Raw genomic sequence first — 57,671 nt, 5'->3', positions numbered from 1 at the left:
GCAATGCCCTGAATAGCACTCGCTGTGCTGTCCAGGGCTTTTTCGTAATCCGGGTATTCTCCGGTATCGGTCTGTACATATTCATCATGCTGCGAAGCCCGTTGATCAAAGTCCCAGTGATCCTGCCAGTTCTGGCGCATCTCCCGCAGAGTCCGCGAATGTTCGGCCAGCTGATAGATTTCCCCAATCGGCAGCTCCTGTCGATGGCGCAGCAGTTCGATCATCTGGGCGGTAGTCTCGGTCATTCGCTTCATCTCCAGCCATTGGGTCGTCAGGATGGAATGCTGCAGTTCCAGATAATAACGCAGTCGTTCATTGTCCGGCAGACCGGTCGGTTCCAGTACATGACGTATATCCTTGAGCGGCATACCGGCTTCACGCAGAGCAATAATCGTCTGCAGCCGCCAGATATCCTCTTCCACAAATACCCGATACTGATTATCCTGCTGCCGGGCAGGCTCCAATAATCCATTTTGTTCATAGAAGCGAATAGCACGCGTGGAGATGCCCAGCTTGCTCGCCAGTTCGTTGATTTTCATCAGATCCCTTACCACCTTAATAAATTGCTGTATTGTACCGTTATAGTCTATAGGTACTCTGTAATACTTAAGCCTGATTATAACCAAAAGGGGATAGATATATGAAGAAATTTACGACCGTACTGCTTACCTGTCTGCTCGTTACGAGTATGGCAGCAGGTACCGTTATGGCCAAGTCGGATCAAAGCGGCAAATCATCCAAATCCAGCTCTTCCAGTTCCAAATCGGAAGACAAGTCCAAAGATCGTCCAAAACAGGAGGATACTAGCACCAGTACTGTAACCTCCGCTCCCATAGAGAGCAGTCAGCCTGTACCGGAATCGGCAGCACCTGTAGCAGAACCGCCAGTAGAGCCTGTTGTGACAGAGCCGGTACCGACTGTACAACCGCAGCCGCCAGCAGAAGATACCCAAGCGGATACGGAGAAGGAAAAAGAGAAAGAGAAGAAGGAAAAACAAAATAACGGAAATGGTAACGGTAAAGCGAACAGCCATTCCAAAGATAAAGCAGAAGATAGTACGGACAGCGTCACCGAAGATGTATATGACAGCGGCAAAGGCAAACAGGGCTACAAAGGTCTGCTGCACGCCATCAACAACGTAAAAGACAAACCGGCAGGCCAGGTGTTGGCTAATCTGCTGCTGACCAAATACGAGACGCAGCTGACTCCGGAGATGCAGGCACAACTGGAGCAGATCCAGAACTCCAAAGAAGCCCTGGAAAAAGCTACGGATCTGCTGGAAGAGAGCGGCAATGTAGACGGCGCGGCTGCCCTGCAAGAGCAGGTGATCCAGTCGGACGTTACCGATCTGGACAGCTACAAGCGTCTCGACGAATTATCCGACCATACCGCTGCTGATCCGGATGTACTGAATCTGTTCGTCAACGGTACATCGTACACGGATGCCGCACCTGTCGTCCAGAATGGAACGACTCTGGTTCCTTTCCGCGTCGTCTCGGAAGCGTTGAACGCCAAAGTAACCTGGAGTGCCAAGGACCAATCGGTTACTGTCGTGAAGGACGGGCAGACGGTCAAGCTGTATGTAAATAAAAAGAATGCTGTAGTAAACGGAAAATCCGTCAGCCTGCAGGCAGCACCAATTATGAAAAACGGCTCTACCCGTGTACCGGTACGCGTGATCAGTGAAGCACTGGGAGCTACCGTAAAGTGGGAACCAGTGAGTGAGTCAGTTGTAATTTACGAAGATAAGCCTTCTTCCTGATGGCACTGCCACGTGGTTTGCCTACACAATAAGCAGGGCTTCCAGTTAACCTATGTAGCTGATTAACAGCATATATGCTTACACAATACAGCCGTCAGGCACGGATGCGCAGATCCGTTGCCTGCCCGGCTTTTTGTGCGGGAATATTGTGCATTTTGAATGGGCAGAAAGGCTTCATTTGAACCGGATACACGGTATTATTATGATATTCAGGATGAGACCGGCGAGATTCATCAGTCTGGTATTAGTGGATCTGGACACAAGCACAAGCATAAGGAAAAATAGCAGTTATACAATGCAGACTGAGTCATTTGATGAAACGGTCTGTATTCAGCCGTCAACTCCTATATAAGATTATAGGACAGAGTACCAGCAGACAGAGATCAGCCATATTTCTGCTGGTGCTCTTTTTTCATGCGGATATAGTCGGGGTCCTGTTTGGCTTCGTCCCATTTGACTTTGAAAATGCGTGCGGATTCTGCTTTGACCGGATCGCTGGTATATGGCAGAATCTCGCCGTTCTCGTCATATTTGCGACCGCCTTTGTGATTGGTGTAGCGGCGGGCACGGGTATAACCCATCTGCAGGAATTTGCGGGCCATGTCCATGCCGACAAAGTCATTGTTTTCTTTGTATTCCAGGAACATGGCGTAGATTTTCTCCGAGGATTCGGTAGCGATCTCCGGTGTTTTGAAGCGCCAGTGGGGCAGAATTTCGCCTTTGTAAGGCTCAACCATCAGCACGCCCTGCTCTCCTTTGCCGACACGATACAGCTCGGGATGTTCACGCAGATCAAGTGTGGAATAGTCGATATCGTAGTTGAATTTATCGGGCATGATAATCGCTCCTTTACATAATAGCTTTATTGCTTATTACCCGTTATCTGGTAAGATGGAGCTGGAAAGTAAGGTCTGCTGGATAATAGATAACAGCAAAGAAAACAGCAAAGCATCTATAGCATCTCAATGTACATATCCATACATGTCGATCCAATATGAAAATGGAGAGTGAAAGTGTGAACGCAACTATTGGCGGGTTGTTGATAGCAGCCTTTTTGCAAATGATGTTCCCTCAGAACTATGTGATTGATGGGCCGTCCATGCAGCCTACGCTTAAAACCGGAGATCGTGTAACGATAACGGCTGCAGCCGAGAATGAAATTCATCGCGGCGATCTGATTGTGTATCATACACCCGAGGGCAGAGAATTCGTCAAGCGGGTCATCGCCCTTCCGGGAGAAAAGGTAAAAATGAAAGGTGACAAAACGTGGATTAACGGAAAGCTCCTTCAGGAGCCGTATATTCAAAAGGCTGTTCAGCAGGCACATGATCAGCATTATGCGTATAATATCAATGACTTTCCGACCAGTGCCAAAGAAGATAATCGTGTTGCCGCGCATGCCTTTTTTGTTGTCGGCGATAATCGTTCCAATAGCCAGGATAGCCGAATGACAGGCTTTGTACCGATCAAAGAGGTCAAAGGAAAAGTGATTAAAATCAACGGTCAGTCGATGAATGCGGAATAAGCTTCGGCAAAAGCGGTACTTATCTATCCACTGTCATAAACCACAAAAAGAAAGCGTACAGCTGCCCTTATCGGCGGCTGTACGCTTTCTTTTACTATTGATTATAGCTGATTCTTCTGCCAAATATGATTGTATATCATCAACAGAATACTCAGGCTTTGTGATCCATAATATCCTTGATATCATCTTTGAGCGCTTCGGATTGGGTACCGAAGATAACCTGTACAGCACCATGACCAAGTCGCATAACACCAGCAGCACCCAGCTTGCGCAGCTCGGCATCATTTACCTGACGATCATCTTTGACCACCAGACGCAGGCGGGTAATGCAGGCATCGATACTGTCGATGTTGGGTGATCCACCCAGCTGGCTCAGTACCATAGCTGCTTTGCTGTCTCCGTTGTCAGCTGTTACAGCTGCGGCAGCCGGGACAGTGGCAGTTTTATCTGCTGTAGTCGCAGAACTGTTAATAGCATCATCGTCTTCGCGTCCCGGTGTTTTGAGGTTCAGCTTCACAATCAGGAAGCGGAACAGTACATAATACACAACGGCAAACGCCAGACCGACCGGAATCATCAGCAGCGGATTAGTCGCCAGCTTCATATTGATCAGATAGTCAATCAGACCCGCCGAGAATCCGAAGCCCAGCTTCACATTCAGCATGTACATGATCAGACCGGACAGACCGGTCAGCAGTGCATGCACCACATACAGCAGCGGTGCTGTGAACATAAAGGCAAATTCCAGCGGCTCGGTAATCCCAGTCAGGAAGGAAGCGACCGCCGCACTGATAAAGATCGAAGCAACTGCTTTGCGTTTCTCCGGACGTGCGGTATGAATAATGGCAAAAGCCGCACCCGGCAATGCAAACATCATAATCGGGAAGAAGCCGGACATGAACATGCCTGCCGATTTGTCTCCGGCAAAGAAGCGTGTCAGGTCACCGTGAACCACTTCACCGGCTGCATTGGTATAATCGCCGATCTGGAACCAGGCGATCGAGTTCAATACATGGTGCAGACCGATTGGCACGAGCAGACGGTTGGCGGTACCGAACACAAAGGCACCAAATCCACCCAGACTGACTACCCACATACCAAAAGCAGAAATTGCATCCTGGATCGGACTCCAGATCATACCGATCAGGGACGCCAGGATAATCGTTGTTGCTGCCGTAATCATTGGAACAAAACGTTTACCCGAGAAGAATCCGAGCCAATCCGGCATTTTGATATTGTGGAAACGGTTATACATGTAAGCTGCCCACAGACCAACCAGAATACCGCCGAGCACGCCCATATTCAGTTTGACATCATCCGGTATGTAACCCATGATTCCCGGAATTTCCTTGAGAATCGCTGTCAGGATCATATATCCGAGTACAGCGGAGAGAGCAGCGACCGCATCGCGGGCCATCCCGATCGCTATACCAACCGCGAAGATCAGTGCCAGATTGTCAAAAATAGCACCGGCACCTGCGGTAAGCAGCGGACCGATATAATGGTTCATAAAACCGCCTACTGCAGAGCCAAGCGGAATATCCGTCTCATAGTTGATCAGGCCAAAACCGCGCAGAATCGCAGCAGCAGGCAGTGTAGCTACCGGAAGCATCAGTGAGCGACCGATTTTTTGCAAAAATTGTAGCATGGTAATCCCCCTTTGGATTAATCATTGGTGAACCAATCATCCATTTTGTAAAGTGATGTGATACAACAGAAATTTGGATTCCGTCCTACAACATGAAAATTATTTTCATAAGAAGAGGCGGCGAGTGTGAACCTGTTTTCCCGTACACCATGTTAGATCGATGTACGGTGCTGGCAGGTCTGTAGCGAAGTGATGAAAATAGCAGCAGATTCAGCTGCTCGGTTTGTGCGTGCGGAACAGGCGATACAGATGCATGGTCAGGAAGCAGACTTCATCTTCAGGGACGGCCATCTGCAGCTCCTGCTCCATGACCAGCTTCATTCGCGAAGCCAATTGGTATTCGTCGGCATACTGGTCGCGAATATGCTGGATCAGCGGATTGTCCACGAGCGATCCCTGTACAATCCGTTCCAGGGCAAAGCGCAGGTGGATCATCAGGCGAACCTGACTCATGCTGCCCTGTTTGAATGTCATCTGTCGTTCCTCTTCAATCATCTGCTGCAGCTTGCCGAGCAGGGAAGACATTTTGACCAGTTGGCCTACCGGAACATGAGTAACCGCCGAGTGAATATGATACGTCAGAAACCCGGCTTCATCTTCGGGAATGTCCAATCCGAATGTCTCACGAATCATCTGCAGCGCCTGCAGGGCCACCTCGTATTCCTGTGGAAAACAGACCTGCGTCTCCTGCAGAAAAGGATTCACAATCTCGATATGATGTCGTATCCGGTATACAGTGAACTGGATATGACTAGGTAGAGCAAGATAAATCTTTTCATTCAACTTTTCCGGAAAACTCTGTCCGATCAGCTGGATGATCCGGTCGGAGACATCCATGACAAGCGCATCCATATCTTCAAAAAAGGTCGGATGATTCATCATCTGCTCCCGGTCTTCCAGTCGAAACCGCTTTTCGATCCGTTCATCTGCCGTGTTCAGCTCCTGCAGGTTCTTGGCAGCAAAGCCGAGTCCCTTGCCGAGCAGTACATATTCGGTGCCTTTCACCTCATCGCAGGCCATCACGATATTATTGCCGACCACGCGCTCCACACGTAAACTCCGATGGTCTCTGTTCATTCCGATAATCACCTCTTGCTTGCAGAATAACACGACAAGTGGCATCCGAAAAGACAGAAGAGCACAGCAGCCCGACTTTTTTTCGTGTAACCGCTAAATGGGGGCTGAAACATTCACAAATACGCAAAAAAGAGCCAAGACAAGGAGACACGGGAATACGATAGACGTATCCTGTATCGTCCGCTGCTTGGCTCATGCCCATTGCTGGTAACACGCCGATGTACGGTCGTTAATATTTTGGTTACGGTTTCATAACGTAGCATATAACGTATAATAGTGACCGTCAAGATGGATTGCACATTTTCATGATGAAAATGCACAATCATAGCGTTGATAGCAGGTCTAGTGGCTTTTTTTCATACATACAGAGCCGTATAGCAAGGCAATCAGCAATATTCCGCAGGTTATTAATCTGACAGAAACCGGCACTTCCACGACCAGACTCAATACAACGATCAGAAACAGGAATAAACTGCCCTCACGCATAAACATCCTGCGATCATCTTGCCTGATCCGGTAGATCAGTGCTCCAAGCATAAAAGCGGCCAAAAGAAAATAAGCTGTATCGGCAATCAGGTGCAGGTTCAATATCATCACTCCAAATCAAAAATTATTACTATAAATAAATCCTGAATAAATCATCCTGTTTATATATTGTTAAAAGCATGGTTAGTAAAAATACCACAAAATGAAATCATAATATCCAAGCCAAAAAGTCTCTATCTCATACACGGAACGCAGGCAAGGAAATAAGGGCAAAGGACGACATTGGAGCCCGGAAATCTACACCTTCTCCGCGTTCGTAGATTTCTGGGCTCCACCGGAGGACGTGCCTTTATTCCTTGCCGAAGTGGATGCTGCTTATCCACATCATTCTGTTGCGGCTATGAGTAATCCTTTCTGCACACACAGCACAATTATTTTTAATTTTACCGAAAACCCTGTTGAAATACCATTTTCAATCTGCTAATGTATATAACGTTGATGCATACGTGCATCCACGCAAGTACAACCGAATGACGACTGGAATAAATGATGATACATCATTGTATAACCTCAATAATATGGTTTGAGGGTCTCTACCAGGAACCGAACAATCCTGATTACAAGATGATGCGCAGCCCGCGTGTCCTGTTGTAATCAGGATTTTTTTGTTGCGGCTCCGCACTGTTCCAGTGTTTTCGTTCGTTGCTGCTGCGTCGGCGCTCACCTGCCGGACAGCCAACCTACTATTACACAAAGGAGAGAGACGGCTTGAATTTCAAAGTATTTATCCTTACCATTGCCACCTTTACGGTCGGCCTGATTGAACTCATCATCGGCGGTGTGCTGCCGGAGATCGCAAACGATCTGAACGTGTCGATCGGCACAGCCGGACAGCTGATCACTATCTATGCACTGGTCTATGCGATTGCCGGACCGACCCTGCTGGCATTCACTTCCAAAGTGGAACGCAAATCCCTGTATCTCTGGTCCATGTTAATTTTTACCATAGGCAGTCTGATTGCCTGCTGGAGCCCTAACTATGAAGTATTGTTCTTCTCCCGCATGCTGACAGCAGCGAGCGGTTCACTGATCGTGACCTTGTCCCTGACGATTGCGGTCAAAGTGGTCGCGCCGGAATTCCGCGCACGGGTCATCGGTATTATTTCCATGGGGATCAGTTCCTCGATTGTACTGGGTGTACCGATCGGTGTGCTGGTCGAAGAAGCACTCGGCTGGCGCATTTTGTTCCTCGTGATCGCGCTGCTGACCCTGGTAGCGATGGTCGTAATCTATATGTTCCTCGATCATATCCCGGTGGAAGAAATTATGCCGCTCAAGGCCCAATTTGCTTCCCTCAAAAATAGTAAAGTCATCAGCGCGCATCTGGTAACCCTGCTGATGCTGGCAGGTCACTACACGATGTATGCTTATCTGACTCCATTCCTGGAAAGTACAATGCATCTGAACGCGTACTGGATCAGTGTGGTCTACTTTGTCTTCGGTCTGGCTGCGGTAAGCGGCGGTATGATCGGTGGCGTAATGTCTGATCGCCTGGGCAGTACCAAGAGTATTCTGATTGTAATTGGCGTCTTCGCACTGGCAATGTTCGTGCTGCCGATGTCGGCCAAGCTGATCTGGGTATTCCCGGTTGTATTATTTGTCTGGGGTGCACTCAGCTGGGCATTGTCTCCGGCACAACAGAGCTACCTGATCCAAAATGCACCGGAAACCGCCGATATTCAGCAGAGCTTTAACTTCTCTGCCCTGCAGATCGGTATTGCAGTCGGTTCGGCCTTTGGCGGAATCGTGATCAAAAATACCGGTTCGGTAACGATGAATGCATGGGTCGGTGCAGCGATCGTTGTATTGTCCTTCTGCTGCGCATTGTACTCGCTGTCCAGACCTTCTGGGGCAGCCAAGCATGTGTCGAACCAATCAGTGCATACCTCCTGATTGAAAATCATATAAAATGAAATACCCGATGACAGCTTGATTCTGCTGTGATCGGGTATTTTTTTGCTTTTATCTACATTTAAACTAAACGTATGAATAAATTGTTTGATTTATAATTAGATATAAATTATATTATCTATATATTTAATAGACAAAAATAGATTAGTCATAAAAAAACCTTCCCGCAGGAAGAAAGGAGAAACAAATGAATCGTACAAATCATTCAAACTATCAGCCGGTAATGGCAGCAGCAGATTACACGCAGGTGGATGGACAGCGAGCCTATCGGCAGGAGGTGAGAGAATTATCGCTGGGACTGCAAGAGCTACCGCAGGATCGCAGAGTAGAGGTTGTAGCACAGGTAAGTAAAGGTGAAGTGGGACAGGAGGGGGATTCGGAGTCCGTGTGGCCGATTCACCGGATTCTGGATGCAGCTATTTTGCTGTGTCGGTCTATTGATTATTTTCAGGAAGGTTACCGGCAGGAATGTCTTTATGATCCCGAGCATCCGGTATTTGACCGTATTCCTTTGCAGGGAGCTGCATTGTCTGTAGGATTCACTGGCGACCATGAAGATATCGAACAGCATATTCAGACCTTTCAGCAGGCTCTCGAAGATCAGGGTCATCTGATTGGAGAGCGTCTACGAATCCTCTCGCGGCTGCTGAACGAGCTGGGACACTGAGTCACCAGCATGACAGGCTATTCCCGAACAGAGCCACCTTTATACGCTAAGGAATAAAAGGATAGATTGAATAACATCCTATCTATTTATATAATGTCTAAGAAATGAATAGATACACGGATTATTTGTTTGAAGTATAAAGGAAGTACGCTGGAGAGCCAGGAAGGGAACAGGAATATGAACAAAGTGAAAAAGACCGGAGAGTTGTCGGAGCGCTTCTGGGAAGCTTCGCTGGAGGAACTCAAAAAGGGATATATCGAAGACCCTCATGCAGGGCCGTTTGGCGGCTTTATTTGTCTGATCGATGGTGAGGTATTTGAGAAAGGACAGATCTATGCGGAGGATGGATCGTTCTATGAAGCCGAGCGATACATGCAGATGCATATCCGCCGCCAGCATGGCTCAATGTTCCACTATCTGCTGACCCTGGATAAAAAGTGGACGGGTCTGACTGAGCTGCAGAGCAGTCTGGTACAGGACTTTTACGAAGGACAAAGTGATACCGAGATTGTAGCCAAAGCAGGCGGCAGCAAATCAACAATCCGTAATCACCGGTTTGCTCTGCGCGAAAAAGCCAAGCAGGCCCGTGTCTTTCTGGCAGTGATGGAGCTGCTGGAGGAACAGCAGCAGGAGCCATCGCCTTTTATACCGATTCACCGGACAGCGACGATGCTGGATGAACGCTATGCGATTACCGAGCAGGAGAATGAATCGCTGCTCAAGCAGTATTTTCCAGAAGGCCTGGACGGTCCATTGTCCGAATTTCCACGCCGGGAAAAACGCAAAATCGTGATTATGCGTCATCTGATGCAGCGCTTTGAGCCGGGAACCGTGTATACGGAAAAGCAGGTCAATGAACTGCTGGAGCAGGCTTATCCGGATTATGTTACACTGCGGCGCTATCTGATCGAATACGGGTATATGGACCGCAAGGAAGATGGCAGCGAATACTGGGTCAAACAGTAAAACAGCATGCCGAAAACAGATGAAATAAACGGAAATTTCATTTAGCTATTTAGCGATGCCGAAATCGAATTCTCATATTCATGCAAAAGCGCCAACGCTCTGGGGTCGATACCCGAGAGCGTTGGCGCTTTTCAATCCGTTTTTTGCCGAAGTGAAATATCCGACAGGAGCCGGATCATCAGAGTTCGTGATGATGGCCGGCACGCAGTTCTTTTTGAATCTGGCACACACGGCTTTGGGAAATGCCCAGGATACGGGCCAGTTCATTCTGAGTGGCGCCAGGGTGTTCCTGCATCGCAGACTCGACCTTGGTCATCATTTCTCCGCGTTTGTTGCGCGATTTGCGCAGAGCGGAATGAAGACTACGCTGGGCTGCAGGAGACTCGGTCATCTCGTTCAGCGGGGTATGCATAGATTCATCGCCCATTTGTTCAGCACAGCTGCCACAGATGAATTGATCCTTGTAATATACAAGGTCGTCAAAGCTGCCGCAGAAAATACACTGGATGCCTTTGTGCTTGCGGAAAATAATTTCTTTTTCGGTAATAAAAAATTCCATAGGGTCACTGATACCAATTTCCATGGTATCCCGGATTTCTTTGGGAATCACTATTCTTCCCAGACTGTCTAATTGGCGTACCATGCCGGTTTTTTTCATAATAAAGATCCTCCGCTTGGTCAGTTTGGATGTAATAGAATCAGACTGTCAGATCCTTTATATAAATATACAACAATATTAGCACCAAATTCATCTTTGGCAAATGTTCATGTATAAATATAACCGAAAAAGTCCAAATATATGCGTTTGAATGAAGAGGGAAAATGAGGAATTTGCGATGTTTTCGGCAATATCTCCTAATAATTACTATGCCTATTTGCTAATTTTGGACATAAATAGCAGTTGTAGCTCAGATGCTTAATTTTTGTTATTTAGAATAAAAATTCATAATTATGTATAATAAGAATATTAAATCTTAGGTATCAAGCGATTCGGCATCAGGTTATGTATGTAATATACAAAAAAAGCTGCCCGTGATCAGGGCAGCATAATTAACGCTAAAATCGGTGTGGCAGCAAGTGTAAATAACGCAGACAATATCATCGAAATACTGGAAATGGTACCGGTCAGTGAGCTCAGTTCAAAAGCTTTGGACGTTCCTGTACCATGAGCAGCGGTACCGAACAGAATACCACGGGCAATCTCGCCCTCGATCCGCAGCCATTTGACGATATAAGGTCCGATCATACTACCGATCAGTCCGGTGATAATTACGAAAATAGCGGTAATGGTTGGTACGCCGCCAATCGCCTGCGATACATTCATCGCAATAGGCGTAGTGATCGAGCGCGGGATAATGCTGCCCATCAGGTCATGGTTCAGATGCATCAGCCGGGCCAGCAGCGCCGAAGAGCTGACAGCGACGATCGAACCGAACAGTACGCTGGCGACAATCTCGACTGCATGCTTGCGCAGGGTTTTGAGATTTTTGTATAGCGGTACAGCAAAAGCGATTGTCGCTGGCTGCAGCAGTCGGGACAGCCATTGTCCGCCTTCGTTATAGTGAGTATATGGAACGTGCATACTCAGCAGAACGATGACCAGCACGAGCGGAGTCGTCAGCAGCGGAGACAGATACACCCGTGGGAAACGGCGATACAGCTTTTTGGCTCCCATATAGACGATTAATGTAGCAAGCAGGAATAGAATGGAATTCATTTCGCGTGACGCTCCTTTCGTTTGGACATAATAGCGGCCAGCAGTCCCGAACTGACCATGACAAGAATCGTACTACAGATCACGATAGCAATAATGCGGACGCCGTCCTGCTCCAGCATCGGTATGTAATTCATCACACCGACCGCCGAGGGGATAAAGAACAGCAGCAGCTCGGCAAGCAGCCAGCTGGCTCCGAGGTCGATCCATTCCACTTTGATGACACCGGATTGCAGCAGGATGAACAGCAGCGCGATACCGATAATACTGCCGGGGACCGGCAGATGCAGCCAGTCAGCCAACCAGTTGAGCAGCTCGGAGAAGGCCATCAGAACAGCAACCTGCAAAATGCCTTTCCCTATATTTTTCATAGAAGATATCCTTCTTTCATTTGTAACATTTTCATATACAGCTTTCGTATATATGAAAGTTTACATCTGTTTCTTTCATAGGTAAAATTCATATATGGCATGAAATGTATTCCATTTGGCTATAGGAGGCGTGGACTTGGATATTCGTCATTTGCAGTATTTTATAGAAGTGGCCCGTCTGGGAAGCTTCACCAAAGCAGCGGAAGCACTGTTCATCACCCAGCCTACCATCAGCAAAACGATCCGTTCCCTGGAGGAAGAATTGGGAGCGCCACTATTCAACCGGGTTGGGCGCTCTGTAGAGCTCACCGATGCAGGTAAAGTGATTGAGCAGCAGGCGCAGAATATCGTGAAATCATTTCACAGCCTTTCCTCGCAGCTGGATGATCTGCGCAATCTGGAGAGCGGTCATCTGCGTATCGGTCTGCCACCGATGATCGGATCACGCTTTTTTCCGCAAATTATCGGCCGCTTTCATCAGATGTATCCAAATGTGACGATCCAGCTGTTCGAAGATGGCGGCAAAAAGGTAGAAAGTGATGTGGTCAATGGATCGCTGGATATCGGAGTGACTGTGCTGCCCGTTACCGAGAATGTGCTGGAATACTTCTCTTTTACCGAGGAGAAACTGAATCTGATCGTGCCGAACAATCATCCTCTGGCCGAACGTAGTGAAGTGCAGATGAGCGAGCTGGCCGAGGACTTTTTTATTATTTTCCGCGAGGATTTTACGCTGCATGGGCGAATCATCGAGGCCTGTATCCGGGTAGGATTTCAGCCGCGAATTATTTATGAGAGTTCCCAGTGGGATCTGATCAGCGAGATGGTGGGAGCCGGACTCGGTGTCGCACTGCTGCCGGATACAATCTGCAATCAGATCAACCAGCGCAATGTGCGCATTATCCCTAATATACAGCCGTCGATTCCGTGGCATCTGGGCATTATCTGGCATCGGGAGCGGTATCTGTCGTTTGCCGCGAGAGAGTGGCTGCGATTTACGCGGGAGATGATGGAGACGAGATAGATTAATCTCGGTGGGATGCTGATATTTACGCGTATTATCGGGTCATCGACTATTATAGATACTTGTTGAATCGCCATATAAAAAGGATGCACCTGCACAGGCGCATCCTTTTTTGTTGTATCGTGATCTAGAGACAGTGTTGGTATGCTGCATACAGTCTGGCAATTCCGACAAAAAATAGCGTAAGTCACATGATTTACAGGTGATGGACAGGTTGTTTTTTTACTTTTGATATTGGGTATCGTATCTGCTTCTTCTATTATAGAAGGGATCGGTATAGCAATGATCGAACCGTATAGCAGTTATTGAATCATCGCTGTAACCTTTCGCCGGGCTGGATAGTCTAACGGGTATTCAAGCTGCCCTCGGGGCAGACTACCGTAAAAGAAATCTTGCCTGCACCGGATTTTCGAGACGAAACCGATGAAGAGCAGATCGAGAGAGGATAGCCGATATGACATATACCCAAAAGGAAGACGTACTCGCTGCCCGCAGCGGGGAGAAAGACGCGTTTATCCGGCTTATGCGTGATATGGAAAGGCCGCTGTACCGGATGGCCCGATCCATGCTGAGAAGTGATGATGAATGCGATGACGCTGTACAGGAGACGATGCTTAAAGCATTTCGCAATATACACACGCTGCGTGAACCGAATTATTTCCAGACCTGGATCTTCCGGATTCTGATCAATGAATGCCATAATATCGCACGCAAAGGTGCTCGGGTCGTCGTGACGGATGAATGGAGCAATCTGCCTGCGCGGACGGATGAATACGAGCGAATCGACGTACAGCAGGCGGTATATCAGCTGCCTGAACCGCAGCGGCTTGTAATCGCAATGCATTATTTTCAGGATATGCCGATCCAGCAGATTGCAGATGTGCTGGAACTATCGGCAGAAGCAGTCAAAACCCGGCTGCACCGGGCGCGCAAAACATTAATGGACTGGCTCAGCGATGAGCCGGGAAGGGGAACCCGATATGAGACCAGATGAGCTGGATCGTATGCTGAATACAGAAAAGCAAAGGCAGGATCGTCCGCTGAGTGATCAATCCCGTACTCGGCTGGAACAGACGTATGCCAAACTACAGGATATGGATATGCCGGCAGCACAGCCGGAGCAGACAACAGAGCAAGTGCCTGTGCAGACGATGGATAGTACACTGGAGAGCCGCACAGACCAGCCAGCAGATCGTATAACCGATACAGACCGCAGCCAGCGTGTAGGTAAACGCGCCACGGCGAATCGCTGGTGGTATACAGGGATTGGAGCAGCGGCAGCTGTGCTGATCTTCGCCTCCGGCTGGGGTGGCAGCACAGGCTGGTCGCTGGGCAATGTACCGGTACTCGGCAGCTGGATACAGCCTGAACATACACCGACCGATCCGGAGCAGAATATACCAACACCCAATCCGGCGGCAGCAGCACCAGAGATTAACCAGACGATCACCCATGGCAAGGAGTCGGTTACGCTGACTCGAGCGGCGCTGATCGGCGGGGATATGCAGATTGAGTACAAAGCGAACCGGCTGGACGTGCTGGAAAAAGTCTCGCTGGAATCGATCCGTTATGAAGGCCGTGAACATGCGAATAGCATTATGACACTGGGCAACCCGGTCAAACAGACCGGTGTTTTCGAAGCCAAGGATGTGAAGCTCCCGGATACGCTTCCGGATAATGCATGGATAGAACTTCAGCTCAGTACAGCAGGTGCTGGTGTGAAGGCTTCAGCTGATCCCAATGATCCCCATCGTTTTATTTTCCGGATTCCAGCTGGACAGATTGGCAAAGGCAAGGTGATGCAGGTAGAAGAGACTCATTCTGCCAAGCCGACAGGCCATACCCTGGCACTGGACAAGGTGCTGTATACGCCACTGATGGTCAGTGTTGAATTATCATCAGCCTATCGTCCGGAAGCGAATAATGACCAGTGGCTCGGCTTTGAAGCGGAAGACGATCAGGGACATGCGTGGAAAAGTATCGGCGGAGGAGAGTTGAATGAGAAGGGCGACCGGATCCAATATCAGGTATCCTTTATGGATGGAGAGATTACACCTTCTGCCCGTACGATTACGATTAAGCCTTATTACGATGATGCCACTGCTGGACAACGAAAGTTCCTTCCGGATCTGAATTTTACGATTCCGGCTACCCAGTAAAGACATATCGTCCGTGCTATGAATAACAAGATCGTGAGCAAGCCGTTCCTTCGGGAGCGGCTTTTTTGTTGGTCAAGGAATCCAGATCCAAAAAGAATTTGATCAATCCGGTAACCTTTGGCAGGAGAGGATGCTCTAACGGTTGTAACATCACAAAAACAACCATACAGGAGGAACTAATAATGAATAACAATACATCAGGCAACAACACATGGAAAGACATTCTGAAACGCAGTGCATGGGGATTGGCAGCAGCGGCAATGGTAGGCGGCGTGACACTCAGTTCCGGATACATCATGCAGGCCAAAGCTGCACCGGTACAGCATCCGGTCGTGATCAAGGCGCAATCTGCAGCCAGCTCGAATCCGAACCAGGCCCAACTACTCGCAGCTGCACCTCTCATCAATCAGAGCGTCAAACATGGCAATCAGACATTAACCATTACACGTGCTGTGCTGGTCGATGGCCATCTGCATATCGAATACAAAGCAAATTCCCTCAAGACACTGGAGCAGGCTGCGCTGGATAGCGTTACTTACAAGGACAGCAATCTGTTGAATGAAGTGATGACACTGGCCAGTCCGGTACAGAAAACCGGTGTATTCGAGACAGGCAGCCTGTCGCTGAAATCACTGCCTGCCGGAGAAGAACTGCATATCCGCCTGATTACTGGCAGCATGGAGAAGCCGCTGGCTTTTGATTATACGGTGAAAGCAGAGCAGATCGGCAAAGGAACTACAGTAGAGTATGGCAAAAGTAAAACCTCCAAAAAGCATAATGTTACACTGGAGCAGGTGAATTATTCCCCGATGCTGATCAGCACCGAATGGTCTTCTGCCTACCAGACAAAAGGCGGCAATGATCAATGGCTGGGCTTTGAAGCGATCGATAGCAAAGGCAAGACATGGAAAAGTATCGGCGGCGGCGAATTGGGGGCAGACGGCAAAACGATTCATTACACCGTGTCCCTGATGAGCGAAGAGATTTCCAAAGGCGCACGTACCGTCAAGTTCAAGCCTTATTATGGAGACAGCAAAACAGAGAAAAGAGTCTATCTGCCAGAACTGAACTTTACAATTCCGGTACAGCCTTGATTTTGGAAAGAAAGAAAAGAGTCTTTGCTAACGCAAAGGCTCTTTATTGCATGCTGTGACAGAAGTAGGCTGTGATAAAAGTAGTCAGTTATTTATACCATGCCTTTTGCAGATTACTGGTAAAATTGGCGTCCTTGAAAGGAACATTGGCTTTGCCAAAATCAGTTGTATTCAGCACACTCCGGGCTGCCGGAGTCATGTCTTCCCAGCTGATCAATGGTTGCGCGCCGCCCATATCGGTCACGCTGTACAGTGCATGGTTGAGCGGCCAGACACTTTTGTAGCCAATCAAGGGGTGCTTGTCGCTGGTATTGCTGCTGGTCGGTGCAGCCTGCTTGAAGCCGCCATGCTGGGAGTAGGCGATCGACTGGATAGTAGGCTGTGCTGCCTCTGGATTATCCAGCCAGACGACGATACATTCCCAGTCGTGCCGGTGACCAAGACCCGGAGAAGATTCATCCTTGGGGAAATACCAGGAATACATCATCGCCCATGAGCCGTTGTACCATGCGGAACGAACATACACTTGGCCGGGACTTTTACTGCTTTGTCCGCTGGGAGAGCCGGTCGGTTCCAATCCGCCGCCTGTGTTGCCCTGTGCATCGACAGCCGGGAACGGAACACTGCCATTGTACACTTTCAGATAAGGTTGAAAAGTCTTGGCAGCTTTTTGGGAAGCGCTGACCGGGGTTACTTCGCTGAAGCCAACCACTGCATCATGATTGATTACAGCAGCATGGGCAGCGGGAGCAGGCATGACCGCAGAGAAAGCAGAAGCAGTCAGCGCAGCAGACAGAATCATTTTACCAAATGTTTTTTTCATATGTATTCCCTCCATTTCTATTTCCAGGAATTATTATCCAGATTGGAAGAATACGTGTCTATATGAATATAAAGAGAGTAAAATATCAAATTAAGGTTGTTTACAGAAGTTTACGCAAATATGGAACAGAAATAATAAATGGCTGATTGGCAGATACAACGGAGTATCCGGCAGCCAGTCTCTACAGTAATAAACCAACCAAAAAGCCTGCTGAATAGGCAGGCTCCGCAAGAGTGGCCAGATGAAGCTTGAACGTGGCAAAATGCTTGGTATGAATAGAATTTTATTTATAGGATCTTACCCGCTTCATATTACATTATGCTTAAAAACACGTTGTTATAAGAATTATTTAAATATTCCCCTTGGCACTTCGCAGCTTCATTTCCCTCTCGTCTGCGGCAGATACAGACTCCGTACTCTGGCGTTTCTTGTTCATATGCTTGGACCAATAGGCAGTCAGAATAGGAACAAGAATCGACGTGACGATCACCGAAGCGGCGACGAGAGCGGTAGCCGACTGTGCAGCCGGGAGAAATTCGGGCTTCATGCTGGCAACGATGACCGGGTTGGCAACTGCTGCGCCGGCTGTACTGGAGGCGGCGAGGCCTGCGGTACCATTGCCTCCGCCGATAAACCGGTCAGCGAGAATAAGCGGAATACCGGTGATAATAATAACGGCTATTCCCAGCAGAATACCGAGCATGCCGGTCTGCGCGATCACACCCAGATCAATCGTACAGCCCAGGGCAAATCCGAAAAACGGGATCAGCGTCTGAGTCGCTTTGCCAAAGTAACTGCGCAAATCATGATCCAGATTGCCAAGCAGGAAGCCGACCAGAAACGGAAGTACAGCACCGACAAAAGCATGCGGTTCAAACACAGCCAGGCCGGTACTGCCGAGAATCAGCATCGTGACGAGTGGACCGGATTCAAGCGACATCAGTACAAATGCTCCGGCTTCTTCCTTGCTGCCATACTGCTGCATGATAGAAGCGTACAGACCGCCATTGGTCATATCCATCGCGGCGATCAGGGCGAGCACGGACAAGCCGGCAAAGAACCCGGTCTGCACGCCTCCGGCTGGCAGGAACTGGGCAGCAATCATCGCAACGACCCAGGCGACCGCAATTTTGGTCAGTACGAGAGTACCGGACTTGCGCAGCACGGTACCCGTCGCGCGCACATCAATCGAAGCACCCATACAGAAAAACCATACAGCGAGAATCGGCACGGTACCGGTCATCAGTCCTTTGGTAAAAGAACCAAAATATTCTCCGGAATCAGGAGCGAAAGTATGCACGAGTGCTCCGATAAACAGCGGCACCAGCATCATGCCGCCCGGTATTTTATCAATCGTTTTTTTGATATTCATCAAAATCCAATCCTCTCGTGATTGCCGGCCTGTCACTAAAGCGTTTTCATTTTCGGCTGAGACCGAGTTCGGGAATTAGCCTGGCGTACAGATCATGGCTCTGCTGCAGCTGCTGGCGGAAGCCATCACGGTCACGGATCAACAGTCCCAATCCGTGATCGGCCATCGTCTGCCTGAATTCCTGCTGCTCGGCGCCTCGGGTGAAGGCATCGGCAAGTATTTGAACAATCTCGTCGGGTGTATCTTTCGGAACAGCGAGTCCGCGCCAGGTGCCGCTGAAATTCACAGCATAACCGGTTGCTTCCTGAAGGGTTGGCACATTCGGCAGTGCCTGTGAACGCTCGCTGCCATTAATAGCAAGCACACGTAGCTTGCCCTGATCGACATACGTCTTGACCTCGGCGGGGCTGACCGGTACGGCATTGACAAATCCGCTCATTAATGCGGATACTGCCGGTCCGGCACCTTCATATGGGATATGGGTAAAGGTGACATGAGTAGCCTGCTCCAGCGAAGCGGCAGCCAGATGCCAGATACTGCCTGTACCGGCATTGCCCATCTTCACTTCACCGGGATGGGTTCGGGCATAGCTCAGAAATTCATCGGCAGTCTGCCATGGCGCATCGGCTCGTACGGTAATCGCAGAAGGATCATAATTGGTCTGGATAATCGGCTTGAACTGCTCATATGTAATCGGCAAGAGACCCATATGCGGCAGAGTTGTCAATTCGGCGACCAAATACGTAACCGTATAGCCGTCTGCCTGGGCATTGGCGCCTTCCATCAGACCGATCGAGCCGCCACCACCGGTTCGGTTCACGACGGTAATCGGCTGGCTGAGATACGGCTGGGAAGCTTCGACCAGCGCACGTGCTGTAATATCCGTACCTCCACCAGCTGCATAAGGGACGACCAGCGTAATGGGATGAGCCGGATAATCGGCAGTGGATTTGGTATAGAACGGGACAGAAGACCAGTGCCCGGTAAAAAAGGTAACCAGTCCAACAACAAGGATCAATCCGGCAGCAGCGCTGCTGTACATTTTCCAGCGGTGCCATCTGTGATTGTCAGTAGTCACGGTAAACTTCCTCTCTTCGCTGCAGGCTCGTATCAAAAGTACGGAATCGGCCTGGTCCGTATCGATAGAACCTGTATGCAGAATTGGTTGCTCACCTCCGTATGTGCGATTGGGATTGTGCCGTCTGTTACATGTTCAGTCTAGCGCACGGGGAGGCGGGCCATCTATCGATTAATTCTCGTTATGATCTGCAAAAATCTTGGAGTAGCGCGGCTTTGGCGAATCTGCATAGGTTCTGGCAGATCTGCATATCGTGTACCAGCAGCTCATTTTCGTGAACAGCCTGCCTTTTTGGATGTACGGCAAGCAGGACAGTTAACCCTGCTCGCGGTATTTGCCGGGAGTGATGGATTTGTGTTTGCGAAAGGTTCGGATAAAGCTGTTTTCGTTCTGGTAACCGACCTGGGCAGCGATATCAGCTATTTTCAGATTACTATGCCGCAGCAGCTCACAGGCTCGGTCCAGCCGCAGCCGGGTAAGATAATCATAAATAGTACTGCCGGTCTGTTCCTTGAACAGCATACTGACAGAAGATACACTCAGCTGTACATACTCTGCCACATCCGGCAGACCAATATTGTCACTTAGATGCTCCAGCATATACTGCTTGATCCGCTCGACCAGCAGATGCTCACGGGAATCGCGCCGAATATCCATTTGACCGGTTAGATGGATTAGTGTCCGGGTGATGAGCTCCTCGATATCATCCAGATTCATCGTGGACAGCAGATGTTGATGATAATTGGCCATCTCCGGTGGGAGAGACAGATGCTGCTGGGCAGCCATCTCGACCAGCTGTTCCAGCGACCGGTGAATGAGCAGACGAATCGTAGACGGAGATGATTCCTGCTCCCGGGCAGCTGTACACCAGCGGCGCAGCCAGATAAGTGCGGTATCCGCGTCTCCCTGCTCCACGCATTGCAGTAGTTCGCGCCGCCAGTGATCATCCGGTAGAGGAGGATCATTCTGTGATGCAGCGGATTCGGGACTGGATGCGTGATCATATTCGAGAATCTGTCCGTACCCCTGGTACAGACGTCGGGATAAGGCGGTATCAGCCTGCTGGTAGGACAGGGGCGCTTCGGAGATATGCATCATCTCGCTGCCTACCCCGGCAGACAGGGATAATCGCAAATGTTCGCTGGCTATTGTCATCATGCGCTGTAGATCCTGGTGCAGCTGTATCCGGCGTTCGTCGTGATCCTGTGCCAGACGGGGTTGTACCATCCAGATCAGCCGATCCTGTTCTCCGGTTATGCCTGCTGTTCGCCAGTGCGGCTCCAGGATCTCGGCCATCATATTATGCAGCGCATACTTTAACAGCATCCGGTCTGATTCGGAATAGGAGGCCGCCCAGGTATCATACCGGTCGATAGAGATAATCAGGATAAGCAGTGGCCCTGGCTGCCAATCCTGAAAATATTGCTCCCACTTGCTGTTCATTTCCTGCGGACCGATACTGCGGTGCAGCACATCCTGCACATATTTGATCCGCAGCTCCGGCAGGCTGCGTTCGGCGACCAGTGCCTTGCTATGGAAATCGCCAACCAGCTTGCCAATCACCGGCTCCAGATCATACAGAGACTGCCGGCTGTCCGGATCTTCGGGATGCAGCAGCCGATTGATCCGCCGCAGCGGTCGAAATGCCGCATAGCTGTACGAGTAGATGGCGGCGCAGCCGATCAGAATCGAGATCAGCGAAAGCAGCAGCATCATATTGCGGGCCAGCTTTACATTTTTGAGCAGCTGTTCGGTCGGCACAAGGGAGACGAGCCGCCAACCGGTTACATCCGAAAAGGTCTGGTTTGCCATATAGCTCTGTCCATTCAGTTGTACATAGGCATACGGCTGTACGCCAAGCTCGTCCAGCACCTTCTGCATCCCGGCTGCAGGAACAGAGCGATCCAGCTTGGGATAAATCAGCCTGCCATCCAGATCATAGACATACTGGGAGCTGGACAGATGAATATAGAAATTAGAGAAAAAGCGATCATAATCCAAATTGACCAATACAGCACCGGTTACCTGATTGCCTGTGCGTACAGGGCGGGAAAGTGACAATAGCTCGGTCTCTCCCTGCTCCCGGTCAGTACCCTGCCACCTGCGCTCGATCAGCAGCGGTTTGTTATGTATGTGTTCAATCCAGCCGGTCCATGTACGGTCAGGCGCATTTTGCCAGGTATGGTAGCCCGCTGTACTGGAAATTAGACTGTGATCATCGAACCGGATAATATCGATAGACTGAATATCGCGCCCGGCGGATACTGTATGTAGATACTGCTGTACCCTGGAGACAAGCGCAGGATCGGCGTTGGCACCTTGCCTGATATACTCCAGTACATCAGGCTGAAAAGAAGCATCTACCGCCTTGTTGTCCGATTCGCGGAACGCACGATTGGTGACATCGAGATTGATTTGCAGCAGCTCGATATTGGGCGTATTCAGCTCACTGTCCAGCTCCTGCCGATAGCGGGAGTAGGAGAACAATCCAATAGCGGTAATAAGCAGTGACAGACAAAGAGTCAGCAGCAGAATGAGCCGTGTCTGTTTATTTTGCAGCAGGAACTTTAATCGAAGTCGCAGCATGCGTCTGTCTTCATCCTTTCCTGAATTCACCGGTGATAGAGCGGGATTCCGCTGCTATGGTATATATCAAAATGTTTTCTGTTCATTTAAGATTACGCTTACATTTTTGAAGTTGTGCTTACAATTGTATATGGATTGCAGTCTTTATTCCGTATGATTTGCTACATTCTGCTCCGATAAACAGCCAGCCGACAGCAGATGGAGAGGTTATTCGCAGGCTCAACGAAACAGATAAGTGCAATTCCATATTATCCATCTTTTGCTATTATATAAGAAACCAATAGCATGGTCGAACAGCAGATATACAAAGGACAGGCAATAGACGAATAGACTGGCTTGTCTGGCATATGCGAATCATGGCCAAGTGTATCCAGTGCCTGCGAACAGATTGTATTGACGTTATATGAGATAATAAAGGGTACAATATCATAGTTGCTACTAACGACAAGACATTCGGAACCAACCTATAGAGGTATAGATACTAAGCAGGCATTGCGAAAGGAAGACACCAACATGACAACAATCATCGACATTCCTGTTCGTCCGCTGGTCGAGTACGTATATCGTACAGGCAGTATCGAGTCCGGCTTTCGGGTCGCCCAGTCGATGCAGGAAGGTACACGGATTCACAAGCAGATCCAGCAGGGCTACGCAGAGCACGGGGAAAAGGAAGTGCATCTCAAAACAGAGATTCCCTATCATGATCTGCTGTTCCGGATCGAGGGACGCTGTGACGGATTATGGGTAGATGAAAATGGGCTGCTGACCGTCGATGAGATCAAGTCTACCTCGATCTCGGCCGAGGATATCGGCGACGGCCGGGAGGTGCACTGGGCACAGGCGCAGATGTACGGCTATATGCTGGCTCATGACCGGGAACTGGAGCAGGTACGCATCCAGCTCACCTATGTGCACAAAAGCAGCGGCAAAGAAACCCGCCTGGAGCGTATTCGCACACGCCAGCAGCTGGTCGACTTTACCATGGATACGATCGCACAGTATGCACCATACGCCGAGATGCTGGCCGAGCACCGTCGCAGACGCAATGCAAGTATTGAAGAGCTGGCTTTTCCTTTTTCCGGCTATCGTTCCGGGCAGCGGCAGTTTGCCGGAGCAGTCTACAAGACAATCGGCGAGCAGGTAAATCTATTCGCCGAAGCGCCTACAGGAACAGGCAAGACGATCTCCACATTGTTCCCGGCGATCAAAAGCATCGGCAGTGAACGTGCCGAGCGCCTCATGTATATTACCGCCAAGACGGTTACCCGTGCCAATGCGGAAGATGCGCTGCTGAGGATGCAGACGAACGGACTGCATCTGCATGGAGTGACGATCACCGCCAAAGACAAAGTCTGCTTCTGTACCGCAGACGGAATCAAGGGACGGGAGAACTGCGCGTATACCGACGGTTATTATGACCGGATCAACGGAGCCATTCTGGATATGCTGACCCACGAGACGATGATGACACGGGAAATTATCGAACAGTATGCACGCAAGCATACCGTTTGTCCGTTTGAACTGTCGCTGGACGCATCCTATGCTTCGGATGCGGTCATCTGTGACTACAACTACGTATTTGATCCGAGAGTATCGCTCAAGCGCGTTACGGACGATCAGCGCAAAAGCACGGTGCTGCTCGTGGATGAGGCACATAATCTGGTGGATCGTGGACGCAGCATGTTCTCGGCAGCACTGAACAAGTCGGACTTTCTCGATCTGAAAAGGGATTACCAGCATTCCTCGGAATCGCTGTCCAAAATCGCCAGTGCGGTCAATGCGTACTTTATCCGCCTGCGCAAGCAGATGGGAGAGAAGAACTTTATCCAGAGCCGAGAGGCACCGGAGGAGATTTTCAAGCTGTTAGAGGAGTTTACGATCCGCGCCGAAGTTACGCTGCTGGAACAGGGGAATGGCGGCGGAGATACAGATCAGCTGCTGGAGACATATTTCGCCGTGCAGGCTTTTCTGCGCATTGGCCGGATCTACGATATGGAGAGTCATATTACGTATGCCGAGATGGACGGCAGCAATGTGCTGCTGCGCATGTTCTGTATCGATCCGTCGCTGCAGTTGCATCAGACGGCCAAAGGCTATCGCTCGGTGATCCATTTCTCTGCTACCCTGTCTCCGATCGGATATTACCGGGATATGCTGGGTGCGGATGAAGAGGATTACAATATCTCGATTCCGTCTCCTTTTTCCAGAGAGCAGCTGGAAGTGCAGATTGTCCCGCTATCCACACGCTACCGTGACCGGGAAAAGACTCGCGATGAGCTGGCCCGTCTGCTGGCTGATCTGGTGAACAAGCGTCCGGGGAATTACCTGGCCTTTTTCCCGTCATATCAGTATATGCAGGATGTGGTGACTGTCTTTGAGACGCTGGATGCCGATACGGATATACTGGTTCAGCAGTCCAATATGGCAGAGGAAGAGCGCGACCGGTTTTTGAACGCTTTTCAGAGTGATAATCCACGCACCCTGACCGGATTTGCTGTAATGGGCGGTATTTTCAGTGAAGGGGTCGATCTGGCAGGTGACCGCTTGACCGGCGTCATTATCGTTGGCGTCGGTCTGCCGCAGCTCGGACCGGAACGCGAGATGATCCGCGAGCACTTCAGCAAAGGTGGGCACAGCGGCTACAATTATGCCTATGTGTATCCGGGAATGAACAAAGTACTACAGGCAGGCGGCCGGCTGATTCGGACCGAACAGGATCGTGGATTGCTGATGCTGGTCGATGATCGATTCCTCCAGCGCCCGTATGTACAACTGCTGCCACCGGAATGGCGTCCGGAGTAGGTATAGTAAAGTGAAATAACAAAAGTTTTTTTATTTTAAACGTCAAAAAAACCTCCTGTACCGATATGCGTTCATATCCAGTATAGGAGGTTTTTTAGATAGTTCATTCAAATATATTAAAGAAAAGTATTAATGAGAAGCTTTGTTGATCGCATCGTAAGCCCAGTGCTTGGCAGATACATCTTTCCATGAAGCGGCTGTAGTTGTATGATCTGCAGTCATATCCTGCAGATGATTCAGTACAGTAACGACTTCGGCACGGGTAACCGGTTTGTCCGGATAGAACTTGCCATCCGGGTAGCCCTGCATCCAGCCGGCATTCAGTACCTGCTGAATATAGGCGGCCGCCCAGGAGTCATTCAGATCGGATGCCTGTACGGAAGAACTGCTGTCCACTGTCGTGTCCAGCTCTTTCCAGCGGGCAATCAGGGAAGCCAGCTCTGCACGGGTCATTGCTTTGCCCGGTTGGAAGCTGCCGTCCGGGTAGCCTTTCATCCAGCCGTAGGACTGAATCAGCTGAATACCACCGGAAGCCCAGTACGTGGATGGTACATCTTTGAACGAAGTGCTTGCCGTACCCTCGGATTCGCTGCCATTCAGCAGACGTTCCAGCATAACGGACAATTCGGCACGGGTTACTTGCTGATCCGGACGGAATGTTCCATCCTGGTAACCTTGGATATAACCACTGGAAGCTGCGGATTTTTTGACAGCATTTTCGAACTTGGTGTTGCTGCGCTTGGTGTCTGCAGCAGGCGCTGTCTCGGCAGAATATGAAGCAGATGGAATCACGTCATCCAGACGGGAAGCTCCACCGCCGCTACCGCCGCCAGCGAATACAGGAGCCGGAGTACCCGGATCTACCGGTACCACAGGAACGAATGGAAAAGTAATCGTAACCGGTGGTCCTGGAGCGATATAGGTGTCGGACGTTGGTGTAGGCGCAGGTGCTGGCAGTCCAGGCTGCGGTACGATTGGCGTATTGTTCACCGGTGCCGGGAATACGGATTCCGGCTCGGAAGATACAGGTGCAGGTGCAGCAGCTGGCTCGGATGGTGCTTCTGTAGCAGGATTTTCTTCCGGCTTCACTACCGGTGTCTCGGCTGCGGCATTAACCTGCAGCGTATACGTTTTGTACTTGCCATTCGGAGCCGTTACCCGGAATTCCAGGCGGGTCAGGTCACTGCTCAGCGGCTCGGAATATTTCAGCAGCTGGGTGCCATATACCTGCTCGGTAACAGAGACGCCGTTAACCGACAAGGCTGTATCCGGATCATATACACTGGCGAAAACAGTCACGCGATCTGCACCGGCATTCATGTTGGCTTCATAGGAAGTTACATCCCGCTGGAAAGAAGGAGTGAGTGAACCATTCTCCAGCGACAGGGAAGTCAGCTCGGTTTTGCGGTCAGGAGCCTGGGCACGAATCGTAAATGCTTTCTCCAGCATGCCGCCTTTTGGTCCGGTAGCGCGTACACGGATCGAATAGCTGTTTACCCCAGGTGTCAGCGGTGCATTGGTCTCCAGACGATTGTTGCGAATAGCAAAGTAGCGATTATCCGTGTCATTCTCGCCATTGACGAGTGTATAGATCATGGATGCATACGTATCGTCTGTAACAGAAGAGAATTGGCCGACTGCTGTTCCCGGCTGTGCATCCCAGGTCAGTGTGTCACCGTCAAGGGTTACATCGGCAGGAGCATCATTCATCGCAGTCGTATAATCGGCATGGATAGCAGCGAGTGCCCCATTCATATCTGGATCGACACTGCTGTAAAAGACCAGTTCGGTCGTCTCGCCCGGCTTCAGATTACCGGCATCAAATGCCAGTGTAACCCAGTCATCGGAAGCTGCAGCAGCAATATGCGTGCCGCCGTCTGAACGAAAGGCCGGTTCGCTGTAAGGGTTGCGGCTAAAGCCGACAGAAGCCTGGGCGCGCGGGTCGCTGGCTACATACATAAATACATTGTCGCTTTTGTTGCCGATCGCAGCGACAATCGCATCGGGATCTTGTGGTGGATTGGAAGGTACCCAGTTGATGGTGCTGTTATCGCCATTCAGATCAGCATCCATATCAGGGTCGAGGAAGCGCATATAGTGAACATCGTAGACGGAGGCGGTTACGCTGGTATTTGTGAGATGAATAGTAGTTTTATAAAAGGGGTCTCCTGGTTTGAACGAAATCGTCTGTTCTACTCCGATCGCTTTATCCAGTGTAGTACCGGATGTTTTGGCGGCGAGCTGCTCTTCGGTAGAAATATCTTCCGTGGTGCCGGGTACTTCGATACTGCCGTTTTGTTCCTCGGTAGTAAATGTTTTTGGACTGGCCTTGGGTCCCGAACGGTAACCGACCGTGAAGCCTTCGGATGGACTGCCTGGCAGCACGTAATCGCCGCTGGTCATATCCTTGCCTGTATCATAACCGTCGCTGTCGGTATTCAGTCCAATCGTCTTGCGAAGCTGACCGGGATGGAATCCGGCGGGACTATCGCTGGATGTACCCAGCGTACCGCTTCCCGAGATGCCCAGCTCGATATACGAACCGCCCAGGTAAGTGTCTCTGCCCACTTGTTCATGCCGGCCCAGTGCATCGGCGTGAACATTGATAGGAAGAGAGGGCAGCAGCAGCAAGACAGCCAGCCAGCCGCAGACGCGCGGTTTGAGGGATACGTGATGATGCGAACGCAGCCTGCTCCTTCTCATATTCAATTAACCTCCTTCGTATCATAAGAGTTGCATAAATCTGCAAATGCTCTATTACTGTTTATCGTAAAATATCCGGTATTTTTAACATTTATCTGGCAAAAAAATAAGAATAATTCGATTTAGCAACATTGTCACCCATTATATGGTAATAATATGATTTTACTGTAAATATTTTGGTAGCAAATATTCTTAATTTGTAAGAATAAGCTTAAAATGTGGTGAAGTAATGGTATGATATAACTAATGATTGACAAGGATTTAATGAGAGATATAAAATTAGGTAACCTAATAAATAGCTTAACTAAATAATAGTATATAGATCTCGGGGTGAATAACTGTGGATGAAGAACTGAAGTTTGAAGGAATATCACCAATGGGTGAGGAATTGCTGCGTGCCTTCCGCCTGTTCCGCAGAGCGGATTGGCGTCAAAAGCCGGTCGCTGGATATAAGCCGAGTGAAATTATGGCCCTGATCTGTATCGGTAACCAGGATGACTGCAAAAGCTGCGGGATTCAGGTATCGGAATTGAGCCGTATGCTGCGTGTAACGTCCCCAACGGTCACCCAGTTGATCAAAGGAATGGAAAACGACGGCCTCGTCGAGCGTAATATGGATCAGACGGATCGCCGTGCTGTTCGTGTAACCCTGACAGATAAAGGCGAGTCGATTATGGATCAATCGCTGGCTGTATTCAAAACCTCGTTTGAAGGTCTGGTGGATTATCTTGGCGAAGAGGACAGCCGCAAGCTGGCCGAGTTGCTGGGACGCGTATTTGAATATTTTCAGGAACGAGTATTTGAGCCGGTAGAGCCTGCCCATAAGGGAGATGGCTTCGGTGATTAAACTGTTTCGCCAGATGCAGCCTTATTATCCATTAATAGGGCTCATTCTGGTACTTACTTTTCTGCAAACGATGTCGGAATTGTTCCTGCCGACGCTGATGGCGGATATTGTGGATACCGGGATTGCTGCCGGTAACATACCGTATATTTGGCGGATCGGCTCGTATATGCTTTTATTTGCTGCGGTAGGGATGCTATGTTCTATTGCGGCAAGTTACTTTTCGGCCAAAGTTGCGATCGGATTCGGACGCGATCTGCGCAGCCGTGTGTTTGCACACGTTGAGAATTTTTCGCTGCAGGAATTTGACCGGATCGGTACGGCTTCACTGATTACGCGTACGACCAATGATATTACCCAGCTGCAGCAGGTGCTGACCATGATGCTGCGCATGATGCTGATGGCTCCGCTGATGATGCTGGGCGGCCTGATTATGGCTATTTCCAAGCAGGGGCAGCTATCACTTATTTTCGTGGTAGTCATTCCGGTGCTGGGACTGGCCATTTTTCTGATCGGCCGCAAAGGGATGCCGCTGTTCAAGCAGATGCAGACCCGTCTGGATACACTGAATATGGTGATTCGCGAGAATCTGACCGGTATCCGGGTTATTCGCGCCTTTAACCGGGATCGTTATGAAAACAAGCGGTTTGACGGTGCCAGCCGCGGTCTGGCGGATACGGCGATTAAGGTCAACAAGCTGATGGCTCTGATGATGCCGGTGATGATGATCGTGCTGAATTTCTCGATTATCGCGATTATCGGCTTTGGCAGCGTAGAAATCAGTTATGGGCGGATGCAGGTCGGCGATCTGATGGCCTTTGTCCAGTATGCGACCCAGATTCTGTTTTCCTTTTTAATGCTGTCGGTTATTTTTGTCATGGTACCGAGAGCTTCCGCTTCGGCAACACGGATCAATGAAGTGCTGGATATGCAGCCGGATATCGTCAATCCGGCTCAGCCGAAGCCGCTGCAGCAAGATTCCCGGCAGCCGGTTACGCTCAAATTTGACGATGTTACGTTTCATTATCCTGGCGCTGAACAGCCGGCGCTGGAGCATATTTCATTCGAAGCCAGACGGGGCGAAGTAACTGCCATTATTGGAGGAACCGGATCGGGCAAATCTACGCTGGTGAATCTGATTCCGCGTTTCTATGATGTGAGCAGCGGCCGGATTGAAGTACATGGAACTGATATCCGCGAGCTGGAGCAGTCTGCCTTGCGGGAACGGATCGGTTATGTACCGCAAAAGGCTTTGCTGTTTACAGGTACGATCGCTGAAAATATCCGCTATGGCCATGAATCGGCGACCGAGGAAGAAATTGCTCATGCTGCACGTATCGCTCAAGCGGAGGACTTTATTTCGGAGATGCCGGAAGGATATAATTCGGAGATTGCCCAGGGCGGTTCCAATGTGTCCGGCGGGCAAAAGCAGCGTCTATCGATTGCGCGGGCGCTGGTACGCCGGCCGGAGCTGTATATTTTTGATGATAGCTTCTCGGCACTGGACTTCAAGACCGATGCCCGGCTGCGTGCCGCCCTGCGGGAAGAGACGACCGAGGCGACTGTGCTGATGGTTGCCCAGCGGGTCAGTACGGTAATAGATGCCGATCAGATTATTGTGCTGGATGAAGGCCGGATTGCCGGTATCGGTACACACCACGAATTAATGGATAGCAGCGAAGTGTATCGCCAGATCGTATCTTCGCAGCTGTCCGAGGAGGAGATCGCATGAGTGAATCAACAAGACGCCGCTCCTCCGCGAAGCCTCCGGGCGGCCCGATGGGTGGTCCGGGCGGCCCTCCCGGTATGTCGATGCCAGGAGCCAAACCCAAAAATTTCAAAGGAACCTTGCGGCGCCTTATTGCTTATCTGAAGCCGCACAGGCTGCCGCTGACCGGTGTATTGGTCGCAGCGATTCTCAGTACGCTGTTCAGTATCGTGTCTCCGCGTATACTGGGGCTGGCCACCGATGAACTGTTCACCAGTGTCACCGGCGGCCGCGAGATTAATTTTGATTATATTTTTCGTCTGCTGCTGATGCTGGGCGGGTTGTACTTGTTCAGTTCGCTATTTGCCTATTTGCAGCAGTACTTTATATCGGGCGTAGCCCAGAATACCGTCTATGAGATGCGGCGGGAAGTCAAAGGCAAACTAACCCGACTGCCGCTGCGCTACTATGATCGGCAGACACACGGGGAAGTGCTGAGCCGGGTAACCAATGATATGGATAATATCAGCACGACTCTGCAGCAGAGCCTGACGCAGATGATTACGTCGATCGTTACACTGGTCGGGGTCATCATCATGATGCTGACGCTCAGTCCGCTGCTCACCCTGATTACTGTACTCACGATTCCGCTCAGTCTGATTGTGACCATATTGGTCGCCAAGCGTTCGCAAAAGCATTTTGCCGGACAGCAGGCGGCACTGGGACGGTTGAATGGTCATGTAGAAGAGCTATACACCGGTCATCCGATCGTCAAGGCATTTGGTCAGGAACGCAAGGCTGTACAGGAATTTGATACGCTGAATAATGAATTGTATGATTCCGGTTGGAAAGCGCAGTTTATCTCCGGTACGATTATGCCCTTGATGAACTTCGTCAGCAATATCGGCTATGTACTCATCTGCGTGGTCGGCGGGATTATGGTAACACGCGGCAGTATCGGCATCGGCGGGATTCAGGCTTTTATCCAGTATGCGCGCCAATTCTCCCAGCCGATCACCCAGCTGGCCAATATCTCGAACATTATCCAGTCGGCGATTGCGTCGGCAGAGCGGGTATTCGAAGTGCTGGACGAGCAGGAGGAAGAAGATCATCCGGCAGCAGCACAGGCCGCCACAGCCAGTTTGGTAAAAGGCAAAACTGTATCCACAGCCGAGAACGCGACTGCAGAACAATCAGCAGTATCGCAGACGCTGTCGCCGGCAGCAAGACCGGGTTTCCGTGCGAATGTGGATTTTGAACATGTCCAATTCGGCTACAAGCCGGATCAGCTGCTCATTCAGGATATGAATATTCATGTGGAAGCTGGCCAGACTGTAGCCATTGTCGGTCCGACCGGTGCCGGTAAAACGACACTGATCAATCTGTTGATGCGATTCTATGAGCTGAATGGTGGAATTATCCGGATCGATGGTCACGATATCAAGGAATGGTCACGCAGTGAGCTGCGCAGCCTGTTCGGCATGGTGCTGCAGGATACATGGTTGTTCGGCGGTACGATTCGTGATAATATCGCATATGGTCGTGAACAGGCCACCGAAGCGGAGATCATGCAGGCTGCCGAAGCAGCGCGAGCAGACCACTTTATCCGTACATTGCCAGAAGGTTATGATACCGTGCTGAATGAGGAAGCTTCGAATATTTCACAGGGTCAAAAGCAGCTGCTGACGATCGCCCGCGCTATTCTGGCGAATCCGTCGATCCTTATTCTGGATGAGGCGACGAGCAGTGTCGATACCCGGACCGAGGTATTGATCCAGCAGGCAATGAATGAGCTGATGCAGGGACGGACGAGCTTTGTGATTGCGCATCGTCTGTCTACGATTCGTGAAGCGGATCTCATCCTCGTTATGAATCATGGTGAAGTGATCGAGCAGGGCACACATGAAGAACTGCTGGAACGCGGCGGATTCTATGCCGATCTGTACAACAGCCAGTTCTCCGGACAGGAAGCCGGCTAAGAATAGCAAGTCTGTTATGAAATGCACTAAAGTGAAAGAATCGATAAAATAGCATAAGATCATCCAGCTTTCACTGATTGGATACCAAAAAAAGCCCCTTTGATATCGTATCAAAGGGGCTTTTGCTATAAGGATAAGGCAGAAATGGTGTGGTTAGTGAATACTCTTTTTCTCGAAATTCCCGCCGATTACTTCACTCACATGCTCTACCGCGAGGAAGGCTGTCGGATCAACATCATGCACGATATTGCGCAGCTTGGCGAGCTCCAGTCGACTGACAACGCAGTAGATGACCTGGGTGTCTTCCTTGGAATAACCGCCTTTGGCATACATAAAAGTAGTGTTGCGTCCGAGACGGTCCATGATCGCCTGGGAGATTTCTTCGTACTCCTGGGAGATGATCGTGACCGATTTGGATTCTTCCAAACCTTCGACGACGATATCCATTACTTTGGCAGCGATATAATAAGTGAAAATCGAGAACATCGCAGAATCCCAACCGAATACGAATCCGGCAGCCGCAAAGATAAATACGTTAATAATCATAACGATTTGTCCGACCGGCATATGGAACTTCTTGGACAGCAGGATCGCGACGATCTCGGTTCCGTCGAGCGAGCCGCCGAACCGGATCACGAGTCCGATCCCAAAGCCGAGGATAACACCGCCGAACATGCTGGCGAGAATTTTGTCATCGGTCAGTGCCGGTACATGATGCAGATAGGCAGTCATGGATGACATAACGGCGATCCCGTACAGAGTAGAAAAAGCAAAGGTCTTCCCGATCTGCTTGTAGCCGATAATCAGGAAAGGCACGTTAATAACAAAGATGAATATCCCTAGCTGAATCGAAGACAGCTCTGATAAAATAATCGAAATACCGGTGATTCCGCCATCGATTACACTATTCGGAATCAGAAAAATCTCCAGGGCAACTGCCATCAGCACGGCACCTGTGGTAATAAAAATGAACTTGGCGAGCAATTGGGCAAAGCTAAGCTTACGGTGTTTTCTTGGCATACGCAATCCTCTCTCTCCAGTAATATAGGCAGGATTGTTGATTAATTCCATAAGCGCTGCAATCGAATTCCTGTGGACCACTATCCGGGTCGCAGGCCGGTTCATGCACAGTAATAAAGTAAATACTATTCAGGTGTTTGAACAACCCTGTAATATACGTAAATATACTGTAACCGAATAGCGGCTGTATCGAACTATTCAACAATATTTACTTATCTCAAATTAAGAATGATAAGCTACCTATATAAATTATATCATAAAAAAAGCTGCAAGCCCAATAAAAAGCAAAATTTAATCAATTTTTTGCAAAAAGGGCGAATTTCATGACTAATTCCTATTATATCTTATCCAATCAATGAAAATATACGGAAATGTCCTGAAATCGCTTATAAATTATAAAAATAAAGTACATCCTTGTTATTTAGTCAAACGACAGGAGGAATATACCATGTATACAAAAGGCTTATTTATATATAACGGTAATGCAGGTTCGGTAGACAGTACGCAGGTCGGAGATGTACTGGGCATTCTGTCGGCAGAGCTGCCGGAGCTGAATGTAAGGCGTACCAGCGAGCCGGGAGAAGCCGAACGAATCTGCCGCGAAGAAGCGGAGCAGTATGATGTACTGTATATTCTGGGCGGAGACGGTACGGTACATGAGTGTGTGAACGGATTGGCTGCACTGGAATCGCCGCCGGTCATCGGTGTACTGCCTGGCGGAACCTGCAATGACTTTTCCCGAACATTGTGGATGCCGCAGCAGCTGCCGCGTGCAGCAGAAGTGCTGAATGAACGTCGCACTCGTACGCTGGATATCGGAACAGCGAACGGACATTATTTTACCAACTTCTACGGGATCGGTCTGATCTCCGAGACGTCACAAAATATCAATTCGGATATCAAAGGCACTTTTGGCAAACTCGGCTATTTTCTGAGTACACTGCAGACCGTGCGTACCGCAGAGCCGTTTCAGTTTGAAATGAGCCATGACGGAGGTGAAATCTCCGGCGAAGCCGTGATGATTTATGCAGCCAATGGACGTTATCTGGGCACCAACCCGCTGCCGTTTCATGATGAATCACTGGAGGACGGGCTGCTGGATGTACTCATTATCCGTGAAGCGGGACTGCCGCTGCTGCGCGAGCTGCTCAGCCGCAAAACGCCGGGACAATGGAGCCCGGAGAGCAGCACGATCGAGTATATCCAGACGAGCCGCCTCACCATTCGGACCGAGCGGCCGATGCCTGCAGACACGGATGGAGAAATCTATCTGGAGACACCGGCAGAGCTGGGTGTACTGCCGGGCAAGCTGACTTTTCTGGTCGGCGAACAGCCGGTTGCGACGCTGTAAGCCGATATTTGAAATGTATCATCCGGGAACTGACTCTGGCGATTCTGCATACTACCCCCATAATAGGAGAAAGCAAGACAGAGGCGAAGCAGTGCTGTACCGGACCTGCCAAGATAAGTGGAAGAGAGCGCTGATATGAAAAAAGCGCTGCTCTGTCCGGGATCATGCAGAATCGTTTCGTCCATCCGTATGAAAACTGGGGGAATAGAACAATATGTCACAGATTCAATCCGTATACTTTAATCATGATGCCGGTGTCGATGATCTGGTATCGCTGTTTATGCTGCTGCAAATGGAGAATGTGCGTCTTACCGGCGTATCGGTTATTCCAGCTGACGGTTATCTGGAGCCGGGAGCCGATGCCAGCCGCAAAATTATCGACCGTTTTGGTACATATGCACCGGAGACGGCCAAATCCAACTCCCGCGGCAAAAATCCATTCCCGCCGGCATGGCGTATGCATACCTTTTATGTAGATGCACTGCCGATTCTGAACGAATCCGGTACGATGGAAGCACCGCTGTCCGATCTGCCGGCTCATCGTCATATGATCCGTCAGCTGCTGGCGACCGAAGGCAAAACGACACTGCTGTTTACCGGACCGCTCACTGATCTGGCCCGTGCGTTGGACGAAGCTCCCGAGATCGAAGACAAAATCGAAAAGCTCGTCTGGATGGGCGGCGGATTCGAACGCGGTAATGTCGATGAGCCCGAGCATGATGGAACCGCTGAGTGGAATGTATTCTGGGACCCGGAAGCGGCGCACCGTGTCTGGCAGAGTGGGATCGAGATTGATCTGGTTGCTCTGGAGAGTACGATCAAAGTGCCGCTGGATCTGAAGATCCGCAAGCGCTGGGCTTCCGAACGCCGGTATGAAGGCGTCGATTTCCTCGGCAACTGCTATGCCTGCTGCCCGCCGCTCGTGCATATGGAGAATAACTCCACGTATTATTTCTGGGATGTACTGACCACGCTGTCGATTGGCAAGCCAGAGCTGGTTAGCAAGAAGACGATCAACTGCATCGTGATCCCGGACGGTCCTTCCCAGGGCAGAACGGTCGAGCAGGCCGATGGACGCCCGGTGAATCTGGTCTATGATACAGATCCGCAAGCTTTCTCCGATTACATGATTGCACTGGCTCAACAAGCAGCACCGGCACGTTACTAATTAGAGCCGCTGTCACGCAGGGCAGGCAGGTTCCATGCACAATGCCTGCAGCCCAGGATTAATACATGCTATAACACGCAGCAACTCTTATCCTTTGCACCTATAAATATCAACTGTAATATCCGTTTATCTTCCGGATACTCACACGTAATGTTCGTTTTTGGAAGATAAATTATTTAAAAAGGTTACATTCCCTTGCCTGATTGTTCATATTTATGTATAATTACAGGGTCGATGCGCGACAATGTACGACATTTACCAGCGAAGGTGATAACATGAATCCTCTGCCTCTGGATCATAACGAGTCCAGGAAACGAATGGCACAGCTGTATAACGAAGTATCCAAAGAGTTATTCGGTTACGGAACGACGCTGCTGCGCGTTACGGTAGAAGACGGGCTGATCACTTTGCAGGCGCGTCACCGGCGTTCGCCGCGGTCTGCGGCACTGGAGGGCGAGAATCTGGCGCTCAAACAGGAAGTGGATTTTCGGCTGTCGATGGTCTACAAGCGTAAATTCCGCGAGAAGCTGGAAAATGAAATGCAACTGAATATCGAAGCGATTCTGCGTGATTACGATGCACCGACCCAGTGGGCATTTACGAATGTCATCCTGGTCAAAGAGCCGAACGCGTAATGAATCTTCATGTCTATGCTATCTGAACTGGCGGATTTCCTTTTTTGATTGATTCTTAAAAGGTTACCGGACACAGCTCGGTCTGCAACGGGTACCGCTTTTACTTTGTTTATCGAAGAAAAGTGTTCTTGTTCTTTTACAAGGATACTTTTCTTTTTTTGTTTTTTCAGCGAGGTGCTGACAGAGGATAGATGATACCAATCAGGAATCAAGGGGGATTTGATGATGATGAGCAAAAAATGGATGAGTGGAATACTGGCATTAACGCTGGCAGGAGTAGGTCTGACCGGTTGCGGGACGACTATTGACGGTCCTGGCGGAGCGACGAGCGGAGGCAGCAGTGACGGACAGCAGGAGCTGGTCATCTCGACATGGGGCTTCTCGGAGGATTTCCTGCAGGCATCGGTATTTGAACCTTTTGAAAAGGAACACAACGTCAAAATCGTACTGGAAACCGGTAATAATGCCGAACGGCTAAACAAAATCCGCCAGGGCAGCACGGATGTAGACGTTATCTACCTGTCCGATTATTATGCCCAGCAGGGAATTGATGCCGGATTGTTCGATACGATCGATCATAGCAAGATTCCGAATATGGATAAAATCTACGATATTGCCAAAGCTCCGAACGGTGAGCAGTATGGTCCGGCGTATACTGTCGCCCAGCTGGGGATTGCCTATAATCCCGATATGGTTAGCGGCGAAGTCAAATCCTGGTCCGATCTGTGGAAGCCGGAATTCTCGGGTAACCTGACGATGCCGGCGATTACGGCGACAGCAGGTCCGATGATGGTCGATGCAGCCTCGCGTACAGCAGGCAATGAGACGTTTAATGAAGATGCTGCTTTTGGACAGCTGAAAAAGCTGAACGAGAGCGTTGTAAAATATTACAGCCAGACCTCTGAATATGTGAACATGATAGGCCAGGGCGAGATTGCTGGCGGGCCTATCATGGAAATGTATTTCAAGGATATTCAGGCAGCTGTGCCGAATGCCAAATTCGTTTCTCCATCCGATGGTGGCTATGCAGTTATCAACACCGTCAATGTCGTGAAGAACAGCAATCAAAAAGAACTGGCCGAAGAATTTATCAACTGGCAGCTGAGCAAGCAAGTACAGGAAGCCTCTGCCAAAGCCAGAGTCGACTCCCCGGTAAATACCGATGTGGTACTGACGGATGAAGAGGCGCAGGGCCTTACGTACGGAGCGGATGTGATCAAGAGTCTGCGTCAGCTGGACATGAAATTCGTGAACGAGAATATGCCGAAATGGACTGACCGCTGGAACCGTGAGATTGGTGGTTAAGCAGTCACTATCGGCTCAAGCTGTTCATGTCTATTGTATTCGGGAAATGGACAGAGAGATCTGCCATGCCGCAGAGAAAGAAGGAATGGGTTCATGAACACGATCAAACGTAAAGTTATTCTGGATGTGGATACAGGTATTGATGATGCTCTGGGTATTATGCTGGCCGTCGGCAGCGGAGACTGCGATATTCTGGGAATCACCACCGTCAATGGCAATGTGTCACTGCAGCAGGCGACCCGGAATACACTGAAAATCACGCAGCTGATCGAGAATGAGTATATTCCCGTATTTGCAGGCGCGGATCGTCCATTGGTTCGCCAGCCGCGATTTGAGCACAGCGTTCACGGTAATGACGGGATCGGAGGAGCACTCAAGGATATGCCTGTCTATCGACAGGCGGAAGAGATGGCTGCCCATCAATTTATTATTCAGCAGGTCATGAGTCAGCCCGGCGAGATTACTCTGATCATGACCGCACCGCTGACCAATCTGGCGCTGGCTCTACAGGAGCAGCCGGATCTGCCGAATCATGTAGACCGGGTGTTTATTATGGGTGGAGCTGTCAATGAATACGGCAATATTACACCGACTGCCGAATACAATATGTACGTTGATCCCGAAGCGGCGAAGATTGTATTCAAGGCAGGCTTCAGCAATATCGTATTGGTGCCGCTCGATGTTACCCGGCGTGTGCTGCTGGACCGCAATCATCTGGCGGCGCTTGCCCGCACGGCCCGGCCGGATATTACGGTCTATGTACACCAGAGCACCTCTGACTATATGAAGCGCTATGAACAGCGCAACGGCGTGCAGGCCTGCGCCATGCATGATCCCTTGGCGGTCGCTGCAGCCCTGCGTCCGGAGCTGCTGCATACGACTTCTTATTATGTGGATGTAGAAGTGAGTAGTGAACTGTGCGACGGGCAGACCGTATGTGATTTTCAGAACCGGCTCGGACAGACACCGAATATTCAGGTCGGCATGACGGTAGATCATATTGGCTTTTTCAATTATTTTCTGGAGGCACTTAGCCGGCTATAGCGGCTGCTTTGGATAGATAAAGGATCATTGCTGACGGCTTCGACTATCACGACAGACCATTCAGATAGGAGCGTATCTTATTTATGATGAAGTCCAAACATATCTACTGGCTGCTCCTGCCGGGACTGCTGTTTCTGACCGTATTTATGCTGGTGCCGATTGTACTGACGATTGGTTCCACCTTTTTTCAGGAAGGCAGGCCTACGCTGGACGGCTATCTGCACTTTTTCAAAGACAGTTATTTCAACCGGATTCTGCTGACGACGTTGCGAGTCAGTATTTTCACGACGGTGATCTGTATTGTACTTGGTTATCCGGTGGCTTTTTACATATCCCGACTGGGCAAGCGGCCCAAAGCGATTCTGCTGGCGCTGTCGATCTTTCCGCTGCTGACCAGTCCGGTCGTACGCTCCTTTAGCTGGATGATTATTCTCGGACGCAATGGACTGGTCAACAATGTCCTGACCGGTATCGGCATCGTGGACAAGCCGCTGGAGATTCTGTATACGCCGACTGCGATGATTATCGGGATGGTGCATCTATTCCTACCACTCATCATTATTACGCTGGTCGGTGTGATGGAAAATGTGGATTATGAACTGATCCGCGCTGCCGAGAGTCTGGGCGCTTCGCGCTGGACTGCGCTGCGCAAAATCCTGTTCCCACTAACGATTCCGGGTCTGATTATCGGCAGTGTACTGGTGTTCGTCGGCAGTCTGACTGCCTATACCACACCTGCGCTGCTCGGTGGCAAGGAACGGGTGATCTCGACGTTTCTGTACCAGAATGCGATGACGCTGAATGACTGGTATCTCGCATCCGTGATCGCTACGATCATGATTGTGATTACATTGATTATCGTGGCTCTGATGAACCGGGCAGCGGTGAAATTGAATCCGAAGGGGTGAGAATGAAGATGAAAGAAAGACATTACGGTCTGGCTGCCTTCAGCCTGCTGGTATTTATCTTTTTGCTGGGACCGCTGGTGATTATCTCGATCACTTCATTCGGCCCGGGTACGGTACTCAAATTTCCGCCGGATGGCTTCTCGCTGCGGTGGTATCAGAATATCTGGGATGTGAGCATGTTCCCCAGAACATTTGTGACTTCGATTATTATCTCGCTGCTCGGTAATCTGCTGGCGCTTGTGCTGGGTATCCCGGCAGCTTATGCACTCAGCCGCTACCGCTTCCGGGGAAGGGAGCTACTGAATGCGATCTTCCTGTCGCCGGTGCTGATTCCCGGTATTGTACTTGGATTTACGATGCTCAAGTATGTACTGGTAATGTACCATCTGCCGATCTATACCGGTCTGCTGGTCGGTCATACAGTCATTATGATGCCGTTTATTATCCGCGTAATCGGTTCGAGCCTGTCGAGCTTTGACTTCTCTATCGAGGAAGCGGCGGTGAGTCTCGGAGCAGGCCGGATCGAGACTTTTTTCAAAGTCGTACTGCCCAATATCCGCTCGGGTATTATGGCGGCGGTGCTGATCGCTTTTCTGGAGTCGTTCAATAACGTGGATATTTCCGTCTTTATGACCGGTCCCGGGATCAGTACGCTGCCGATTCAGATGCTGACGTATGTACAAAATTATTTTGATCCGACGATTGCCGCCATTTCGGTGGTGTTGATGTTCCTGACAGTACTGCTCATGTTCGTGATTGAACGATTGATGGGCGGACTGTCCTACTTTACGAAGCGCTAGAAGAATTGAAACGGAGGCATACGGCTATGGCATTACTCAGCTTGGAGAAAGTATCGGTGGCGTATGATAACCATCTGATCCTGGAAAATTTTGATCTGGAGCTGGCACAGGGTCAGCTGTTGTCCCTGCTTGGTCCGAGCGGCTGCGGCAAAACAACGACACTGCGTCTGATCGCCGGTTTCCTGGATGCCCAGGGCGGTAAATTCATGTTCGACGGACGGGATTATACCCGTCTGCCGGTGAGCAAGCGGAACTTTGGATTTGTATTCCAGAACTATGCGCTGTTCCCGCATTTATCGGTATACGATAATGTCGCTTTTGGTCTGCGTCTGCGCAAGCAGAAGGAAGCAGAGGTCAAACAGAAGGTGCTGCGCATGCTGGAGATCGTCAATCTGAATGGATTTGAGAAACGATTTCCCCAGGAGCTGTCCGGTGGTCAGCGGCAACGGGTCGCGATTGCACGGGCACTGGTGATCGAGCCGGATCTGCTGCTGTTCGATGAGCCGCTCAGCAATCTGGATGCCAATCTGCGGGTCACGATGCGGGTAGAGATTCGCCGCCTGCAGCAGGAACTGGGGATGACAGCCGTCTACGTCTCCCATGATCAGGAGGAATGCTTCTCGATTTCGGACAATGTGGCAATCATGAATGCCGGCCGAATCGAGCAGCTGGGTGCGCCGTCCGATATTTACCAGTATCCCAAAAGTGAATATGTTGCCCGGTTTATCGGATTCAATAACTTTCTGGAATTTAGTGGTGTGCGTCAGGGCCATCAGGGACCTGAATGGACAGCGGGCGAATATGGATTCGCGGTCAATCTACAGCCCGGACAATCTACGTCGGAATCGTACAAAGGAGCGATCCGTCCGGATGATCTCTATCTGAGCAGTGGATCACTCCAATCTGGCATGAATATAAACGGACAGACATCCGATTTATCCACGACAGCTACTGCCCACGCCGAGCTTGCGAGCAACTATGTACCGGGGACGATTCGAGTCAGTACGTATCTGGGACGCAGCTACCAGTATGAAGTAGAGACACCGCTCGGTCACTTCACGGTGAATCAGGAAATGGATCGGCCACTCGCTCCCGGTCAGCAGGTTCAGGTTCATTTTCCGGCAGACAAGATTGTGATGGTGAGCCGATGAATAATCACGCACATAACAACCAGAATATAAATAGTACGCCCCCCGTCAACAGCAATACGGCGGGATCAGCAGTTCATCCGGTAGAGCCACCGATTGCGGTAGAACTGTTGATTACGGATGTGCAGGTATTTAACAGCTATTACAAGGAATTTCGGCATGGTCATGTCGCTGTGAGTGGAGGGCGATTCCTGTATATCGGTACCGGCAGTCTGGATCGCTTCCAGGCAGCCCATACGGTAGATGGACAAGGCCGACCCATGATTCCCGGTCTGATCGATATCCATCTGCATATCGAGAGCTCGATGGTCACCCCGGCAACTTTTTCCCACGGGATTGTGCGCCGGGGAGTGACTACGATTGTACCGGAGCCGCATGAGATGGCCAATGTATTCGGGCTGGAAGGTGTCACAGAAATGATCGCTGCGAGCCGTGAGGTAACCTGTGATATGATCTATGCCATCCCGAGCTCTGTACCCGCTACACCGCTGGAGACCACGGGCGGCTCTATTGAAATTGCGGATATCGACGAGTTGATGACATCACAGCGTATCGCCTGTCTCGGCGAGATTATGAACTATGTCGATGTGATCCGTGATCCGGATTGCAAAACCAACCGCATTTTGCGACATGTACAGCAGCATTATCCGGAGCTTGTTATTGAAGGACATACCCCCAAGCTGCTCGATCTGGATCTGCACCGGATTATGATGGCGGGCGTAGGCTCGGATCATACCCACCAGAGTATCGAAGGCATGACTGAGCGGATCGCTGCCGGTATGTTTATCGAGCTGCAGGAAAAGTCGATGACCCCGGAAGTTATGGATTATGTGATACAGCATGAAGTGTCCGAGCATTTCTGCTTTGTAACCGATGATGTGATGACAGATCAGCTGGCCTGGAATGGTCATCTGGATCATATCGTGCGCAAGGCGATGATGATGGGGATGCGTCCCGAAGCGGCGATCTATGCAGCGACCTTTACTCCGGCACGGCGGATGAAGCTGGATGACCGGGGAGCGATAGCACCTGGCAAAATTGCGGATTTCGTACTGCTGAGTGATCTGGACGACTTTGTGATCGATGAAGTGTACAAGCGCGGACAACGGGTGTTCCAGGCTGGTGAAGCTTATGAGCAGCCTGCCGTAGAGCCGCAGTTCCCAGCGCATTTCTATCAGAGTGTACAGCTGCAGCCGCTAAGCGAAGCAAGCTTCGATGTACCGGTAGAGGCAGCGGATGGTATGCATGCCTGCCGGGTGATGATGGTGAAGGATGGCTCTACCTTTACCAGTGAGAAGATTGCGGATATTCCGGTATCTCAGGGCAGGCTGAACTGGCAGGGCAGCGGTTATGGTCTGATCGCTACCTTTGAACGGTATGGCAAAAATGGTAATCATGCCTACGGCCTTATCGGCGGTGATACGATCCAGCGGGGAGCGATTGCGACGACCTACTCGCATGATAATCATAACCTGCTGGTCGTGGGGCATAATCCCGCAGACATGATGCTGGCTGCCAATGAAGTAATCGCTCATCAGGGAGGATTCTGTGTCGTGCACGATGGACAGATACTGGCTTCCCTGCCGCTGCCGGTCGGTGGAATTCTGACAGAAGCCCCGCTCGACGAAACAGCGGCTGCTGTAGACCGGCTCGTCCAGGCAATGCGGGAACTGGGTTATCGTCACTACAATCCGATTATGTCGATCAGTACGCACTCTCTGCCAGTCAGTCCGGCGCTGAAGATTACGGATTATGGACTAATTGACGTCAATGCAGGCCGTGTTGTTCCGTTGCTTGTGGATCGCTTCACAGATGAACCAATGACGAGTAAGTAGCCTGCAGTGGAACATGGATAAGGACCGAATACCGGTGTATAAAATCAACGAAAAAGCTGTTCCTCACGTATGGATCACGATACGCAGGGAACAGCTTTTTTCGTTCGTGCATTGTGGTCATCCGATCATTGTCTGTGCCTGCTGCTGAATCTGCAGCAGCTGTTCCCGTACGCGCACAACCTCGCCCACGATAATGAGTGCCGGATTGCCCAGCTGTGCGATTTCGGCGATCTGGTAGATATCATCGAGTGTACCGGTCAGCACCCGCTGCACCGAAGTGGTGCCATTCTCGATAACTGCTACCGGTGTAGCAGGAGAACGACCGTAACGAACCAGTTCGCTGCAGATCTGCTGCAGCTGGCTGACACCCATATAGATAGCCAGCGTATCCACACTCTGGGCGAGCAGATCCCAGCGGACCGCATTCCCGATGGGATCTATAGTATCTATGCCGCCTTGCGCACTGCTGCTGTCCGGCTGCGCACGGCTGGCTGTCACACAGGCAAAAGAAGTGGCAATCCCGCGATGGGTCAGCGGTATATCCGCACCGGCTGCAGCGCCGATCGCAGCTGTCACACCGGGGATAAATTCATAATTGATCCCACGCTCCCGGAGAAACAGTGCTTCTTCGCCGCCGCGTCCGAATACGAGCGGATCGCCGCCTTTGAGCCGTACGACATGCAGCCCTGCCGAGGCATATTGCAGCAGTGTGCGATGAATCGCCTGCTGGCTCATATGATGCAGACCGGGAGATTTGCCGCAGTAGATGCGCCGTGCATCCGCACGTGCATACTGGAGCAGTTCCTCGCTGACAAGCCGGTCGTACAGGATCACATCGGCCTGCTCGATCCGCCGCAGCGCTTTGACAGTGATCAGCTCCGGATCTCCCGGTCCTGCGCCCACAATACTTACTTTTCCCAGAGTTCGATTCATCGCCAGGCCTCCTCTTGAATATAGATCTGCATTGCAGTGGATCTAAGCAATCTGACTGCTGTAGTCTAGCGGGCTGCCAGCGTAGGAAGGGTGATATAGATCGAGCCGCTGCTTTCGTCAATCTCGGTGGGGAAGGTATTCACGCAGCCTTCATCCGGCTCCTGTACCCTGCCGCTGCGCAGTTCGATTTTCCAGTCATGTAAAGGGCAGTGAACCGTCGTACCGCAGACCATGCCTTCCGACAGCCTGCCGCCTTTGTGGGGACAGCGATTCTCGACAGCATGAACGCTGCCGTCACTGAGACGAAACAGCGCAACTTCGGTATCTCCCAGCGTGAAGGTACGTGATCCTTTGATATCAATATCCGAAATATGGGCGATTTGCATTTTGTTCATCGCTGATCCCTCCTTGGCATCGTGTCCTGAATGGGTATCCTGAATTAGTGGCCTGCCGGTGACGAACCGCTCAGCGCGGCTGCTCCATTCAGGTCTTCAAAGTTTTTGCGCAGGTTGTCGTTGTCGATAATTTTTTTCCATGGATCGGTTGTATAGCTCAGTGTCTCTTCCAGGCGGCTGACCAGTTCCTGGCGAACCGCTTCATCCGCGAGTTTCTCCTTGATCGGTTCCAGACCGACACGCTCGACCCAGGCTGCCGTACGCTCATTCCAGCGGGCACTTTCGCGATAATACTGGAGAAAGGCAGATGTCCATTCCATCACTTCATCCTCGGTTTTCACCGTACATAGCAGCTCACCGGCACGAATCTTCACGCCGCCATTACCGCCCACATACAGCTCCCATGCGCCATCCAGAGCGACGATACCCACATCCTTGATACCGGATTCGGCACAGTTACGCGGACAGCCGGAGACTGCCAGCTTGACCTTGGCCGGTGCATCCATGCGTTCGAACGCTTTTTCTAGCTTGATCCCCATACCCATCGCATCCTTGGTACCGAACCGGCAAAAGGTATCCCCAACACAGGTTTTGACGGTGCGCAGTGTTTTGCCGTAGGCATGACCGGATGGCATATCCAGCTCTTCCCAGATCTTCGGCAGGTCTTCTTTTTGAATGCCCAGCAGATCGAGACGCTGTCCACCGGTAAATTTGACCAGCGGCACATTGTATTTTTCCGCGACAGCAGCGATTTTCATCAGATCGGCCGGTGAAGTCACGCCGCCATAGATGCGGGGCACGACCGAGTAGGTACCGTCTTTCTGGATATTGGCGTGATAGCGTTCGTTGGTGAAGCGGGATTCCTTTTCATCTTCATATTCACCCGGCCACAGCATGCCCAGGTAGTAGTTGAGTGCGGGACGGCATTTGGAGCATCCTTCGGGTTCGGACCAGTCGAGCACATGCATGACTTCCTTGACCGTTTTGAGTCCCATACGCTGGATCTCGGATACCACTTCATCCCGATCGAGTGAGGTGCAGCCGCAGATGCCCTCTTTGACAGCAGCGCCGGCATTTTCCCCGGCGTACAGCTGCAGCAGTCCTTCCACGAGTGGAGCACAGCCGCCGCAGGAAGCCGAAGCTTTGGTACAGGCTTTGAGCGACTTCATACTGGTGCAGCCTTTGTTCTGTACCGCATCGGCTACTGTAGCTTTGCTGACGCCGTTACAGCCGCAGATGATCTCGTCATCCGGCATTGCTTCCAGGCGCTGGAGCGGAGAAACCGCTGCTGCGCCGGCGGCAGGCTGGCCGGTGAGCAGTTCCTTTTCCCGACCACTGACGGATTCACCGCTTTTGATCAGGGAAAAAAGGGAGGCACCGTCGGAGGTATCTCCGAATAGTACAGCGCCGATCAGTCGGCCGTCTCGCATAACCAGCTTTTTGTAGATGCCGTCGATATCGTCCTGTATCCGCAGGGAACGGGTGTCCGCTGTATCCTGGAACTCGCCGGCAGAGAAGACGTCTACACCGGATACCTTGAGCTTGGTCGATGTGACCGATCCTTCATAAGGAAGTGTCTCTACACCGGCGAGCCGCTTGGCGAGCACGGTTCCCTGCTCATACAGCGGAGCGACCAGACCATAGCCAATACCACGGTGTTCGGCGCATTCGCCGACAGCAGAGATTCCCGGTACGCTGGTACGCATATAATCATCGACGATAATCCCGCGTCCGATCTTTAGTCCAGCGGATTGCGCGAGCTGGATATTAGGGCGAATACCGACAGCCATGACGACCAGATCCGCTTCCAGCGACGATCCATCTGTGAAACGCAGTCCCTGTACCCGGCGTTTGCCGGTGAGTTCGACGGTACGTTTTTGCAGCAGGAACTTCATGCCCTGTGCTTCCAGTTCCTGCTGCAGCATCAGTCCTGCCGGGCGATCGAGCTGCCGATCCATCAGATGTTCATTAATATGAATAACAGTGACATCCATACCGAGATTGAGTAGTCCGCGAGCCGCTTCCAATCCGAGCAGACCGCCGCCGATCACGGCTGCCTTGCGATGCGTACGGGCCGTCTCTATCATCGTTTCGCAGTCGCGGATATCCCGAAAGCCGATAACGCCATCTTTGTCCGAACCGGGCAGTGGGGGGATAAAGGCGCTGGAGCCGGTTGCCAGAATCAGTTCGTCATAATCGGCAATGATTCCTTTGGAAGAGATTACCCGGCGTGCGGCCGAGTCGATCTGTACTACCGGGTCACCGGTATGCAGCGTGATGGCATTGTCGGTGTACCAGTCCAGCTGATTAATAATGATATCGTTCATATCCGCTCCACCTGCAAGTACGGAAGACAGCAGAATACGATTATAGTTAGGATGCGGTTCTGCACCGAAAATGGTAATTTCATAAGTCTGCGGAGCCAGTTTGAGCAGATGTTCCAGCATGCGTACACCAGCCATTCCATTGCCTGTCAGTACCAGTTTTTTGATCGGTTGGTTGGTCTCTCTCATCCGAATCTCTCCCTCCAGGTATTTCATTTATCTATCTTTTTTCTGTGGCTAAGCGACTGCGTGCGGACTGAACGGACGACAGATGAGATGAGCGGATAAAATAAAAAGCCTGTCCGGTTACACGGCAGGCAGGCGCAGATATGGCGCAGCATGCAGTATAACGGAACAGGCTTCATTGCCGTCCTATCAGATACATCATTGTATCCTCTCGTTACTTATGCGCTAACTATAAGACATGTGTAACTACGTGTCAATATAAATAACATAAAAATTTTATTTGAAATTATAAGTTAATTATGTTTACATGAAAAATAGAAAATGATCGATTTCATTTCGTTTCAAACATGTATTCATCCCTATAAAAGCTTATTCTTCAATAACATGTAACCTTTTCTGCTGTATAGATAGACCGGGACAGGAGGGAGTATCTGTATAATGCGTTCCTTACTCGTTATTCGAATGGAAAATATCATAAATGATCCGGATCAGGCGACATCGGGCTTGTTTCCCGAGATAATGCTGGAAGAGAACGGTTATCAGGTACAGATTGCAGATGGAGACAGCTCGGCTCGTGTGCTCCGGCTGCTCGGTGAAGCGGATGCCGCAGTACTGGATCTTCCGATCGAGGAGATTCCCGAATGGGAAAAGCTCCTGTCGCAATCCCGGCCCATACCCGTACTGTGGTGGTGCAGTCCGCAGACAGCCTCTTCCTCGGCAGAAGCCTGCGAGACCGAGATTGCGATCGATGGTATTCTGACTCCCTCCATGCGTGATCGTGAGCTGCACTGGGCACTGCATTTTGCCGCCAAACAGTGCATGGAGCGTCAGCAGTGGGCCAGTGAGCGCAAGCAGCTCCAGTCCCGGCTAGAAGAACGCAAATGGATTGATATGGCCAAAGGTATCCTGGCAGACATGAAAAACATTTCCGAAGCGGAAGCGTATGATCTGCTTCGCAAAAAGGCCATGAATGAACGCAAACGCATGGTCGACGTGGCAACAGCAATCGTCAAAGCCCATCAGCTGCTGCAATCGTAACGCAGAAGGAGGAATCTGACATGAATATGACCGAGATACTCAAGGAAGTCGGGCGCGGCAAACGTGGTTCCCGTGATCTGAATTACGAAGAATCACTGCATGTCGCCAGCATGATAATGAACAGACAGGCCTCCGATGTGCAGATCGGTGCCTTCTTTATGGCAGAACGCATGAAAATGGAGAATGTCGATGAATTGCAGGCTTTTGTAGATGTATGCCGTCAACTCTCCAGGCGTACACCTCTTCGCCGAGGCGGGCTGGATTGTGCCGGTCCATATGATGGACGGCTCAAATCCTTTATTGCCGGGTTCGCCACTTCTTTTGTTCTGGCAGCGGCAGGCGTACCGGTCACCCTGCACGGCAGTGAGCCGCTGCCACCCAAATGGGGCGTAACCCTGCCGGTACTGCTGCGGGAAATGGGTGTGGATACACAGCAGCTGACCCGTGATCAGGCGCTGCATGCAGCAGATGAGACCGGGTTGTTGTTCGTCGCAGCGGAGCAGTGGTGTCCGCCGCTTGGCGATCTGCGAGTGCTGCGTGAAGAAATCGGTGTGCGTACCGTGCTCAACACAGCGGAGAAGCTGATGAATTACAGTCAGGCGCCTTATCTGGTTTATGGCGTTTTTCATAATACCTTTTTTGAGCGGATGTCCAAACTGCTGCTGCGGCTGGATTATGAGCGAGCTTTTATCGTACAGGGTCCGGAAGGATCGGAAGATTTGTTTATCGACCGTCCGACCCGTACCTACCGGGTAGAGAATGGAGAGGCCCAATTGGAGATCATTGATCCCGAAGCCTACTTTCTCGATATGTCCGTACCGGAAATGGACTGGACCGCAGCGGCGCAGATCCGTGTAACCGAGCAGGTGCTGACCGGTACAGCTGATCGGGCCTTTATCCATCAGGTGCTGCTGAATAGCGCTTACCGTCTCTACCTGGCCGGCAGATCCGATTCGATTGAGCAGGGAGTCTACGATGCCAAAGTCCTGCTGGAAAGCGGACAAGCCCGCCAATTGTATCTGCGGTGGAGCAGCTTGATGCGTGGAGAGCAGCCGAATATGCTGCCAACCGGCAGTATTCATTAAAAGATGCCGTCTGCCAGCGAGCGTATCTATGGACCAGGCAAGGCTCTATATATCTATACCTTTCAATATCCCAAATCTGTAGTCTTCCTGACTGCTCCATATCACGCCAAAAGGCGCTTCACCGAAAATCGGGAAGCGCCTTTTTGGATGGTGCGTTGTATTCAATATCATCGGTACCGAAAGGATTCAGATCCTGCAAGCAGTAACCCCGTCGATATGATGACTGTTATTCATTTTCTTCATGGGTCTCTTCTTTGGAAGCGACCGGATTACGGGTGATTTCCAGCTTGCGGTAACGACGTACACCGCGGCGCAGAACGCGAATACTCAGATTCTCGAATTCGTACACGGCACCTGCCGGAAGGTCGGGACGCTGTCCATATAACCAGCCACCGATTGTATCAAGTTCTTCATCGTCCAGTTCAATATTGAGAATATCGTTGACCCGGTTGATAAATACTTTACCGTCCACAATCAGATGGTTCTCGTCAATACGCTGAATCTCATCTTCTTCGTCCGCATCGAACTCGTCGCGGATCTCGCCGACGATCTCTTCCAGAATATCCTCGATCGTAATCATACCGGATGTACCACCGTACTCGTCGACCAGAATCGCAATATGCGTGCCTTCCAGCTGCATCCGTTTCAGCAGGTCTTTGACCGGAATCGTCTCGGATACCGACATGACCGGATGAATCAAGGAAGCCACATGCAGATTCGCCTGCTCTTCGGCAGCGAGGAAGAACTGCTTGGTGTTGATCATACCGACGATATTATCCTTGCTGCCTTCGGCAACCGGGAAACGGGTGTACTGTTCTCTGCGGATAATCTCGCGATTCTCTGCAGGGGATTTATCGGTAAACAGACAGACCATATCGGTACGCGGTACCATCAGTTCCTTGGCGATCATCTCATCAAAAGCAAAGATACGGCTAACATAGCCAAATTCGCTCTGGTTAATCTTGCCGCTCTCGTAGCTCTCGTTCAGAATGATCTGAAGTTCTTCTTCGGAGTGGGCTTCTTCATTCTCGCTGGCAGGCTTCAGACCGATCATGCGACAGAGTGCGTTCGCCGATCCATTGAGCAACCAGATGAACGGGTACATGATGCGGTTGAAAATAATGATCGGGCGTGCTGTATACAGTGTAACCAGCTCGGCTTTGCGCAAAGCGACGGTTTTCGGTGTCAATTCACCAACAACAACGTGGAAATAGGTAACCAGAATAAGAGCAATCGCGTACGACAGAATATGTGATAATGCCGCAGGCACGTTCAGATCGTGGAATACCGGTTCCAGTACCGCTTCAACAGTCGGCTCCCCGAGCATACCAAGACCGAGCGCCGTGATGGTAATCCCCAGCTGACACGTAGACAGGTAAGCATCCAGATTGGATATTACTTCCTTGGCTGAGCGGGCTTTTTTGTTACCCTCGGCAATGAGCTGATCGATCCGGCTCGGACGTACCTTTACAATAGCAAATTCCACTACAACGAAAAACGCCGTGAAAATAATCAAAATAACGAACAAGGTCAGATTAAGACCTATATTTATACCACCGTCTGACAAAAAAATTCTCTCCCTTCGTGCGCTGTGCGCACCGATACAATTTGAGTTAGGATAAGCTGCCGTCATTGGACGGCTTCGTTACGACCATACGTTTCGCTATGAATAACGCACGGGCAAATCATCCATGTAATTGGACCGGTACTTGAGCGCAGCCAGAAGCAGACGCTTAAGCAGAAGGGGTATAGAGGAAAGCAGATGAGTGCGGTCTATCGCTACAATCCGTGTCATGCCCGCAAAAAGGGCAGTCAACGACATGAGCGCCGGCAGATTGGGCAAAGGATTGCCGTCATCTGTATTGCAGGCGTAACGTGCCGTTCCGAATGACATATTGCACGGATTGATACCGTTGGTTACGGCAAAATCATAATCTGTCTCGTCTGTCGATTGAAACGGCAGACAAAACAGCAGCATGATCAGGCTAAAGAGCAGTGCACTCATCTGCCGCCTTCGTGAAGGTAAATTATCCAAGTAGCATCTCCCATTTGTCGGGACGGTTAGACCGTCCGTTATCGTAATTCAAGTGCCGCTCAGGCACAAAAATGACATTAATTAAAGTTATACGTATTCTACAGGATATCGTTTCAAAAACCAATGTTCTTTTTGTTTCGTTTTTCGGCAGACAGGCAATTTACATCCCCTAAAGGTAAAAAAAAATACAGCACACCGGCCATTGACATGACCAGCGTGCTGCATTTTACATTGCCAGCAGGATAAAGAATACAATCGCCAGTACAAAACGGTAGATGGCGAATACAGTCAGGGACAGACGCTTGAGCAGATTCAGGAATGTCTTGATCGCGATCATCGCCACGATAAAGGACGTGATAAATCCGGCAGCAAAGAATCCAAAGTCATCCATGCTCAGGAACTCGGCACTCTTGTACAGATCATAGCCGGTAGCACCGAACATAACCGGTACAGAGACCAGGAAGGTAAATTCAGCTGCAGCGACGTGAGATACGCCGAGCAGGATACCACCCGAAATCGTCGATCCCGAACGGGAGAAGCCCGGCCACAGCGCCAGACACTGGAACAGACCGATACCAAAAGCCTGCTTGTACGTAATATCATCGACGGTCATATTGCCGGCACTGCGGCCTTTGCGCCACTCGGCATAGATCATCAGCAGACCACCGACCACGAGGCTGTAGACAACCGTCTGAGGGCCGAACAGATACTTTTTGATTACATCATGCAGCAGCAGTCCCACTACAACAGCCGGCAGCATGGCCAGTGCGATATGTAAGATGTTAAGACGATGAGGAGCACCCGGACGATTGTCCTGCTTGAGACGTCCACGGAACAGATCGGGAATGGTCATCAAGATGTCGATAAATTTACGCCAGTACAGCACTACAACGGCGAGTACGGCACCGAGCTGTACAACGATTTCAAATGATTTGACCTGCTCGGAATTCTCGTCCAGTCCCAGCAAAAAAGCGGTCAGGATCATATGACCTGTACTGGACACGGGAAGGAACTCGGTGAGCCCTTCGATAATACCCATAATAATGGCTGAAATAATATCCACGAATGGACCTCCTTTAAATGTGTATTTGCACAGAAGGCAAATACCTGGCTTGGTTTGCAACAGCTTCAATTCCATGGCCAACATGATGTTTGGTTTGCACAAAGCAAACTACGCTTCTACCATAGTATGAGAAAAAGTAGGCGGCAGTCAATTTGCCATCTGTCGGTTGACAGACAGGGCTTTTGGTCTGCTGGACCAGGGGGTGAACTGAAAGCACTAGGACAGATTAGTTATTCAGCAAAAGGAATCGCTTACATTTGAATTGAAGGTTACTTTTCAATAGGAATACAGTCGAAAGCTGTCGATTCATTCATTTGTGACAAAAAGAAAGAAATTTTAAAATCCGCAACATTACTTCTGAATATACTTCCGGTAATATAGAAATAAGTTCTCTGAATACTTCGCTATTGTCTCTTCAGCCCGATACAATGTCTGTATATCCCATTATCCCGAAGGAGTGATTTAACATGACGTTTGTTATTAATAATCTGCTGGATAACAGCAATACGGTGATCAAGGAAAAACTGGGCAGCTTCACAGTACTGGAATACATAAAGGATCTGAGTACCACCTCGGTAACGGACGCTACGGCGCAGTATTATATGTCCCACAGCAATATGCATCGCAAGCAGCTTATGATCGAACTGAACAACAGCGAGATTATGATGAAAGCAGGCGCTATGCAGTATACGGTCGGCCGCATGGAGATGACGACAGGGATCAAGGACGCTGGTGGAGCTGTACGCAGCTTTTTTGGCGGAGCGGCAAGTGGCACGGGAGCGATTAAGCCTCTTTATAAAGGAACAGGTACGATTCTGCTAGAGCCTACGTACAAGTATATTTGGCTGATTGATGTGGATAATGATGAGGTCGTGATCGAAGACGGACTGTTCCTGGCCTGCGAGACATCACTGCGGATCGGCGTGACAGCGCGCAGCAATCTGTCCTCGGCTGTACTTGGCGGAGAAGGATTGTTCAATATGAGCGCCAGCGGCAAAGGGGTGATCGCTCTGGAAGCGCCGATTCCATCCGAAGAGGCTGTTGTTGTCGAGCTGCAAAATGATGAACTCAAAGTAGACGGCAACTTTGCGATGATGTGGTCGAATTCGCTGAACTTTACGGTAGAGCGCTCCGGTAAAACGCGTCTGGGATCGGCAGCTTCCGGTGAAGGACTGGTCAACGTATACCGTGGTACCGGTATGGTGTGGCTCGCACCGCTGGCTGCCTACAGCTGATTTGGAGGCGGCCAGACAACCTTTTCAGAAACTGCTATGAAAATATAAAAAAGCACTAGCCAAATATCAAATGATCTGTTATGATTATATCAGGAATTAGAATAAGTCTAAATTTAAAATAAAGAAAAGAGGAATTAACCATGACAACTGTAAATAACCAAACCCATACATCCGAGACAACACAGATCGATTCCCTCTATAATGCACTGAATATCCAAATCGCCAACTGGTCTGTGTTGTACACCAAGCTGCATAACTTCCACTGGTATGTAAAAGGCGAGAATTTCTACACCCTGCATGCCAAATTCGAAGAACTGTACACTCAGGTAACTGTGTATATGGATGATGTGGCAGAGCGCCTGCTGGCTATCGGTGGCCGTCCGGTCGCTACAATCAAAGAACAGCTGGAGCTGTCCACACTGTTGGAAGCAACAGGCAGCGAATCTGCTAACCAGATGGTAACTTCGGTCGTAGAAGACTTTGCTACACTGGCTGGCGAGATGAGCGAAGCGATCACACTGGCTGAAGAGCTTGCTGATCAACCTACAGCTGACCTGTTGACCGGTATCCGTGGTGAAGTGGAAAAAGCTGCATGGATGCTGAACGCTTACCTGGGCCGTTAATCCCGTAGTGTCCACTGTCTGTACCAAGCCCCCTTGTTATACAGCAAATAACTAAAGCAGCCCGGTTCATACCCCATGATGATCAATGCTGCGCATATAGATTACCCCATACCAGCCTGCCGTGTAGATTGATGCTACATGGCAGGCTTTTTGCTATTGTTTTATGTGCTGATTTTGTGACAGTTTGCGCTGGTTACTGCCAGATCACCTTGCGTTCACGTATAATGGATAGACACTTATATTAAGTAAGTTCGTTTGATCCCCAAATATAGAATAACAGCGGCTTTCATCCAGAAGAGCCGTTCATCCGTATGTAAAAAGTATAAACAGGGCGAAGCTGCCCGATAAGCGAAATTCATCAAATAATGAGGTGGACACTATGGCGGTAACTTATCCGCTTGTTCAGGAAGCAGAATCCTTTATCCGTGTATGTTATCAGGAGCTGGGTCACAGTGAAGAACAGACAGCCGCACGGCTGGAGGAAATATATGAAGAAATTGAGCGTAGCGGCATCTATACCCATACGCTGGAAGAACTCAGTCATGGTGCCAAAATGGCATGGCGCAACAGTAATCGCTGTATTGGCAGGCTGTTCTGGGATCATCTGGATGTGCGCGATGCCCGGCAAGCGGAAGGTACCGACCAGATTGCTGCCGAGCTGCTGGAGCATATCCGGTATGCGACCAATGGTGGCAAAATCCGTCCGACGATCACCATTTTCCGTCCGCGTGATGTGGATGGACGGGAGACACGTATCTGGAATCATCAGCTGATCCGGTATGCCGGTTACGAGACCGATCAGGGGATTCGCGGAGATTCATCGTCCCTGTCGTTCACCCGGTTCTGTCAGCATCTGGGCTGGCAGGGGGCAGGGACTGATTTTGATGTGCTGCCGCTGGTTATAAGTGAGAATAACGGTGCGCCCCGGTGGTACGAGATTCCGCCGCAGGATGTACTGGAAGTGCCGATGATTCATCCGGATTATCCGGAATTTACAGAGCTTGGGCTGAAATGGTATGCTGTTCCCATTGTGTCCGAGATGCGGCTGAATATTGGCGGGATTCAATATACGGCTGCTCCGTTTAACGGATGGTATATGGGTACGGAAATTGGTGCCCGTAACTTTGCCGATGAGCACCGGTATAATCTGCTGCCGGTGATGGCCCGGATCATGGGGCTGAGCACGGTCAGCAAGTCGACGCTGTGGCAGGATCGTGCACTTGTGGAATTGAATGCGGCTGTTCTGCATTCCTACAAGCAGACAGGCGTGAGTATCGTCGATCATCACACGGCAGCTTCCCAATTTCAGAAATTCGAAGAACGCGAAGCGGCAGCCGGACGTGAAGTGACCGGGAACTGGGTATGGCTGATTCCGCCCATGTCTCCGGCGACTACGCATATTTTCCATCGTCCGTATCCCAATCGGACAGTGACGCCGAACTTCTTTTATCAGGATAAAAAATATGAGCGGAGCGAGACCGGATCGCAGGATGGAGGCGGCTGCCCGTTTCATTGAGAGGATGAATAACTAGAACATGCTAGGATTCGGAAGGAACAAGGGCCCTTATCGGATGAACCAGCAGATGCACAGCTTTGTTAATCCGGCACGGCTGATTCCACTGGGCTTTGCAGTGCTGATCCTGATCGGGACGCTGCTGCTTCGTCTGCCGGTATCGGGTGCACACGGACATTCCGTAGGCTGGTTGAATGCCCTTTTTACCGCCACTTCGGCAGTCTGTGTGACCGGGCTTGCGGTGCTTGATACGGGTACCGCCTTTTCCTTATTTGGACAGGTCGTGATCATGGTGCTGATCCAGATAGGTGGATTGGGCTTTATGACATTCGGGGTGCTGTTTGCTGTTCTACTGGGCAAGCAGATCGGGCTCAAGCAGCGGCTGATGATTCAGCAGGCGACCAATGCCTTTTCTACACAGGGACTGGTCAAGCTGTCGCTGAACATTTTCCTGATTGCGTTTGTATTGGAATCGGTGGCGATGATTACGCTGGCGCTGCACTGGACGCCGGAGCTGGGATGGAAGCGCGCCTGGTATTATGGCGCTTTTTATGCGATTTCTTCATTTAACAATGCAGGCTTCGCGCTGCGTCCGGATAGTCTGTCTGCCCATGTGGGGGATCCGGTGGTGAATACGGTTGTCATTACGCTATTTGTGATAGGTGGACTGGGCTTTATCGTTTTGACCGATATTATCCAGAAGCGCCGCTGGCGCCGATTCTCGCTCAATACCAAGCTGGTGCTGACCGCTTCGTTGATTGCTACCGTATTCGGTGTAGTATTCGTACTGGTGGCAGAGTGGAGTAACCCGGCTACCCTCGGACCGCTCAGTCTGGGAGACAAGATCTGGGCAGCTTTGTTCCAGGGCGTTATGCCAAGGTCCTCGGGCTATAATACGGTCAATATCGCCGGACTGATGGCAGCGACCCAGTTTGTATTTATTATCCTGATGTTTATCGGGGCAGCGAGTGGATCGACAGGTGGCGGGATCAAGATCAATACATTTGCGATCCTGATTCTGTGTCTGTACAGTGTAGTACGCGGACGGACAGAGATTCATGCGTTTCAGCGGAAGATTAGCTTTGAAATGGCTTTTCGGGCGCTGGCGGTGATCATGATCTCGTTTGGTATTGTTTGCATGCTGACGATCCTGCTGACGATTACCGAGCATGGTTCCAGTGCTACTTTTCTGGCGATTTTTTATGAATCGGTATCTGCATTCGGTACGGTAGGTTCTTCGATGGGACTCACGCCGAATCTGTCTCCTGCGGGTAAACTGATCATCATCATCACGATGTTTATCGGACGTCTCGGTCCGCTGGCACTGGCATTTGCACTGGCACAGACGAGACGACCGCCGAAATACAGCTACCCGGAGGAAAAAGTACTGATCGGTTAGCCTGCGCAGTGAGAGCGCATCACATAAAAAAGCCTGTTTTCCTGCTTGAGGGCTGCGACCCTGGCAGGAAAACAGGCTTTTTTGCTACGAAATAAGGTATAGAGCTGGTGAATAAATGTGCGGGCAGAAGAATGATAAATCCACTTGTTCATCTGCAGCATGGTATGGTTTACGAACTGCGTAACCGGTGATAAATTGCCGATTGCGTAGAGGTAATACTTTATAGAAGGATAATCTGCTCTGCTAGATCATAAGTGCCTAGGCAGCAT

Annotated in this window: 49 protein-coding genes and 1 riboswitch (1 of these 50 cut by a window edge); of the genes, 29 read left to right on the top strand and 20 right to left on the bottom strand. The window is 50.4% G+C overall.

Translation table 11 applies throughout. The annotated features are described in order from the left end of the window. Positions 1-539: the 5' portion of a MerR family transcriptional regulator gene (locus AR543_RS00750; RefSeq protein ID WP_060530941.1), read on the bottom strand. It extends 439 nt beyond the left edge of the window; the window shows 539 of its 978 coding nt (coding positions 1-539); its start codon is at positions 537-539; its stop codon lies off the left edge, out of view. A gap of 101 nt (positions 540-640) precedes the next feature. Here AR543_RS00750 and AR543_RS00745 point away from each other — a divergent pair, with 101 nt between their 5' ends. Continuing rightward, positions 641-1,762, top strand: coding sequence for a copper amine oxidase N-terminal domain-containing protein (locus AR543_RS00745; RefSeq protein WP_060530939.1), 1,122 nt, complete (start codon positions 641-643; stop codon positions 1,760-1,762). 159 nt (positions 1,763-1,921) lie between these two features. Further along, complete coding sequence (locus AR543_RS24855) at positions 1,922-2,047, top strand: hypothetical protein (protein WP_257790507.1); 126 nt, start codon at positions 1,922-1,924, stop codon at positions 2,045-2,047. Positions 2,048-2,145: 98 nt separating this feature from the next. On the opposite strand, the gene AR543_RS00740 is transcribed toward AR543_RS24855, so the two are convergent. Continuing rightward, the gene (locus AR543_RS00740) at positions 2,146-2,598 is read right to left on the bottom strand and encodes a DUF4385 domain-containing protein (RefSeq protein WP_060530930.1); all 453 of its coding nucleotides are present in this window, start codon (positions 2,596-2,598) and stop codon (positions 2,146-2,148) included. 179 nt (positions 2,599-2,777) lie between these two features. On the opposite strand from AR543_RS00740, the gene lepB reads away from it, so the two are divergent. Next, positions 2,778-3,287, top strand: coding sequence for a signal peptidase I (gene lepB / locus AR543_RS00735; RefSeq protein ID WP_060530928.1), 510 nt, complete (start codon positions 2,778-2,780; stop codon positions 3,285-3,287). Positions 3,288-3,438: 151 nt separating this feature from the next. Here the strand turns inward: lepB and nagE are convergent, their stop codons facing one another. The 3 genes from nagE to AR543_RS00720 all read right to left on the bottom strand — a co-directional run bounded on the left by nagE (position 3,439) and on the right by AR543_RS00720 (position 6,600). Beyond that, positions 3,439-4,935, bottom strand: coding sequence for an N-acetylglucosamine-specific PTS transporter subunit IIBC (nagE, locus tag AR543_RS00730; protein ID WP_060530927.1), 1,497 nt, complete (start codon positions 4,933-4,935; stop codon positions 3,439-3,441). Between the two features lie 210 nt (positions 4,936-5,145). Then, positions 5,146-6,012, bottom strand: coding sequence for a PRD domain-containing protein (locus AR543_RS00725; protein WP_060530925.1), 867 nt, complete (start codon positions 6,010-6,012; stop codon positions 5,146-5,148). A 342-nt stretch (positions 6,013-6,354) separates the two neighbouring features. Continuing rightward, positions 6,355-6,600 (bottom strand): hypothetical protein, encoded by a 246-nt coding sequence (locus AR543_RS00720; RefSeq protein WP_060530922.1) that lies wholly within the window; start codon positions 6,598-6,600, stop codon positions 6,355-6,357. A 438-nt stretch (positions 6,601-7,038) separates the two neighbouring features. After that, positions 7,039-7,138, top strand: a riboswitch (purine riboswitch). A gap of 128 nt (positions 7,139-7,266) precedes the next feature. Between AR543_RS00720 and AR543_RS00715 the strand changes: the two genes are divergently transcribed. From AR543_RS00715 to AR543_RS00705, 3 genes are all read left to right on the top strand, one after another. Next, positions 7,267-8,451 carry an MFS transporter gene (locus AR543_RS00715; protein WP_060530920.1) on the top strand — a complete coding sequence of 395 codons (1,185 nt, stop codon included), beginning with the start codon at positions 7,267-7,269 and terminating at the stop codon, positions 8,449-8,451. Positions 8,452-8,656: 205 nt separating this feature from the next. Then, a complete protein-coding gene (locus AR543_RS00710; protein WP_060530919.1) occupies positions 8,657-9,136 on the top strand; it encodes a DUF6530 family protein in 480 nt (159 codons plus the stop codon). A 177-nt stretch (positions 9,137-9,313) separates the two neighbouring features. Further along, positions 9,314-10,102 carry a DUF2087 domain-containing protein gene (locus tag AR543_RS00705; protein ID WP_060530917.1) on the top strand — a complete coding sequence of 263 codons (789 nt, stop codon included), beginning with the start codon at positions 9,314-9,316 and terminating at the stop codon, positions 10,100-10,102. 178 nt (positions 10,103-10,280) lie between these two features. Here AR543_RS00705 and AR543_RS00700 read toward each other — a convergent pair whose 3' ends face one another. From AR543_RS00700 to AR543_RS00690, 3 genes are all read right to left on the bottom strand, one after another. Then, positions 10,281-10,760, bottom strand: coding sequence for an AbrB/MazE/SpoVT family DNA-binding domain-containing protein (locus AR543_RS00700; protein WP_060530915.1), 480 nt, complete (start codon positions 10,758-10,760; stop codon positions 10,281-10,283). Between the two features lie 378 nt (positions 10,761-11,138). Then, positions 11,139-11,819 carry a CidB/LrgB family autolysis modulator gene (locus AR543_RS00695; RefSeq protein WP_046227575.1) on the bottom strand — a complete coding sequence of 227 codons (681 nt, stop codon included), beginning with the start codon at positions 11,817-11,819 and terminating at the stop codon, positions 11,139-11,141. Continuing rightward, positions 11,816-12,187: a CidA/LrgA family protein gene (locus tag AR543_RS00690; protein WP_060530913.1), complete on the bottom strand. Its 372-nt coding sequence runs from the start codon at positions 12,185-12,187 to the stop codon at positions 11,816-11,818. Before AR543_RS00690 ends, AR543_RS00695 begins: the two co-directional genes overlap by 4 nt. Positions 12,188-12,323: 136 nt before the next feature. Here AR543_RS00690 and cidR point away from each other — a divergent pair, with 136 nt between their 5' ends. The 4 genes from cidR (at position 12,324) to AR543_RS00670 (ending at position 16,464) form a co-directional block, all read left to right on the top strand. Then, positions 12,324-13,211: a cidABC operon transcriptional activator CidR gene (cidR, locus tag AR543_RS00685; RefSeq protein WP_174703722.1), complete on the top strand. Its 888-nt coding sequence runs from the start codon at positions 12,324-12,326 to the stop codon at positions 13,209-13,211. Positions 13,212-13,665: 454 nt separating this feature from the next. Continuing rightward, a complete protein-coding gene (locus tag AR543_RS00680; RefSeq protein WP_060530910.1) occupies positions 13,666-14,205 on the top strand; it encodes an RNA polymerase sigma factor in 540 nt (179 codons plus the stop codon). Then, positions 14,192-15,370 (top strand): DUF5643 domain-containing protein, encoded by a 1,179-nt coding sequence (locus tag AR543_RS00675; RefSeq protein WP_060530908.1) that lies wholly within the window; start codon positions 14,192-14,194, stop codon positions 15,368-15,370. Before AR543_RS00680 ends, AR543_RS00675 begins: the two co-directional genes overlap by 14 nt. A 182-nt stretch (positions 15,371-15,552) precedes the next feature. After that, positions 15,553-16,464 (top strand): DUF4179 domain-containing protein, encoded by a 912-nt coding sequence (locus AR543_RS00670; protein ID WP_060530906.1) that lies wholly within the window; start codon positions 15,553-15,555, stop codon positions 16,462-16,464. A gap of 88 nt (positions 16,465-16,552) precedes the next feature. Here the strand turns inward: AR543_RS00670 and AR543_RS00665 are convergent, their stop codons facing one another. The 4 genes from AR543_RS00665 to AR543_RS00650 form a co-directional block, all read right to left on the bottom strand. Beyond that, positions 16,553-17,266: an NPP1 family protein gene (locus AR543_RS00665; protein WP_087071292.1), complete on the bottom strand. Its 714-nt coding sequence runs from the start codon at positions 17,264-17,266 to the stop codon at positions 16,553-16,555. Between the two features lie 370 nt (positions 17,267-17,636). Further along, positions 17,637-18,659, bottom strand: a complete 1,023-nt coding sequence (gene kdgT, locus AR543_RS00660) for a 2-keto-3-deoxygluconate transporter (protein WP_060530902.1) — start codon at positions 18,657-18,659, stop codon at positions 17,637-17,639. A 46-nt stretch (positions 18,660-18,705) separates the two neighbouring features. Further along, complete coding sequence (locus tag AR543_RS00655) at positions 18,706-19,737, bottom strand: tripartite tricarboxylate transporter substrate binding protein (RefSeq protein WP_227871806.1); 1,032 nt, start codon at positions 19,735-19,737, stop codon at positions 18,706-18,708. 315 nt (positions 19,738-20,052) lie between these two features. Further along, a complete protein-coding gene (locus AR543_RS00650; RefSeq protein ID WP_227871805.1) occupies positions 20,053-22,353 on the bottom strand; it encodes an AraC family transcriptional regulator in 2,301 nt (766 codons plus the stop codon). A 483-nt stretch (positions 22,354-22,836) separates the two neighbouring features. Between AR543_RS00650 and AR543_RS00645 the strand changes: the two genes are divergently transcribed. Continuing rightward, on the top strand, positions 22,837-25,125 hold the full coding sequence (locus tag AR543_RS00645) for a helicase C-terminal domain-containing protein (protein WP_060530898.1): 2,289 nt from the start codon (positions 22,837-22,839) through the stop codon (positions 25,123-25,125). 129 nt (positions 25,126-25,254) lie between these two features. On the opposite strand, the gene AR543_RS00640 is transcribed toward AR543_RS00645, so the two are convergent. Next, positions 25,255-27,828, bottom strand: a complete 2,574-nt coding sequence (locus AR543_RS00640) for an S-layer homology domain-containing protein (RefSeq protein WP_060530896.1) — start codon at positions 27,826-27,828, stop codon at positions 25,255-25,257. Positions 27,829-28,168: 340 nt separating this feature from the next. Between AR543_RS00640 and AR543_RS00635 the strand changes: the two genes are divergently transcribed. Genes AR543_RS00635 through AR543_RS00625 form a run of 3 tightly spaced genes read left to right on the top strand, consistent with a single transcriptional unit; the run spans position 28,169 to position 32,359 of the window. Continuing rightward, positions 28,169-28,675, top strand: a complete 507-nt coding sequence (locus tag AR543_RS00635; protein WP_227871804.1) for a MarR family winged helix-turn-helix transcriptional regulator — start codon at positions 28,169-28,171, stop codon at positions 28,673-28,675. Further along, positions 28,668-30,404, top strand: coding sequence for an ABC transporter ATP-binding protein (locus AR543_RS00630; RefSeq protein ID WP_060530891.1), 1,737 nt, complete (start codon positions 28,668-28,670; stop codon positions 30,402-30,404). Before AR543_RS00635 ends, AR543_RS00630 begins: the two co-directional genes overlap by 8 nt. Further along, positions 30,401-32,359: an ABC transporter ATP-binding protein gene (locus AR543_RS00625; RefSeq protein WP_060530889.1), complete on the top strand. Its 1,959-nt coding sequence runs from the start codon at positions 30,401-30,403 to the stop codon at positions 32,357-32,359. The genes AR543_RS00630 and AR543_RS00625 overlap by 4 nt, the downstream gene beginning before the upstream one ends. A 153-nt stretch (positions 32,360-32,512) precedes the next feature. Here the strand turns inward: AR543_RS00625 and AR543_RS00620 are convergent, their stop codons facing one another. Next, positions 32,513-33,379: a YitT family protein gene (locus AR543_RS00620; RefSeq protein WP_060536585.1), complete on the bottom strand. Its 867-nt coding sequence runs from the start codon at positions 33,377-33,379 to the stop codon at positions 32,513-32,515. Between the two features lie 448 nt (positions 33,380-33,827). On the opposite strand from AR543_RS00620, the gene AR543_RS00615 reads away from it, so the two are divergent. The 9 genes from AR543_RS00615 (at position 33,828) to AR543_RS00575 (ending at position 43,573) form a co-directional block, all read left to right on the top strand. Next, entirely contained in the window at positions 33,828-34,730 is a 903-nt protein-coding gene (locus tag AR543_RS00615) for a diacylglycerol/lipid kinase family protein (protein WP_060530887.1), read from the top strand. Positions 34,731-34,944: 214 nt separating this feature from the next. Further along, positions 34,945-35,898: a nucleoside hydrolase gene (locus AR543_RS00610; protein WP_060530885.1), complete on the top strand. Its 954-nt coding sequence runs from the start codon at positions 34,945-34,947 to the stop codon at positions 35,896-35,898. A 275-nt stretch (positions 35,899-36,173) separates the two neighbouring features. Continuing rightward, the gene (locus AR543_RS00605) at positions 36,174-36,533 is read left to right on the top strand and encodes a hypothetical protein (protein WP_060530883.1); all 360 of its coding nucleotides are present in this window, start codon (positions 36,174-36,176) and stop codon (positions 36,531-36,533) included. 225 nt (positions 36,534-36,758) lie between these two features. Beyond that, positions 36,759-37,838, top strand: coding sequence for an ABC transporter substrate-binding protein (locus tag AR543_RS00600; protein WP_418304231.1), 1,080 nt, complete (start codon positions 36,759-36,761; stop codon positions 37,836-37,838). A gap of 93 nt (positions 37,839-37,931) precedes the next feature. Continuing rightward, positions 37,932-38,882 carry a nucleoside hydrolase gene (locus AR543_RS00595; protein WP_060530881.1) on the top strand — a complete coding sequence of 317 codons (951 nt, stop codon included), beginning with the start codon at positions 37,932-37,934 and terminating at the stop codon, positions 38,880-38,882. An 86-nt stretch (positions 38,883-38,968) separates the two neighbouring features. Then, positions 38,969-39,790: an ABC transporter permease gene (locus AR543_RS00590; RefSeq protein WP_060536583.1), complete on the top strand. Its 822-nt coding sequence runs from the start codon at positions 38,969-38,971 to the stop codon at positions 39,788-39,790. An 8-nt stretch (positions 39,791-39,798) separates the two neighbouring features. Next, on the top strand, positions 39,799-40,590 hold the full coding sequence (locus AR543_RS00585; protein WP_060536582.1) for an ABC transporter permease: 792 nt from the start codon (positions 39,799-39,801) through the stop codon (positions 40,588-40,590). Positions 40,591-40,616: 26 nt separating this feature from the next. Continuing rightward, positions 40,617-41,741: an ABC transporter ATP-binding protein gene (locus tag AR543_RS00580; protein ID WP_060530879.1), complete on the top strand. Its 1,125-nt coding sequence runs from the start codon at positions 40,617-40,619 to the stop codon at positions 41,739-41,741. A gap of 92 nt (positions 41,742-41,833) precedes the next feature. Then, entirely contained in the window at positions 41,834-43,573 is a 1,740-nt protein-coding gene (locus AR543_RS00575) for an adenine deaminase (protein WP_060536581.1), read from the top strand. Between the two features lie 117 nt (positions 43,574-43,690). Here the strand turns inward: AR543_RS00575 and cobA are convergent, their stop codons facing one another. The 3 genes from cobA to nirB form a co-directional block, all read right to left on the bottom strand. Further along, entirely contained in the window at positions 43,691-44,506 is an 816-nt protein-coding gene (cobA, locus tag AR543_RS00570) for a uroporphyrinogen-III C-methyltransferase (RefSeq protein ID WP_082472066.1), read from the bottom strand. A 65-nt stretch (positions 44,507-44,571) separates the two neighbouring features. Further along, positions 44,572-44,901, bottom strand: coding sequence for a nitrite reductase small subunit NirD (gene nirD, locus AR543_RS00565; RefSeq protein WP_060530877.1), 330 nt, complete (start codon positions 44,899-44,901; stop codon positions 44,572-44,574). A 44-nt stretch (positions 44,902-44,945) separates the two neighbouring features. Continuing rightward, positions 44,946-47,414: a nitrite reductase large subunit NirB gene (gene nirB, locus AR543_RS00560; protein WP_060530875.1), complete on the bottom strand. Its 2,469-nt coding sequence runs from the start codon at positions 47,412-47,414 to the stop codon at positions 44,946-44,948. 435 nt (positions 47,415-47,849) lie between these two features. On the opposite strand from nirB, the gene AR543_RS00555 reads away from it, so the two are divergent. Beyond that, the gene (locus AR543_RS00555) at positions 47,850-48,449 is read left to right on the top strand and encodes an ANTAR domain-containing response regulator (RefSeq protein WP_060530873.1); all 600 of its coding nucleotides are present in this window, start codon (positions 47,850-47,852) and stop codon (positions 48,447-48,449) included. A gap of 20 nt (positions 48,450-48,469) precedes the next feature. Beyond that, complete coding sequence (locus tag AR543_RS00550) at positions 48,470-49,534, top strand: anthranilate phosphoribosyltransferase (RefSeq protein ID WP_060530871.1); 1,065 nt, start codon at positions 48,470-48,472, stop codon at positions 49,532-49,534. 226 nt (positions 49,535-49,760) lie between these two features. Here AR543_RS00550 and AR543_RS00545 read toward each other — a convergent pair whose 3' ends face one another. The 3 genes from AR543_RS00545 to bacA all read right to left on the bottom strand — a co-directional run bounded on the left by AR543_RS00545 (position 49,761) and on the right by bacA (position 52,632). Next, a complete protein-coding gene (locus AR543_RS00545; RefSeq protein ID WP_060530869.1) occupies positions 49,761-51,101 on the bottom strand; it encodes a hemolysin family protein in 1,341 nt (446 codons plus the stop codon). A 96-nt stretch (positions 51,102-51,197) separates the two neighbouring features. Continuing rightward, positions 51,198-51,539: a hypothetical protein gene (locus AR543_RS00540; RefSeq protein ID WP_060530867.1), complete on the bottom strand. Its 342-nt coding sequence runs from the start codon at positions 51,537-51,539 to the stop codon at positions 51,198-51,200. 256 nt (positions 51,540-51,795) lie between these two features. Continuing rightward, entirely contained in the window at positions 51,796-52,632 is an 837-nt protein-coding gene (gene bacA, locus AR543_RS00535) for an undecaprenyl-diphosphate phosphatase (RefSeq protein ID WP_060530865.1), read from the bottom strand. 467 nt (positions 52,633-53,099) lie between these two features. Here bacA and AR543_RS00530 point away from each other — a divergent pair, with 467 nt between their 5' ends. The 4 genes from AR543_RS00530 to AR543_RS00515 all read left to right on the top strand — a co-directional run bounded on the left by AR543_RS00530 (position 53,100) and on the right by AR543_RS00515 (position 57,402). Continuing rightward, positions 53,100-53,867, top strand: coding sequence for an AIM24 family protein (locus AR543_RS00530; protein WP_060530862.1), 768 nt, complete (start codon positions 53,100-53,102; stop codon positions 53,865-53,867). A 140-nt stretch (positions 53,868-54,007) separates the two neighbouring features. Continuing rightward, complete coding sequence (locus tag AR543_RS00525; protein ID WP_060530860.1) at positions 54,008-54,490, top strand: Dps family protein; 483 nt, start codon at positions 54,008-54,010, stop codon at positions 54,488-54,490. 379 nt (positions 54,491-54,869) lie between these two features. Beyond that, positions 54,870-56,006 carry a nitric oxide synthase oxygenase gene (locus AR543_RS00520; RefSeq protein ID WP_060530858.1) on the top strand — a complete coding sequence of 379 codons (1,137 nt, stop codon included), beginning with the start codon at positions 54,870-54,872 and terminating at the stop codon, positions 56,004-56,006. Between the two features lie 55 nt (positions 56,007-56,061). Beyond that, positions 56,062-57,402, top strand: coding sequence for a TrkH family potassium uptake protein (locus AR543_RS00515; RefSeq protein ID WP_227871803.1), 1,341 nt, complete (start codon positions 56,062-56,064; stop codon positions 57,400-57,402). The last annotated feature ends 269 nt before the right edge of the window (positions 57,403-57,671 follow it).

The organism is Paenibacillus bovis (genome assembly GCF_001421015.2).
GTDB lineage: Bacteria > Bacillota > Bacilli > Paenibacillales > Paenibacillaceae > Saccharibacillus > Saccharibacillus bovis.
Note: the sequence above shows the minus strand (reverse complement) of the source record. Positions and strands in the feature narration are given on the sequence as shown.

Coding starts and splice junctions, on each gene's coding strand:
- AR543_RS00745 (WP_060530939.1), top strand. CDS start 641: ATGAAGAAATTTACGACCGTACTGCTTACCTGTCTGCTCGTTACGAGT.
- AR543_RS24855 (WP_257790507.1), top strand. CDS start 1,922: ATGGGCAGAAAGGCTTCATTTGAACCGGATACACGGTATTATTATGAT.
- AR543_RS00740 (WP_060530930.1), bottom strand. CDS start 2,598: ATGCCCGATAAATTCAACTACGATATCGACTATTCCACACTTGATCTG.
- nagE (WP_060530927.1), bottom strand. CDS start 4,935: ATGCTACAATTTTTGCAAAAAATCGGTCGCTCACTGATGCTTCCGGTA.
- AR543_RS00725 (WP_060530925.1), bottom strand. CDS start 6,012: ATGAACAGAGACCATCGGAGTTTACGTGTGGAGCGCGTGGTCGGCAAT.
- AR543_RS00710 (WP_060530919.1), top strand. CDS start 8,657: ATGAATCGTACAAATCATTCAAACTATCAGCCGGTAATGGCAGCAGCA.
- AR543_RS00705 (WP_060530917.1), top strand. CDS start 9,314: ATGAACAAAGTGAAAAAGACCGGAGAGTTGTCGGAGCGCTTCTGGGAA.
- AR543_RS00700 (WP_060530915.1), bottom strand. CDS start 10,760: ATGAAAAAAACCGGCATGGTACGCCAATTAGACAGTCTGGGAAGAATA.
- AR543_RS00695 (WP_046227575.1), bottom strand. CDS start 11,819: ATGAATTCCATTCTATTCCTGCTTGCTACATTAATCGTCTATATGGGA.
- AR543_RS00690 (WP_060530913.1), bottom strand. CDS start 12,187: ATGAAAAATATAGGGAAAGGCATTTTGCAGGTTGCTGTTCTGATGGCC.
- AR543_RS00680 (WP_060530910.1), top strand. CDS start 13,666: ATGACATATACCCAAAAGGAAGACGTACTCGCTGCCCGCAGCGGGGAG.
- AR543_RS00675 (WP_060530908.1), top strand. CDS start 14,192: ATGAGACCAGATGAGCTGGATCGTATGCTGAATACAGAAAAGCAAAGG.
- AR543_RS00670 (WP_060530906.1), top strand. CDS start 15,553: ATGAATAACAATACATCAGGCAACAACACATGGAAAGACATTCTGAAA.
- AR543_RS00665 (WP_087071292.1), bottom strand. CDS start 17,266: ATGATTCTGTCTGCTGCGCTGACTGCTTCTGCTTTCTCTGCGGTCATG.
- kdgT (WP_060530902.1), bottom strand. CDS start 18,659: ATGAATATCAAAAAAACGATTGATAAAATACCGGGCGGCATGATGCTG.
- AR543_RS00645 (WP_060530898.1), top strand. CDS start 22,837: ATGACAACAATCATCGACATTCCTGTTCGTCCGCTGGTCGAGTACGTA.
- AR543_RS00640 (WP_060530896.1), bottom strand. CDS start 27,828: ATGAGAAGGAGCAGGCTGCGTTCGCATCATCACGTATCCCTCAAACCG.
- AR543_RS00625 (WP_060530889.1), top strand. CDS start 30,401: ATGAGTGAATCAACAAGACGCCGCTCCTCCGCGAAGCCTCCGGGCGGC.
- AR543_RS00620 (WP_060536585.1), bottom strand. CDS start 33,379: ATGCCAAGAAAACACCGTAAGCTTAGCTTTGCCCAATTGCTCGCCAAG.
- AR543_RS00615 (WP_060530887.1), top strand. CDS start 33,828: ATGTATACAAAAGGCTTATTTATATATAACGGTAATGCAGGTTCGGTA.
- AR543_RS00610 (WP_060530885.1), top strand. CDS start 34,945: ATGTCACAGATTCAATCCGTATACTTTAATCATGATGCCGGTGTCGAT.
- AR543_RS00605 (WP_060530883.1), top strand. CDS start 36,174: ATGAATCCTCTGCCTCTGGATCATAACGAGTCCAGGAAACGAATGGCA.
- AR543_RS00600 (WP_418304231.1), top strand. CDS start 36,759: ATGATGAGCAAAAAATGGATGAGTGGAATACTGGCATTAACGCTGGCA.
- AR543_RS00595 (WP_060530881.1), top strand. CDS start 37,932: ATGAACACGATCAAACGTAAAGTTATTCTGGATGTGGATACAGGTATT.
- AR543_RS00590 (WP_060536583.1), top strand. CDS start 38,969: ATGAAGTCCAAACATATCTACTGGCTGCTCCTGCCGGGACTGCTGTTT.
- AR543_RS00585 (WP_060536582.1), top strand. CDS start 39,799: ATGAAAGAAAGACATTACGGTCTGGCTGCCTTCAGCCTGCTGGTATTT.
- AR543_RS00580 (WP_060530879.1), top strand. CDS start 40,617: ATGGCATTACTCAGCTTGGAGAAAGTATCGGTGGCGTATGATAACCAT.
- cobA (WP_082472066.1), bottom strand. CDS start 44,506: ATGAATCGAACTCTGGGAAAAGTAAGTATTGTGGGCGCAGGACCGGGA.
- nirD (WP_060530877.1), bottom strand. CDS start 44,901: ATGAACAAAATGCAAATCGCCCATATTTCGGATATTGATATCAAAGGA.
- nirB (WP_060530875.1), bottom strand. CDS start 47,414: ATGAGAGAGACCAACCAACCGATCAAAAAACTGGTACTGACAGGCAAT.
- AR543_RS00555 (WP_060530873.1), top strand. CDS start 47,850: ATGCGTTCCTTACTCGTTATTCGAATGGAAAATATCATAAATGATCCG.
- AR543_RS00550 (WP_060530871.1), top strand. CDS start 48,470: ATGAATATGACCGAGATACTCAAGGAAGTCGGGCGCGGCAAACGTGGT.
- AR543_RS00540 (WP_060530867.1), bottom strand. CDS start 51,539: ATGAGTGCACTGCTCTTTAGCCTGATCATGCTGCTGTTTTGTCTGCCG.
- AR543_RS00530 (WP_060530862.1), top strand. CDS start 53,100: ATGACGTTTGTTATTAATAATCTGCTGGATAACAGCAATACGGTGATC.
- AR543_RS00525 (WP_060530860.1), top strand. CDS start 54,008: ATGACAACTGTAAATAACCAAACCCATACATCCGAGACAACACAGATC.
- AR543_RS00520 (WP_060530858.1), top strand. CDS start 54,870: ATGGCGGTAACTTATCCGCTTGTTCAGGAAGCAGAATCCTTTATCCGT.
- AR543_RS00515 (WP_227871803.1), top strand. CDS start 56,062: ATGAACCAGCAGATGCACAGCTTTGTTAATCCGGCACGGCTGATTCCA.